This is a genomic window from Kribbella catacumbae DSM 19601 (assembly GCF_000372465.1).
In the GTDB taxonomy this organism is placed as follows: domain Bacteria; phylum Actinomycetota; class Actinomycetes; order Propionibacteriales; family Kribbellaceae; genus Kribbella; species Kribbella catacumbae.
The window spans coordinates 1-55390 of record NZ_AQUZ01000013.1; the positions used below are offsets into that span (position 1 = coordinate 1).

58 protein-coding genes (1 of these 58 cut by a window edge) are annotated in these 55390 nt (G+C 68.1%); 29 read left to right on the forward strand and 29 right to left on the reverse strand.

The features are described 5' to 3' along the window. The 7 genes from A3ES_RS56050 to A3ES_RS47290 form a co-directional block, all read left to right on the forward strand. Positions 1–340 (forward strand): hypothetical protein (locus A3ES_RS56050; protein ID WP_040454773.1); only part of this gene is annotated, 340 nt, incomplete at its 5' end. Between the two features lie 107 nt (positions 341–447). Next, entirely contained in the window at positions 448–606 is a 159-nt protein-coding gene (locus A3ES_RS54030; protein ID WP_020387730.1) for a hypothetical protein, read from the forward strand. Between the two features lie 220 nt (positions 607–826). Continuing rightward, entirely contained in the window at positions 827–1951 is a 1125-nt protein-coding gene (gene pstS / locus A3ES_RS0115410; RefSeq protein ID WP_020387731.1) for a phosphate ABC transporter substrate-binding protein PstS, read from the forward strand. A 122-nt stretch (positions 1952–2073) separates the two neighbouring features. Continuing rightward, complete coding sequence (gene pstC / locus A3ES_RS47285; RefSeq protein ID WP_020387732.1) at positions 2074–3138, forward strand: phosphate ABC transporter permease subunit PstC; 1065 nt, start codon at positions 2074–2076, stop codon at positions 3136–3138. 73 nt (positions 3139–3211) lie between these two features. Next, positions 3212–4132, forward strand: a complete 921-nt coding sequence (pstA, locus tag A3ES_RS0115420) for a phosphate ABC transporter permease PstA (protein WP_020387733.1) — start codon at positions 3212–3214, stop codon at positions 4130–4132. A 20-nt stretch (positions 4133–4152) separates the two neighbouring features. After that, positions 4153–4929, forward strand: a complete 777-nt coding sequence (gene pstB / locus A3ES_RS0115425) for a phosphate ABC transporter ATP-binding protein PstB (RefSeq protein ID WP_020387734.1) — start codon at positions 4153–4155, stop codon at positions 4927–4929. 128 nt (positions 4930–5057) lie between these two features. Continuing rightward, complete coding sequence (locus tag A3ES_RS47290; RefSeq protein ID WP_020387735.1) at positions 5058–5687, forward strand: DUF4190 domain-containing protein; 630 nt, start codon at positions 5058–5060, stop codon at positions 5685–5687. Between the two features lie 21 nt (positions 5688–5708). Here the strand turns inward: A3ES_RS47290 and A3ES_RS0115435 are convergent, their stop codons facing one another. After that, positions 5709–6149: a DUF2752 domain-containing protein gene (locus A3ES_RS0115435; protein WP_020387736.1), complete on the reverse strand. Its 441-nt coding sequence runs from the start codon at positions 6147–6149 to the stop codon at positions 5709–5711. Positions 6150–6268: 119 nt separating this feature from the next. Between A3ES_RS0115435 and A3ES_RS47295 the strand changes: the two genes are divergently transcribed. The 3 genes from A3ES_RS47295 to A3ES_RS0115450 all read left to right on the forward strand — a co-directional run bounded on the left by A3ES_RS47295 (position 6269) and on the right by A3ES_RS0115450 (position 8478). After that, positions 6269–7021, forward strand: a complete 753-nt coding sequence (locus tag A3ES_RS47295) for an RDD family protein (protein WP_020387737.1) — start codon at positions 6269–6271, stop codon at positions 7019–7021. A gap of 100 nt (positions 7022–7121) precedes the next feature. After that, positions 7122–7703 (forward strand): RDD family protein, encoded by a 582-nt coding sequence (locus A3ES_RS0115445; RefSeq protein WP_020387738.1) that lies wholly within the window; start codon positions 7122–7124, stop codon positions 7701–7703. A gap of 25 nt (positions 7704–7728) precedes the next feature. Beyond that, positions 7729–8478 (forward strand): RDD family protein, encoded by a 750-nt coding sequence (locus A3ES_RS0115450; RefSeq protein WP_020387739.1) that lies wholly within the window; start codon positions 7729–7731, stop codon positions 8476–8478. A gap of 108 nt (positions 8479–8586) precedes the next feature. Here the strand turns inward: A3ES_RS0115450 and A3ES_RS0115455 are convergent, their stop codons facing one another. The 4 genes from A3ES_RS0115455 to thiC form a co-directional block, all read right to left on the reverse strand. Further along, positions 8587–9141, reverse strand: a complete 555-nt coding sequence (locus A3ES_RS0115455) for a hypothetical protein (protein ID WP_020387740.1) — start codon at positions 9139–9141, stop codon at positions 8587–8589. Then, positions 9138–9695 (reverse strand): transposase, encoded by a 558-nt coding sequence (locus A3ES_RS0115460; protein WP_051084728.1) that lies wholly within the window; start codon positions 9693–9695, stop codon positions 9138–9140. The genes A3ES_RS0115455 and A3ES_RS0115460 overlap by 4 nt, the downstream gene beginning before the upstream one ends. 323 nt (positions 9696–10018) lie before the next feature. Continuing rightward, positions 10019–10552, reverse strand: a complete 534-nt coding sequence (locus A3ES_RS0115465) for a hypothetical protein (RefSeq protein ID WP_020387742.1) — start codon at positions 10550–10552, stop codon at positions 10019–10021. Between the two features lie 80 nt (positions 10553–10632). Beyond that, the gene (gene thiC, locus A3ES_RS0115470) at positions 10633–12225 is read right to left on the reverse strand and encodes a phosphomethylpyrimidine synthase ThiC (RefSeq protein ID WP_020387743.1); all 1593 of its coding nucleotides are present in this window, start codon (positions 12223–12225) and stop codon (positions 10633–10635) included. A 268-nt stretch (positions 12226–12493) separates the two neighbouring features. Here thiC and A3ES_RS0115475 point away from each other — a divergent pair, with 268 nt between their 5' ends. Beyond that, positions 12494–13243 (forward strand): lysophospholipid acyltransferase family protein, encoded by a 750-nt coding sequence (locus tag A3ES_RS0115475; protein WP_020387744.1) that lies wholly within the window; start codon positions 12494–12496, stop codon positions 13241–13243. Positions 13244–13420: 177 nt separating this feature from the next. Next, positions 13421–13957, forward strand: a complete 537-nt coding sequence (locus tag A3ES_RS0115480) for a hypothetical protein (protein WP_237744966.1) — start codon at positions 13421–13423, stop codon at positions 13955–13957. A gap of 85 nt (positions 13958–14042) precedes the next feature. On the opposite strand, the gene A3ES_RS0115485 is transcribed toward A3ES_RS0115480, so the two are convergent. The 9 genes from A3ES_RS0115485 to A3ES_RS0115525 form a co-directional block, all read right to left on the reverse strand. After that, positions 14043–15041: an inorganic phosphate transporter gene (locus A3ES_RS0115485; RefSeq protein WP_020387746.1), complete on the reverse strand. Its 999-nt coding sequence runs from the start codon at positions 15039–15041 to the stop codon at positions 14043–14045. Between the two features lie 2 nt (positions 15042–15043). Continuing rightward, entirely contained in the window at positions 15044–15676 is a 633-nt protein-coding gene (locus A3ES_RS0115490) for a DUF47 domain-containing protein (protein WP_020387747.1), read from the reverse strand. A 138-nt stretch (positions 15677–15814) separates the two neighbouring features. Beyond that, positions 15815–16120: a DUF202 domain-containing protein gene (locus A3ES_RS0115495; protein ID WP_040454791.1), complete on the reverse strand. Its 306-nt coding sequence runs from the start codon at positions 16118–16120 to the stop codon at positions 15815–15817. Beyond that, the gene (locus tag A3ES_RS0115500; protein ID WP_020387749.1) at positions 16117–16455 is read right to left on the reverse strand and encodes a YidH family protein; all 339 of its coding nucleotides are present in this window, start codon (positions 16453–16455) and stop codon (positions 16117–16119) included. Before A3ES_RS0115500 ends, A3ES_RS0115495 begins: the two co-directional genes overlap by 4 nt. Then, positions 16452–17690, reverse strand: coding sequence for a glycoside hydrolase family 3 N-terminal domain-containing protein (locus A3ES_RS0115505; RefSeq protein WP_237744967.1), 1239 nt, complete (start codon positions 17688–17690; stop codon positions 16452–16454). The genes A3ES_RS0115500 and A3ES_RS0115505 overlap by 4 nt, the downstream gene beginning before the upstream one ends. A gap of 26 nt (positions 17691–17716) precedes the next feature. Next, entirely contained in the window at positions 17717–18220 is a 504-nt protein-coding gene (locus tag A3ES_RS0115510) for a MarR family winged helix-turn-helix transcriptional regulator (protein WP_020387751.1), read from the reverse strand. After that, positions 18195–18524: an EamA family transporter gene (locus A3ES_RS0115515; protein WP_020387752.1), complete on the reverse strand. Its 330-nt coding sequence runs from the start codon at positions 18522–18524 to the stop codon at positions 18195–18197. The genes A3ES_RS0115510 and A3ES_RS0115515 overlap by 26 nt, the downstream gene beginning before the upstream one ends. Before the next feature lie 141 nt (positions 18525–18665). Further along, positions 18666–19322: a potassium channel family protein gene (locus A3ES_RS0115520; RefSeq protein WP_020387753.1), complete on the reverse strand. Its 657-nt coding sequence runs from the start codon at positions 19320–19322 to the stop codon at positions 18666–18668. Then, entirely contained in the window at positions 19319–19873 is a 555-nt protein-coding gene (locus tag A3ES_RS0115525) for an acyl-CoA thioesterase (protein WP_020387754.1), read from the reverse strand. Before A3ES_RS0115525 ends, A3ES_RS0115520 begins: the two co-directional genes overlap by 4 nt. Before the next feature lie 128 nt (positions 19874–20001). On the opposite strand from A3ES_RS0115525, the gene A3ES_RS0115530 reads away from it, so the two are divergent. Beyond that, positions 20002–20949, forward strand: coding sequence for a hypothetical protein (locus A3ES_RS0115530; protein ID WP_157630537.1), 948 nt, complete (start codon positions 20002–20004; stop codon positions 20947–20949). Between the two features lie 16 nt (positions 20950–20965). Here the strand turns inward: A3ES_RS0115530 and A3ES_RS0115535 are convergent, their stop codons facing one another. Further along, positions 20966–21658 carry a VOC family protein gene (locus A3ES_RS0115535; RefSeq protein ID WP_020387756.1) on the reverse strand — a complete coding sequence of 231 codons (693 nt, stop codon included), beginning with the start codon at positions 21656–21658 and terminating at the stop codon, positions 20966–20968. 92 nt (positions 21659–21750) lie between these two features. Between A3ES_RS0115535 and A3ES_RS0115540 the strand changes: the two genes are divergently transcribed. Together A3ES_RS0115540 and A3ES_RS47300 are read left to right on the forward strand one after the other, a co-directional pair. Next, positions 21751–23127 carry a pyridoxal phosphate-dependent decarboxylase family protein gene (locus tag A3ES_RS0115540; protein WP_020387757.1) on the forward strand — a complete coding sequence of 459 codons (1377 nt, stop codon included), beginning with the start codon at positions 21751–21753 and terminating at the stop codon, positions 23125–23127. A 329-nt stretch (positions 23128–23456) separates the two neighbouring features. Continuing rightward, positions 23457–23996, forward strand: a complete 540-nt coding sequence (locus A3ES_RS47300) for an NADPH-dependent F420 reductase (RefSeq protein ID WP_020387758.1) — start codon at positions 23457–23459, stop codon at positions 23994–23996. 584 nt (positions 23997–24580) lie between these two features. Here the strand turns inward: A3ES_RS47300 and A3ES_RS0115550 are convergent. The 3 genes from A3ES_RS0115550 to A3ES_RS0115560 all read right to left on the reverse strand — a co-directional run bounded on the left by A3ES_RS0115550 (position 24581) and on the right by A3ES_RS0115560 (position 27688). After that, entirely contained in the window at positions 24581–25243 is a 663-nt protein-coding gene (locus tag A3ES_RS0115550) for a fasciclin domain-containing protein (RefSeq protein ID WP_020387759.1), read from the reverse strand. A gap of 122 nt (positions 25244–25365) precedes the next feature. Further along, positions 25366–27015, reverse strand: a complete 1650-nt coding sequence (locus A3ES_RS0115555) for a molybdopterin-dependent oxidoreductase (protein ID WP_083933476.1) — start codon at positions 27013–27015, stop codon at positions 25366–25368. A gap of 43 nt (positions 27016–27058) precedes the next feature. Next, on the reverse strand, positions 27059–27688 hold the full coding sequence (locus tag A3ES_RS0115560; protein ID WP_026162898.1) for a flavin reductase family protein: 630 nt from the start codon (positions 27686–27688) through the stop codon (positions 27059–27061). 34 nt (positions 27689–27722) lie between these two features. On the opposite strand from A3ES_RS0115560, the gene A3ES_RS47305 reads away from it, so the two are divergent. The 3 genes from A3ES_RS47305 (at position 27723) to A3ES_RS0115575 (ending at position 30484) form a co-directional block, all read left to right on the forward strand. Further along, entirely contained in the window at positions 27723–28601 is an 879-nt protein-coding gene (locus tag A3ES_RS47305) for a phosphotransferase family protein (protein WP_020387762.1), read from the forward strand. A gap of 74 nt (positions 28602–28675) precedes the next feature. After that, positions 28676–29710: an L-glyceraldehyde 3-phosphate reductase gene (gene mgrA, locus A3ES_RS0115570; RefSeq protein WP_020387763.1), complete on the forward strand. Its 1035-nt coding sequence runs from the start codon at positions 28676–28678 to the stop codon at positions 29708–29710. Between the two features lie 84 nt (positions 29711–29794). Then, positions 29795–30484 (forward strand): hypothetical protein, encoded by a 690-nt coding sequence (locus A3ES_RS0115575; RefSeq protein WP_020387764.1) that lies wholly within the window; start codon positions 29795–29797, stop codon positions 30482–30484. 243 nt (positions 30485–30727) lie between these two features. Here A3ES_RS0115575 and A3ES_RS0115580 read toward each other — a convergent pair whose 3' ends face one another. Both A3ES_RS0115580 and A3ES_RS0115585 read right to left on the reverse strand, forming a co-directional pair. After that, positions 30728–31711, reverse strand: coding sequence for a TAXI family TRAP transporter solute-binding subunit (locus tag A3ES_RS0115580; protein ID WP_026162899.1), 984 nt, complete (start codon positions 31709–31711; stop codon positions 30728–30730). Beyond that, positions 31708–33747: a TRAP transporter permease gene (locus tag A3ES_RS0115585; protein ID WP_020387766.1), complete on the reverse strand. Its 2040-nt coding sequence runs from the start codon at positions 33745–33747 to the stop codon at positions 31708–31710. The genes A3ES_RS0115580 and A3ES_RS0115585 overlap by 4 nt, the downstream gene beginning before the upstream one ends. A 117-nt stretch (positions 33748–33864) precedes the next feature. Here A3ES_RS0115585 and A3ES_RS0115590 point away from each other — a divergent pair, with 117 nt between their 5' ends. Next, on the forward strand, positions 33865–34530 hold the full coding sequence (locus A3ES_RS0115590) for a response regulator transcription factor (protein ID WP_012918592.1): 666 nt from the start codon (positions 33865–33867) through the stop codon (positions 34528–34530). A gap of 18 nt (positions 34531–34548) precedes the next feature. Further along, positions 34549–35904: a sensor histidine kinase gene (locus tag A3ES_RS0115595; protein WP_237744968.1), complete on the forward strand. Its 1356-nt coding sequence runs from the start codon at positions 34549–34551 to the stop codon at positions 35902–35904. 270 nt (positions 35905–36174) lie between these two features. Here A3ES_RS0115595 and A3ES_RS0115600 read toward each other — a convergent pair whose 3' ends face one another. Continuing rightward, positions 36175–37173 (reverse strand): TAXI family TRAP transporter solute-binding subunit, encoded by a 999-nt coding sequence (locus A3ES_RS0115600; protein ID WP_157630539.1) that lies wholly within the window; start codon positions 37171–37173, stop codon positions 36175–36177. A gap of 145 nt (positions 37174–37318) precedes the next feature. Between A3ES_RS0115600 and A3ES_RS0115605 the strand changes: the two genes are divergently transcribed. The 3 genes from A3ES_RS0115605 to A3ES_RS0115615 all read left to right on the forward strand — a co-directional run bounded on the left by A3ES_RS0115605 (position 37319) and on the right by A3ES_RS0115615 (position 42053). Continuing rightward, positions 37319–40339, forward strand: coding sequence for an alpha-mannosidase (locus tag A3ES_RS0115605; RefSeq protein WP_020387769.1), 3021 nt, complete (start codon positions 37319–37321; stop codon positions 40337–40339). Positions 40340–40479: 140 nt separating this feature from the next. Further along, positions 40480–40623: a helix-turn-helix domain-containing protein gene (locus A3ES_RS52590; protein ID WP_020387770.1), complete on the forward strand. Its 144-nt coding sequence runs from the start codon at positions 40480–40482 to the stop codon at positions 40621–40623. A gap of 77 nt (positions 40624–40700) precedes the next feature. Beyond that, positions 40701–42053 carry a cytochrome P450 gene (locus A3ES_RS0115615; protein WP_051084725.1) on the forward strand — a complete coding sequence of 451 codons (1353 nt, stop codon included), beginning with the start codon at positions 40701–40703 and terminating at the stop codon, positions 42051–42053. On the opposite strand, the gene A3ES_RS0115620 is transcribed toward A3ES_RS0115615, so the two are convergent. Further along, entirely contained in the window at positions 42034–42537 is a 504-nt protein-coding gene (locus tag A3ES_RS0115620) for a DUF5709 domain-containing protein (RefSeq protein ID WP_020387772.1), read from the reverse strand. The genes A3ES_RS0115615 and A3ES_RS0115620 overlap by 20 nt on opposite strands. Before the next feature lie 170 nt (positions 42538–42707). Between A3ES_RS0115620 and A3ES_RS0115625 the strand changes: the two genes are divergently transcribed. Both A3ES_RS0115625 and A3ES_RS54035 read left to right on the forward strand, forming a co-directional pair. Further along, positions 42708–43862: an FUSC family protein gene (locus A3ES_RS0115625; RefSeq protein ID WP_020387773.1), complete on the forward strand. Its 1155-nt coding sequence runs from the start codon at positions 42708–42710 to the stop codon at positions 43860–43862. A 62-nt stretch (positions 43863–43924) separates the two neighbouring features. Continuing rightward, on the forward strand, positions 43925–44065 hold the full coding sequence (locus A3ES_RS54035) for a hypothetical protein (RefSeq protein ID WP_157630540.1): 141 nt from the start codon (positions 43925–43927) through the stop codon (positions 44063–44065). 211 nt (positions 44066–44276) lie between these two features. Here A3ES_RS54035 and A3ES_RS0115635 read toward each other — a convergent pair whose 3' ends face one another. Together A3ES_RS0115635 and A3ES_RS0115640 are read right to left on the reverse strand one after the other, a co-directional pair. Beyond that, complete coding sequence (locus A3ES_RS0115635) at positions 44277–44723, reverse strand: OsmC family protein (protein ID WP_020387775.1); 447 nt, start codon at positions 44721–44723, stop codon at positions 44277–44279. 4 nt (positions 44724–44727) lie between these two features. Beyond that, positions 44728–45909 (reverse strand): phosphatidylinositol-specific phospholipase C1-like protein, encoded by a 1182-nt coding sequence (locus tag A3ES_RS0115640; RefSeq protein ID WP_020387776.1) that lies wholly within the window; start codon positions 45907–45909, stop codon positions 44728–44730. Positions 45910–46054: 145 nt separating this feature from the next. On the opposite strand from A3ES_RS0115640, the gene A3ES_RS0115645 reads away from it, so the two are divergent. Next, positions 46055–46729 (forward strand): TetR/AcrR family transcriptional regulator, encoded by a 675-nt coding sequence (locus A3ES_RS0115645; RefSeq protein ID WP_020387777.1) that lies wholly within the window; start codon positions 46055–46057, stop codon positions 46727–46729. Positions 46730–46845: 116 nt separating this feature from the next. Here A3ES_RS0115645 and A3ES_RS0115650 read toward each other — a convergent pair whose 3' ends face one another. Beyond that, on the reverse strand, positions 46846–47238 hold the full coding sequence (locus tag A3ES_RS0115650) for a DUF3592 domain-containing protein (RefSeq protein ID WP_063745965.1): 393 nt from the start codon (positions 47236–47238) through the stop codon (positions 46846–46848). 132 nt (positions 47239–47370) lie between these two features. Continuing rightward, on the reverse strand, positions 47371–49278 hold the full coding sequence (locus A3ES_RS0115655; protein ID WP_020387779.1) for a DUF5107 domain-containing protein: 1908 nt from the start codon (positions 49276–49278) through the stop codon (positions 47371–47373). Between the two features lie 111 nt (positions 49279–49389). Here A3ES_RS0115655 and A3ES_RS0115660 point away from each other — a divergent pair, with 111 nt between their 5' ends. Then, the gene (locus A3ES_RS0115660; RefSeq protein WP_020387780.1) at positions 49390–51045 is read left to right on the forward strand and encodes an FAD-binding dehydrogenase; all 1656 of its coding nucleotides are present in this window, start codon (positions 49390–49392) and stop codon (positions 51043–51045) included. A 99-nt stretch (positions 51046–51144) separates the two neighbouring features. Further along, positions 51145–52392 carry an alpha/beta hydrolase family protein gene (locus A3ES_RS47310; protein WP_020387781.1) on the forward strand — a complete coding sequence of 416 codons (1248 nt, stop codon included), beginning with the start codon at positions 51145–51147 and terminating at the stop codon, positions 52390–52392. 39 nt (positions 52393–52431) lie between these two features. On the opposite strand, the gene A3ES_RS0115670 is transcribed toward A3ES_RS47310, so the two are convergent. From A3ES_RS0115670 to A3ES_RS55045, 3 genes are all read right to left on the reverse strand, one after another. Continuing rightward, on the reverse strand, positions 52432–53367 hold the full coding sequence (locus A3ES_RS0115670; RefSeq protein ID WP_020387782.1) for a serine protein kinase RIO: 936 nt from the start codon (positions 53365–53367) through the stop codon (positions 52432–52434). 154 nt (positions 53368–53521) lie between these two features. Beyond that, positions 53522–54262: an NIPSNAP family protein gene (locus A3ES_RS0115675; protein ID WP_040454779.1), complete on the reverse strand. Its 741-nt coding sequence runs from the start codon at positions 54260–54262 to the stop codon at positions 53522–53524. A 135-nt stretch (positions 54263–54397) separates the two neighbouring features. Continuing rightward, complete coding sequence (locus tag A3ES_RS55045; protein WP_020387784.1) at positions 54398–54541, reverse strand: GPGG-motif small membrane protein; 144 nt, start codon at positions 54539–54541, stop codon at positions 54398–54400. Between the two features lie 222 nt (positions 54542–54763). Between A3ES_RS55045 and A3ES_RS0115685 the strand changes: the two genes are divergently transcribed. Then, positions 54764–55390, forward strand: the 5' portion of a protein-coding gene (locus A3ES_RS0115685; RefSeq protein WP_157630541.1) for a sigma-70 family RNA polymerase sigma factor. The gene runs 162 nt beyond the window's last position; the window shows 627 of its 789 coding nt (coding positions 1–627); it begins with the start codon at positions 54764–54766; the stop codon falls past the right edge of the window.

Consider the following 55390-nt stretch of genomic DNA (forward strand, 5'->3'; position numbering starts at 1 on the left):
CCCGCTCACCAAGGGCAAGGGCACCTTCAGCTTCAAGGCAGCGGGACGCGGCACCACGCGGTACTGGCGGGTGGCAGTGCCGAAGATGTCGTACTACGGCAAGCCGATCGTGGCAGAGCCTGTTGCGAATTGGCTCGGCAGCGGCCGATTGTGTACCGACCGACAGGAAGTAGTCGACCGTTCGGCCGCGCGCCACGCTCACGCAGGCCGCGGCCGGCCCCAGAACCGGCACTACTTCCTGTCGGTCGGCACACAACGCGAACCCCAGACCCATTTCCCAACAGGCTCGGCAACGGCAGCCGGGCCTTCAAACTCACTGTGCGTTGAGGTTTGCAACTAGGTGCAAGGGTTCTTACGTGGGTCGTACTGCGTGCGCTAGCTTGCTGGCCACGTGCCGGTGGCAGGGGTGCCCTGCAGTACTTCGACGGCTCGGTCTGGCGCCATTCGATGTACATCCCGCTGACCAACGGCAAGGGCACCGCGAGCTTCAAGGCGGCCGGCAGCGGGACCACCCGGAACTGGCGGATCACGGTGCCGGCGATGACCTACAACGGTCTGCCGATCGTGGCAACAGTCAGCAAGGTCTTTCCACTCGCTGTCCGCTGAGTCGCTACCGGACCGTGACCCAACGGGTGTTTTAGTCACCCTGGGTCACGGTTCCTCACTCAGTTCACCTGTTGGCCTCCTGACGGCACGCCGGGCGTCGCGAGGGCTACCGAAACCGTTCACCGCTCGTTCATCCGGGGCGGACCACCCGGTCACTTGCTCTCCCTACCGTCTGTGGAAGTTCAAGAAGTCTTGATTCCCGCAGAAGGGCAACACTCTCGTGTCCGTCAATCGCCTGCTCCGCGTCGGCACCGTCGCCGTGGCATCCCTCGGCGTCCTCGCTCTGAGCGCCTGTGGCTCCGACCCGGAGTCGTCCGCGAACCCCGGCAGCACCAGCTCGTCCTCCGGCGGCGACTGCCCGAAGGGCACCCTGAACGCCGAGGGTTCCTCGGCGCAGAAGAACGCCATCGAAGAAGTCATCTCCAAGTACAACGAGAAGTGCACCGACGTCACGGTGAACTACAACCCGACCGGTTCCGGTGCGGGCATCAAGCAGTTCAACGCGAGCCAGGTCGACTTCGCGGGTTCCGACTCGGCGCTGAAGACCGAGTCCAAGGACGGTGGCGAGGCCGAGGCCGCCGCGGCGGCCAAGCGCTGCCAGGGCAGCCCGGCGCTGAACCTGCCGATGGTCATCGGCCCGGTCGCGATCGCCTACAACGTGGACGGTCTGGACAAGCTGGTCGTCGACGGCGCGACCGCCGCGAAGATCTTCCAGGGCACCATCAAGACCTGGAACGACCCGGCGATCGTCAAGCTGAACCCGGGCGCCAAGCTGCCGACGGCCCCGATCGCGGTCTTCTTCCGCTCGGACGAGTCCGGTACCACCGAGAACTTCACCAAGTACCTCGAAGCGGCCGGTGGCGGTGCGTGGACCGGTAAGCCGGCCAAGAAGTGGACCGGCACGGGCGCCGGCAAGGAGAAGTCCGCCGGTGTCGCCGAAGGCGTGAAGAGCACCAAGAACTCGATCACCTACGTCGAGTGGAGCTACGCCGTCGACAACAAGCTGGGCGTTGCCCAGGTCGACACGGGCGCCGGCCCGGTCGAGCTGTCCGCCGAGTCCGCAGGCAAGGCGCTGGCCGCCGCGAAGCCGGCCGGTACCGGTAGCGACCTGGCCCTGAAGCTCGACTACGCGACCAAGGCGCCGGGCGCCTACCCGATCATCCTGGTCACGTACGAGATCGCCTGCAGCAAGGGCCTGCCGGCCGAGAAGACCGCTCTGGTGAAGAGCTTCCTGACGTACTTCGCCAGCGCCGACGGCCAGTCGTCGCTGGCCGACCTGAAGTACGCGCCGCTTCCGGAGGAGACCCGGACCAAGGTCGACGCCGCCATCCAGGCGATCAGCTGACCCGCACGAAACATCGCAGTACGGCGTGATGCGAGCCCCGGTCGTTCCGCGAACACGGACGGCCGGGGCTTCGGCCCGCCAGCTTGCCACCCCGCATCGACCAGGCGCTTGGAGCAGCATCGATGAGTAGTACAGACGGCACGGCCCCGCCCGACCGGCCGACCGACCGCAGTACCGGGCCGAAACTCGACCTAGGCCCGGTCGGGCATCTCGGCGACCGGCTGTTCGCCGGCCTCGCCCGTGGATCCGGCGGGCTGGTGGTCGCGATCGTCGCCTTCGTCGGCATCTTCCTGCTCGCGCTGGCGATTCCCGCGCTGGCCGACAACAACAGCAGCTTCCTGTTCTCGCGGATCTGGGAGCCCGGCGGTGAGACGCCGAGGTTCGGCATCGCGGCGCTGTTCTACACGACGCTGGTCAGCTCGATCATCGCGATGGTGATCGCGGTCCCGATCGCGGTCGGCGTCGCGTTGTTCACCACCTACTACTCGCCCAAGCGGCTGGCCGCGCCGGTCTCGCACGCGATCGACCTGCTCGCCGCTGTCCCTTCGATCATCTACGGCCTGTGGGCGATCATCTTCTTCGCCCCGATCCTGCGCCCGGTGATCGACGGCCTGAGCTCGGCGCTCGGCTGGCTGCCGCTGTTCGAGAAGCCGGCCACCGACAACCTCGGCGTCGTCTTCACCGCCTCCGTCGTGCTGGCGATCATGATCTTGCCGGTGGTCACCGCGATCAGCCGGGAGATCTTCGCGCAGACGCCGATCACGCATCGCGAGGGCGCGCTCGCCCTCGGCGCGACCCGCTGGGAGATGATCCGGATGGCCGTCTTGCCGTACGGCCGCTCCGGTGTGGTCAGCGCCTCGATGCTCGGCCTCGGCCGCGCGCTCGGTGAGACCGTCGCCGTACTGATCATCTTGTCGGTGCCGAACGGCAACGACCCGTGGGACTCCTCGATCTTCGCCGGCGGCGAGACGTTCGCGTCGAAGATCGCCAACAACGCCGCGGAGTTCGACTCCCCGGAGAAGACCGGCGCCTACATCGCGGCCGGTCTGGTCCTGTTCGTGGTGACCTTCCTGGTCAACTCCGCCGCCCGCCTGATCGTCGCGCGCAGCGGCCCCGGCAACAGGCGCCCGCGCCGCAACCGCCGGGCCGGCACCAACCCCGCTCAGACCGAAGGAGCCGCCACGTGAGCGAGCGCAGCGAGCGAACCAATAAGCACAGCACACTTTCGTCATCGGCGCCCGGAGCGAAGCGAGGACGTCGATGACGACCCTCGCCGCGAACAAGCCGGCGTACGACGGTAAGACTCTCGATCTGACCGGCAAGTCCGGCGCCCGGGCGTTCAAGAACACCCTGGCCACCGTGCTCATCGTCCTGTGCTTCCTGGTCGCTCTCGTTCCGCTGCTGTGGATCCTGTGGACCGTGATCAGCAAGGGCTACCACCTGCTGCTGGACCCGAACTGGTGGTCCCAGTCGCAGCGCGGCGTGACCGTACGCCGGGTCGGCGGCGGCGCGTACCACGCGATCATGGGCACGCTGATCATGGCGCTGATCTGCGCCGCGATCGCGGTCCCGATCGCCATCCTCGGCGCGATCTACCTGGTCGAGTACGGCAAGGGCACCAAGGCCGCCAAGGTGGTCAGCTTCATGATCGACATCCTCACCGGTGTCCCCTCGATCGTCGCCGCGCTGTTCATCTACGCGGTCTGGATCACCGTGTTCGGGTTCAACCGGGTCGGGTTCGCGGTGTCGCTGTCACTGGTACTGCTGATGCTGCCGGTCGTCCTGCGCTCCACCGAGGAGATGCTGAAACTGGTACCGGACGAGCTGCGCGAAGCGTCGTACGCGCTCGGGGTGCCGAAGTGGAAGACGATCCTGAAGGTGGTCGTGCCGACCGCGTTCGGCGGCATCATCACCGGCGTCATGCTCGGCCTGGCCCGGGTGATGGGTGAGACCGCGCCGCTGCTGATCCTGGTCGGCTACTCCAAGAACATCAACCTGAACCCCTTCGAGGGATTCATGGGCGCATTGCCGACGATGATCAACCAGGACCGCACCGAGCTCGCCCTGCAGCCCGCCGCGGATCGGGTCTGGGCCGCCGCTCTGACGCTGATCCTGCTGGTCCTCCTGCTCAACCTGCTGGCCCGCGTGATCGCGCGCTTCAGCACCATCAAGTCCAAATAGTCGAGAGGTTCTGAGTCGATATGGCAAAGCGCATCGAGGTCAGCGGCCTCAACGTCTACTACGGCGACTTCAAGGCCGTCGAGGACGTGTCGATGACGATCGAGCCCCGCTCGGTCACGGCGTTCATCGGCCCGTCCGGCTGCGGCAAGTCCACCTACCTGCGCACCCTGAACCGGATGCACGAGGTGATCCCCGGCGCCCGGGTCGAGGGCAAGGTGATGCTGGACCAGCAGGATCTGTACGCCAGCGGCATCGACCCGGTGGCCGTCCGCCGCGTGGTCGGCATGGTGTTCCAGCGGCCGAACCCGTTCCCGACCATGTCGATCTTCGACAACGTCGCGTCCGGGCTGAAGCTGAACGGAGTCAAGGACAAGAAGAAGCTCACCGAGGTGGTCGAGGCGTCGCTCAAGGGCGCGAACCTCTGGAACGAGGTCAAGGATCGCCTCGAGAAGCCCGGCTCGGGTCTGTCCGGCGGTCAGCAGCAGCGGCTGTGCATCGCCCGGGCGATCGCGGTCGAGCCCGAGGTGATCTTGATGGACGAGCCGTGCTCGGCCCTCGACCCGATCTCGACGCTCGCGATCGAGGACCTGATCGAGAAGCTGAAGGACAAGTTCACCGTCGTCATCGTGACCCACAACATGCAGCAGGCGGCCCGGGTCTCCGACCAGACCGCCTTCTTCAACCTGGCCGCGACCGGCAAGCCGGGCCGGCTGATCGAGATGGGCCCGACCAAGCAGATCTTCTCCAACCCCAACGAGAAGGCCACCGAGGACTACATCACCGGCCGCTTCGGCTGAGCCGATCCTCCGCAGTACGCCGCGCCCGCACCGCCGCGCCCTGGATCCCTTCCTGTGAAGGGCTTCGGGCGTGGACGGGCGGGCGTAGTAGTCTCTGTGCCTTCTCAACGTTCTCAGAAGGGACCGTGGTGAGCACTCCGACGCCTCCCGGCGACGACCCGAACGACCCAAACCGGCCCGAGGACACCCCGGGCAGCCCGGGTGACTACGGGCAGCAGCCGGATCCGTTCCAGCAGCCCGGCCAGCCTGGTCAGCCTGGGGGCTATGGGCAACAACCAGGGCAGTACGGCCAGCCCGGCCAGCCCGACCCGTACGGCCAGCAGCCCGGTCAGCCCGGGTACGGCCAGCAGCCGGGGTACGGGCAGCAGCCGGGCCAGTACGGGCAGCAGCCTGGCCAGCCTGGTCAGTACGGACAACAGCCGGGCTACGGACAACAGCCGGGCTACGGGCAGCAGCCTGGGTACGGCCAGCAGCCAGGTGGATATCCGGGCCAGCCCGGCGGCTACCCGGGCCAGCAGGGTGCGTACGGGTACGGCGGCGGGGCACCGCAGAGCAACACCCCGCAGACGCTGGCGATCATCGGTATCGTCTGCTGGTTCTGCTGCTCGCCGGCCGCGATCGTCCTGGGCTTCGTCGCCCAGAGCAAGTTCCGCGAGCAGGGCCGGCCGGACACTCTCGCCAAGGTCGCCTGGATCGGTGGCATCGTCGCCCTCGCGATCGGCATCATCGGCTACGCGTCGGGCGCCGTCGGGCGCTAGTACCTCGTACGGCGTCGCCTGTCAGTTCAGGTTGCGGGCGACGCCGTAGACGAGCAGGAGTACGGCCAGCGCCTTGATCGCCCAGTCGACGGCGCGCGGGCTGGGCCGAAGCCTGGGTAGCTTGATCAGCCGGACCCGTTCGAGTGCCCAGGCAAGGAATTGGTAGCCGACGGCAACACCGATCAGCGGGCCGAGCACGAGGACGACGGGGTTGAAGTGCCAGGCGGCGTTCAGATCGCCCTGGAGCAAGGCCGCGGCCATCCGGGTTGCTCCACAGAATGGACAGTTCAGGCCAGTGGTGGCGTGCAGCAGGCACGGGATGCCAAGGTGGCGTGAACCGGACAGTTGGTAGATCGCGGCCAGGGCGAACCCGCCCACGCCGACGGCTGCCAGTCCGAGCACTCGCCGGTCCAGCGGCTCGACCGGTCCGCTCGGGCGGAGCACCACTGCTTGCTGGGTCATGGTCACGCCTACCAAGGTAACTCCTGCCGCAGGCAACTTGATGGGATCCCCCGGGCTGGTTGATCCGTCCGAGCATTAGCCTGCAAGCCACCCCTCCATTTGTCAGTAGAAAGGATGTCGTGAGCACTCCGACGCCACCGCCGGGTTATGGCCCGCAAGATCAGAACCAGCCGGGTCAGCCGCAGCCAGGCCAGTGCGGCCAGCCCGGTCAGTACGGTCAGGAGCCGGAGCAGCCCGGGCAGTACGGCCAGCCTGGTCAGCAGCCGGGCTATGGCCAGCCGCAGCAGCCGCAGTACGGGCAGCAGCCGGGCTACGGCCAGCCGCCGGCGCAGTACGGGCAGCCGGGCCAGCCGGGGCAGTACGGCCAGCCTGGACAGCCGGGGCAGTACGGCCAGCCTGGGCAGCCGCAGTACGGGCAGCAGCCGGGATACCCGCAGCAGTATGGGCAGCAGCCCTACGGCTACGGCGCCGCTCCGCAGGGCAATCTGGCCGAGTGGCCGCTCCGCGTTGGTGGCACGCTCATCGACGGCCTGCTCATCGCAGTGCCGTACCTGATCGGCATCTGGCTCGGAGAGGCGACCACCAGCATCGTCGCGCTGCCGTTCACCCTGGTGGCCATCGGTGTGGCGATCTGGAACATCGTCATCAAGCAGGGCCAGACGGGTCAGACCATCGGCAAGGGCGTGGTCAAGATCAAGCTCGTCGACGGCGTGACCGGGCAGCCGATCGGACCGCTCAAGGCGTTAGTCCGCCAGCTCACCCACATCCTCGACGGCGCTGCCTGCTACGTCGGCTACCTGTGGCCGCTGTGGGACGACAAGAAGCAGACCTTCGCGGACAAGATCAACAACACGCTGGTCGTCAAGGTCTGACGCTGCACGCCTGCGGACGCCGTGGCCTGTGCGGGCCACGGCGTCTGCCGCGTCCGGAATACTCCTGCCCACGGATCCGGAACGCCCTGAAAGGAATCCCGTGAGCACTCCTCCCAGCGGCCCGCAGTACCCGGGCCAGCCAGGCCAGTACCCGCCGGGGCAGCCCGGCGACCACAGCAACAGCCAGTACGCGCCAGGCCCGCCGGTCTACACGCCAGGCGGCTCGCATCTGCAGGGCGGCTACGGCTACGCGCCACCCGGGCAACTGGCGGGCTGGCCGGTCCGGGTGGGCGCCTCCGTGATCGACTCGCTGGTACAGCTGCCACCGGCCGTCATTGGCGTCATCGTGGCGGTGGCCGTGAACGGCGACAGCAGGCAACTCACCCCGGCCGCGGCCACCTCGATGGTGCTGGGCGGCCTGCTCAGCCTGCTGGTCGCGATCTGGAACCGGGTCATCAAGCAGGGCAGATCGGGTCAGTCGATCGGCAAGCAGGTCACCGGGCTGAAGATCGTGTCCGCACGGACCGGGCAGACCATCGGCGTGGGCAGGACGCTCGGCCGGGAGATCTGCGCGAACATCTTCAACAACCTCTGCTTCCTGAACCTGCTCTGGCCGCTGTGGGACGCAAAGCAGCAGACCTGGCACGACAAGGTCGTTTCCGACCTGGTGATCAAGCTCTGATCTGGAGCGCCGAGAAAGGAATACCGTGACCACCCCTCCCCACGGCCCCGAGGACCGCCCTCAGGACCACCCGACCCAACCGCCGGCTCAGCCCGGCCCTGGGCAGCCGCAGTACGGGCAGCCGCCGCAGTACGGGCAACCTGGCCAGTACGGGCAGCCCGGCCAACCTGGCCAGCCGCAGTACAGGCAACCCCAGTACGGACAACCGCAGTACGGGCAGCAGCCCGGCTACGGGCAACCTGGCTACGGGCAACCCGGTTATGGACAGCAGCCCGGGCCCTACGGTCAGAACCCGTACGGACAGGGCTACGGCTACGGCACTCCCGGCGGCGCTGAACTGGCCGGCTGGGGCTCACGCGTCGGTGCCGCCGTCCTGGACGGCCTGGTCTGCGGCGTACCGGCCATCGTCGGCTATGGGGTCTTCCTCGGCCACATCGCCGTCCGCGAAGGCAACCGGTACCCCGACGACCAGCCGCAGGCGTGGGCCGTCATCGTGATGGTGGTGGGCATCCTGGCCAGCATCGGCCTGTGGATCTGGAACCGGGTAGTCCGGCAGGGCAACACCGGTCAGAGCATCGGCAAGAGCGTGCTCGGCATCAAGCTGGTGGACTCCCGGTCCTTCCAGGTGATCGGCCCGGGCAAGGCGTTCCTCCGCGACTTCCTGCGCGGGATCTTCGACCAGGCCTGCCTGCTCAACTCGCTCTGGCCGTTGTGGGACGACCAGAAGCAGACCTGGCACGACAAGGTGATGTCCACCTACGTCATCAAGGTCTAGCCCTCTCCGTTCATTCGCCCCCTTTTCACCCGTTTGGTGTCGATCACCTCAGGCGAGAGGCTGCGACGGGTGAAAAGGGGGCGAATGAACGGAGGACGTGGGGGCTAGCTAGTGCGACAGGGTCAGGCCGGCGCAGGTGACGGACCAGAGCACGCTGGTGAAGGTGCCGATGATGAATCGCTCCGCTACCGCCGTGGGCGTCACCGACGCCGGCTGGTCCGGGCTCCTCAGCTCGGGGTAGCGCGCCAGGCCCTTGATGGCCAGCACGATCGCCACGCCCTCGGGCCAGCCCGCCACGATCGAGCCGTAGATGGCGCCGCGCTCCAGCGCACCGATCAGCGCACCGCCTCGCAGTACCTCACCGGCCTGCTGGGTCGACTGGGACCTGGTGTTGCCGCGGTCGACCAGTGCCAGCACTGACGTCGTCAGCGGGCCTCCACCGGCCACTGCGAGGCTGCCGGACGCCAGCAGGAGCAGGTTCCACCAGGCCTCCCGCCAGCCCTGTACGCCGTCTCCCGCCAGCAGCAGGATGCCGACGGCAACCAGACACGCCAGCATCACGCCACTGATCACGATCTCCAGCGTGGAGCCAGACCTAGGCACCCATGCCAGTATGGCGAGCAGCAGGCCGAGCGCGGTCAGCGCCAGAACCACCGCCGTCATGCAGCCTCCCCAGCCTCGAGCAACTCGGCCGCAAGCACCCGTCCACGCTGTTCCTCCGCGAACCCGGCCGCTTGCGCCCGCTGGGTCACAGCGGACTGGCTGATCCCCAGCTTCACGCCGATCTCCCGCCGGGTCAGCCCTTCGGCCAGCAGGTCGGCCACTGCCCAGCCGCGGTCGCTGCGGCGACGCAGTACCGAGGCCATGAGCCACAGGACGCTCTCTGCTTGCTCGGCGGCGTGCTCGTTGGTGCCGACGACGTTCACGTGATGGGGACTGGCCTTGGCCCGGTTGACCGCCTCACGCGCCAAAACGAACGCGGCCCCGCTGCCTGCCCTGGTACTGCGCGGCAGCGGCTGGTCGACCTCGCCGACGCCGAGACCGACGTACCAGGTGTCCGCGCGGAGCAGCTGGACGATCACGTCGACGGTGGCGCGTGCCTCCGAGAGCACGCCCTGGACCTCGTCGCCCGCCGTGCGCTCGAACTTGCGCAGCAGACCGATCCGTCGTGGCCGGCGATTGAGCGTATTCAGCAGCTCGGGTACGAGATCGCCCATGCTTCGGCTGCCTCGCTGATCTACCGTGAGAACGAAGACCACCGCACCTGCACCTCCTTCCCAACGCAGATTAAGGCTACAGTCTTATTCACGCAGAGTGAAGGGAAAAACCTGAACCGGTTCGCCCAATCACTCACCGTGATCGCCCCGTTGGCCACCGATCCACCAATTCTCCGCTGTATCCGGGCCTTCGCGCATCCCGACTCACCGCAATCCTCACACGGAGTCAGGATGTTTCCGGGCTCCCGCGGCCGGTTTCGGCGGCGGACCGCCCGGTCTCGATTTCTTGCCGGGCAACGGCATCCCAGGCCCGTCCCGGGCTGTCAGAGATAGTCGAAGAACCGGATCCACCAGTCCGGCTGACGGTCCGGCGGATAACCCAGCTCGCTGATCCCGTCGTACGGGCGGGTGAGCAGCTCCTCCGGGATGACCCGGTAGCCGAGTTCGTCGAGCGCCCGGCGGACGGTCTTCAGATCCGGGCCGGTGATGGCGTCGTCGGCCAGTGCCTCGGTCAGATCGAGGTAGGCACCGGGATTCTCGGCCGAGATCACCGCCATCGAGCCGAAGTTGCTGACCGACACGACGATCTGCGCCGCTCCCCCTGCCTGACCGGGGTGGTGGGGTGGGGTCCGAGCGTGCAGAGCTTCGACCGGGATCTCGATCCGGCCGTGCAGGCTGGCGTCCTGGACGTCGCGATCGGCCCGGCAACTGGTCGCGAAGTCGGCGTCCAGCCGGTCGACCAGCGCGTTGAACGCCGCCCGGGTCTTGCGATGGTTGTAGAAGGGCGGGTGTTCGAGCCCACCCGCCTCGTCGTACTGGTGCAGCAGGTCGCGTAGCTCCTGCTCGTCGTCCTCCATCCGCCCATGATGCTCCTGCATCCGGAGTACCGGGAGGTTTGGGACCCCGGTACTCCGGACAGGCGCTCAGCGGCCGGTCGTCAGTCGGCCAGTGGCAGGTAGAGCTTGGAGTCCTTGGCCTTGAAGGTCTCCGACATCTCGGCGAAGCCCGCCTCGATCGCCTCGGCGGAGTCCAGGCCGTGCTCCTCGGCGTACTTGCGGATGTCGGCGGTGATCCGCATCGAGCAGAACTTCGGCCCGCACATCGAGCAGAAGTGCGCCGTCTTGGCCGGCTCGGCCGGCAGCGTCTCGTCGTGGTACGACCGGGCCGTGTCGGGATCCAGCGAGAGGTTGAACTGGTCCTCCCAGCGGAACTCGAAGCGGGCCCTCGACAACGCGTCGTCCCAGTCCTGCGCGTGCGCGTGTCCCTTGGCCAGATCGGCCGCGTGGGCGGCGATCTTGTAGGTGATCACGCCGGTCTTCACGTCGTCGCGATCCGGCAGGCCGAGGTGCTCCTTCGGCGTGACGTAGCAGAGCATCGCCGTACCGAGCCAGCCGATCTGGGCCGCACCGATCGCACTGGTGATGTGGTCGTACGCCGGCGCGACATCGGTTGCCAACGGCCCCAATGTGTAGAACGGCGCCTCGCCGCAGAGCTCCTCCTCGAGCCGGACGTTCTCCGCGATCTTGTGCATCGGAACGTGTCCGGGCCCTTCGATCATCACCTGGACGTCGTGCTCCCAGGCGATCTTGGTCAGCTCGCCCAGCGTCCGCAGCTCGGCGAACTGGGCCGCGTCGTTGGCGTCCGCGATGCAACCCGGACGAAGCCCGTCACCGAGCGAGAACGTCACGTCGTACTGGCGCAGGATCTCGCACAGCTCGGCGAAATGCGTGTACAGGAAGGATTCCTGGTGATGGGCGAGGCACCACGCGGCCATGATCGAGCCACCGCGCGAGACGATGCCGGTGATCCGCCTGGCAGTCAGCGGCACGTAGCGCAGCAGTACGCCGGCGTGCACGGTCATGTAGTCGACGCCCTGCTCACACTGCTCGATCACCGTGTCGCGGTAGATCTCCCAGGTCAGCTCGGTCGGGTCACCCTTCACCTTCTCCAGTGCCTGGTAGAGCGGCACGGTCCCGATCGGCACCGGCGAGTTCCGCAGGATCCACTCGCGGGTCTCGTGAATGTTCTTGCCGGTGGACAGGTCCATCACCGTGTCGGCGCCCCACCGGGCCGCCCAGACGAGCTTCTCCACCTCCTCCTCCACCGAGCTGGAGACGGCGGAGTTGCCGATGTTGGCGTTCACCTTCACCAGGAACTTCTTCCCGATGATCATCGGCTCGGACTCGGGATGGTTGTGGTTGACCGGGATCACCGCCCGGCCCCGGGCCACCTCGGCCCGGACGAACTCCGGATCGACGCTCTCGCGGATCGCGATGTAGCGCATCTCCTCGGTGATCGTGCCCGCCCGCGCATGCGCCAGCTGGGTCAGCGGCTCACGCCCGGCGACCCAGTCCCGGCGTACCGGGGGGAGGCCCGTCTGGACGTCGATCTCCGCGTTGACGTCGGTGTACGGCCCCGACGTGTCGTAGAGGTCGAAGTGCTCCCCGTTGGTGAGGTTCACCCGCCGGAGTGGGACTCTCAGATCGCCGGTGTAGACCTTTTCCGACCCAGAGATCGGGCCGGTGGTCACAGTGGGGCGGACAGGGTTGTCGATAGTTGTCACGATGCTGCTCCCTACGCCGGAATTACCCGGACAGGTTCGGCGGTCGGCGGCGCCGGTTTCACCCAGCCGCCCTCTCAGCCCGCTACAGCGCGAGCTCCCGCGGTATCAACTTGTCGCGGTCACTCTAGCCAACGATTGCGTACTGCGTACTGGATCCGTGTGGCCCGCCCAGCTCCAGCGGCCAGTGTCACAACGCCGGACGGTGTGGCGTGGCCGGACCCGGTAGCGTCAGGTCATGCGCGACATCCTGTACCCGCCGGTGATCGGCTTCGCCAAGACCGCCTTCAAGGTGCTCGACCTCGGGTTCACGATGGTCGGGACGGAGCACATCCCGCGCACGGGTGGGGCCGTGCTGGCGCTGAACCACATCAGCTACGTGGACTTCGTGATCGGCGGGTTCGGCGCCCAGCCGAGCAAGCGGCTGGTCCGGTTCATGGCCAAGGAGGTGCTGTTCCGCAACCGGTACTCCGGTCCGCTGATGCGCGGCATGCACCACATCCCGGTGGATCGCGGCGCGGGCGCCGGGTCGTACCGGGAGGCGATCCGCTGTCTCGGCGAGGGCGAGATCGTCGGTGTCTTCCCCGAAGCGACGATCAGCCGGTCGTTCGAGCTGAAGGAGTTCAAGTCGGGCGCGGTCCGGATGGCGGCCGAGGCCGGCGTACCGGTGATCCCGATGGTCCTTTGGGGCACCCAGCGGATGATGACCAAGGACCATCCGCGCGACTTCTCCCGGCACCAGCGGGTCTCCATCACGGTCGGCGAGCCGATGCCGGTCAGCCCGGACGAGGACGCCACCGAGGCCACCGCCCGGCTGCGGACCACGATGGCCGGGATGCTCGAGCGGACCATCAACGCCTCTGCGGACAAGCCGGCCGGCGCCTGGTGGTTGCCGGCGTCGTACGGCGGGGCCGCGCCGACGCCCGAGGAGGCCGACCGGCTCGACGCCGAGGAGCTTCGCGAACGGGCCGCGCGCCGGCGCAAGTAGGTTTTTCACAAACCCTGCGGTAATCGCATTCCGGACGAAGGGTTGACCGAGGGGCCAGCCGGGGGTACCAAGAGCCTTTGGATGTCGAAGCAGGACCTGGGGGGTCCCTCTCGACGGCAGGCTGATCACGTTCCCGCCCCGGACGCTCAGCTTGCGGTCATCGGGCTGGGCGGGGGAATGACAATTTTGTACGGACAAGACGAAGAGCTGCATCTCTTCGAACCGGGGCGGCTGAGCATCCCGGACAATGTGGCCGAGGAGATCCCGGACGTCGGGGTCTACTTCCTGTACTGGGCGACGCAGAATCTGCGCCCGGAGCAGGCTCGGGAGATCGAGTCGGCGGTGAACGGGCGGCGCTGCCAGAACGGCTGGTTCCCGCTGGACAGCCTCGACGGCGTGGGCCGCCGCGGCTCTTGGCGCGGGCCGCTGGCCTTCCTGGCCCAGATGACCGCCAAGGACTCGGCGATCGTGAAGGCGTGGGCCACCATCAACATGGCGCCCGACGGCGACAAGGCGCGGATAGAGGCGACGGCCGACCGGCTGCTCTATCAGCAGGGACACGCTGCCGCCGCGACCTGGGTGATGGCGGTCCGGCCGCAGGCGTTCCTGAGCCTCACCCTGCTCGGCGACTCCCTCTACAACAACTGGGAGAGCTCGGTCGCCTCACTCCGCCCGAAGGACGTCGCCCGCTCCGTACGCCGCTGGAACCGCTGACAGCCCACTCGCCTACGGCCGGCCTCCTCGAGAGGGCCCCTCGCCTACGTGCGCCTACTCGGGAGGCCCGCTCGCCTGCGTCTGCCTACTCGAGGATCAGGTGGGCGACGGCGTAGACGCCGGCGGCGACGAGGCCGGCTGCTGGGATGGTCAGTACCCAGGCCGTCACGATGGTCTTCGCGACGCCCCAGCGGACCGCTGAGAGCCGTTTGGTGGCGCCCGCACCCATCACTGCCGAGGTGATCGTGTGCGTGGTCGAGACCGGCGCGTGCAGGCCGATCGCCATCACGTACAGCACGGTCGCCGCGACCGCCTCGGAGGCGAAGCCGCGAGCCGGGTCGAGGTGGATGATCCGGCGGCCCAGGGTCCGCATGATCCGCCAGCCACCGGCGTACGTACCCAGCGAGATCGCGGTCGCGGCCGAGATCTTCACCCAGGTCGGGATGCCGTCACCCTTGTCGACGTGCCCGGCCGTGAGCAGCGCCAGGAAGATCACGCCCATCGTCTTCTGGGCGTCCTGCAGACCGTGTCCGAGCGCCATCGCGGCCGCCGAGAGCGCCTGCACCATCCGGAAACCGCGGGTGGTCTTGCCCGGGTTGCTGCGCCGGAAGATCCACAGGATCGCGGTCATCACCAGGAACGCCCCGAGGAAGCCGATGGCCGGCGACAGAATCATCGGGATGACGACCTTGTCGAGGATCCCGCCCCACAGCACCACGCTGGTGGAGGCCAGCCCGGCGCCGACCAGGCCGCCGATCAAGGCATGCGAGGACGACGACGGCAGGCCGAAGTACCAGGTGATCAGGTTCCAGGTGATAGCGCCGACCAGGGCCGCGATCACGACCACCAGGCCGTGCTCACCGGTCGGCACGTTGATTATGCCCTTGCCGACGGTGCTGGCCACCTCGGTGCCCAGGAAGGCGCCGAGGAAGTTCATCACCGCCGCCAGCACCAGCGCCACCCGGGGCGTCAGGGCCCGGGTCGAGACCGACGTCGCGATCGCGTTCGCGGCGTCGTGGAAACCGTTGGTGTAGTCGAAGGCGAGCGCGATGACGATGACCGCGATGACGAGCGCGAGCTCCACGCTCAGCTCTCCTTGACAGCGATCTGTTCGACCGAGTTCGCGACGTGCTCGAAGGCGTCGATGGCGGCCTCCAGCAGGTCGACCACGGTCTTCACCTTCATCACCGTCAGCGCGTCGAACTCGCCGCTGAACAGCTTCGCGATGATCCGCCGGTGGACCGCGTCACCGGTGTTCTCCAGCCGGTTGATCTCGATCCAGTACTCCGCGAGGTCCTTCATCGTGCGCAGCCGGGGCATCGCCTCGGCGGTCAGTGTCGCCATCCGCTGCAGCACCTCGATCTGCTCGGCCACCTCGGCCGGCAGGCTGGTGAGGCCGAAGAGGTGGACGTTGTCGACCGCCTCTTCCATGTAATCCATCACGTCGTCGAGGTCGGAGGCCAGCCGATAGATGTCCTCGCGGTCGAACGGCGTTACGAACGTCGAGTTCACCCGCCGGATGATCGAGTGGGTGGTCTCGTCCGCGGCGTGCTCGGCATCCTTCATCTGGACGGCGATCTGATGACTCGCCGACAGTCCTGTGCCCGCCGTACTGCCCAGCAGTTCGGCGAGGATTCTGGCTCCGTCGACCAGGTGGTTGGCTGACTCGGTGAAAAGGTCGTAGAACGTCGGGTCGTTCGGACGCAGACGTAACGGCACTTCAAGCTCCGGGTGAACGAGGGACAAACCGTGAACATGCTAGGGGCAACGGACCGCTGACGGAGCATCCGCCTGCTCAAGGTACCGCGAGATGATGAACACGTTGACTCAGCATATCCGGAAAGTGATCGGAAAACTTCAGCGTGTCACCACCGCGTAGAGGTCGAAAGCGCCAACGACGAGCACCAGCCCGGCCGCCAGACGCAGGACCCGCTGGGAGCCGAGGGCGGCGGGTTTGATGCCCCGGCGGTAGACGGCGCTGACGGCGGCCCAGCAGGACAGGGCCAGCACGATGACGACGACGCCGAGGCCGAGCCGGACGTCCGACGTACCGTGGCCGGACGCGAGCAGGAGGCCGCCGTTGGCGACCAGGCCGAGCGACGTACGGCGCCAGGCGAGCAGCGTGCGCTCGGGCTGGAGGCCTGGATCGCGGTCTGAACTCATCGCCACAGACTGAAGATGAGGCCGATCAGGCCGACGACGGCGATGGTTGCTCCCAGCACCAAAGGAAGCCTCGTCACGGGCAGTGGTCCACCCGTTCGCATGGCGATTTGGTTCGCCTGCCAGCGGCGGAAGGCGCCGGCGGTGGTGACGATCCCCGCGGTCACGAGGACGACGCCGATGATCCGTGCGGGCCAACGGTCGGGGCCGAGGTCCAGGAACTGTACTGCGGACAGCCCGCCCGCGTAGCAGGCCAGCGAGGTCCGCAAGTAGGCCAGATAGGTCCGCTCGTTGGCGAGACTGAACCGGTAGTCGGGCTCCTGCTCGGGTGTGCTCATCCGCAGCTCAACAGGCCGCGGTTCTGCTTGAGGGTGAGTACCCGGCGGACGCTGCTCTGGAGCTGCGCCGCGAAAGCCTTGTCCTGCTGGGCTTTGGCGACCAGGGCGGTGACCATCGTCGAGGTGAGCGAGGCCTTGGCGGTGATCACGATGTCACCACCTGCTGCAACGAACCGGGTCGCCCGCTGGCCGGCCGGCACCGACGCGACCTCTGCCGCCGCACCGACGTCGTCAGTGATCACGACACCGCCGAACCCGAGGTCGCCGCGCAGCATGCCGCCGATGATGGTGGGCGAGAACACCGCGCGGTTCTTGGGGTCGATCTTGGTGTAGGTGACGGTGGAGATCATCACCAGGTCGGAGCCTGCCTGGATTCCGGCGGCGAACGGCGCGAGGTCGTCGTCGTTGCGGGTGGTCACCGTGTCCACCACGCCGGAGGAGAAGTCAGTGTTGCCCTTGACCCGGCCCAGGCCCGGGAAGTGCTTGACCGAGGTCATCACCTCGGCCTCGTGCATCCCTTTGATGAACGCGACGACATGCGGGCCGACCTCGCCGGGCGTGTCGCCGTAGCCACGGTCCAGCGCTCCGATAGGCGCATTGTCATCCCCAAGAGACGCCGGTACTACGTCCGCGACCGGCGCGAGGTCCATGTTGACGCCTGCCTGCTTGAGCTGGGCGCCCCACGTCTTGGCGCGGGTGGCGAGCTTGTCGTCGGACCAGGTGGCCTGCACTGTCGCTGACGGGATGCGGTCGAAGCCGGAGCCCTTGAGGCGCTGGATCTTGCCGCCTTCCTGGTCTGCGGCGATGAAGGGGCTGATGCCCTTCACCGTGGCCGCCGTGGTGGCGGCGGCCATCGCAGTACGGGTGTGGGAGGCGCTGCCGCCTGGACCCATGAGCAGGAGGCCGCCTGGCTTCTGGGCGCGGGCGATGGATCGCTCTGCCGAGTTCATGCCGTTGGTGCTGATGCCGGTCATGATCAGCTGTGCTGCCTGCTCCCGTGGGGTCAGCTGCTGCAGCTTCTGATCCACGCAGCCGGCGACGGTCGGGGTCGGCGTCGGCGTCGGTGTTTGAGCCGGGGTCTGGGTCGGCGTGGTTGGCGGCTTCTGAGTGGTGACGGGGACCGACGACGATGGGACCGTGCTCGGACCTGCGGTAGGCGTGCCGGAGTCGCTGCATGCATTTAGGAGGAGTGCTGCGACTGCTGCTGCCACTACCCGGCTTCCGATGGTCTTCATCGCGGCCATTCTTGCCGACGTCTTGGCTAGGCCGAGGTACCGGAGGGCTTTCCTTCCCAGATATCGCTGTCGTACGTGCCACCGGAGTGCCGCGCCAAGCTTGCGCAGATGCCCAGCAATTGGTCGACCTGCTCGCTGGTGAGCGCGTCGAAGACGGCCTGCCGAACAGTCTCGACATGGCCGGGCGCTGTCTCTCTGAGTTTTTCGCGGCCATCGTCGGTGATGATCGCGACCTGTCCGCGGCGATCCGCTTCGACACCTTCGCGACGAACCCAGCCGACCCCTTCCAGCCGGTTCACCGCATGCGACAGGCGGCTGCGCGAGCCGAGTGTGGCCAGGGCCAGCTCACTCATCCGCAGCCGGCCGTCCGGCGATTCCGAGAGCCGGACCAGGATCTCGAAGTACGTGTGTGGCATCCCCGCGTCGCGCTGCAACTGCTGCTCGATCCGGCTGTTCACCACCCGCTGGGCCGCGATGAACGCTCGCCAGGCCCGCTGCTCTTGGTCATCCAGCCACCGTGGTTCCGCCATTGTCGCAGCGTAACGAGATCCTGGCGTTCCCGCCGCCTTGGCGAGCCGTGATCAGCAGCACGGCAAGCGCGCAGACCACCATCCCACCTGCCGCGAGGGCGCCGATGGTCTCGCCGAACATCAAGAACGCGAAGACCATCGTCGTCGGTGGCACCAGATAGAGCAGACCGCTGATCCTGGTTGCGCCGGACAGCCGGAGCTTGACGAGGTACAGCCCCCATCCCCCGCCGGTCGCCAGCACGACGAGGGCATGCCACCGGGCGCCATCGCAGACGCCCGCACGCCCGCACGCCCGCACCGCCACGCACACAGAACCTCGCGCCAGCCGCCCGACACGCCGAGGTAACCGCTTGCCCGCCGACTTGGGTATGCGTGCGGCGTACATCTCGCGCAGTCGTTAGCGGTGCTGGTACCGCGCAGCACGCAGGGAATTGCCAGAGATGCCCTACGCGCGCTTGGCGACGGTCAGGCCGACCAGGCGGGAGACGACCATGGCGACGTAGCCGAGACCGGCAAGTTGCTCGATCATCACCACTGAGCGTCCCCAGGACGTGATCGGCACGATGTCGCTCAGGCCGGTGCTGGACAGCGTGGTGAAGCTGAGGAACAACAGCTCCATCCAGTTTCGGTCGTGCGTCGGGTTGACCGCCGCGGTGAAGCTGCCCGGGAGCAGCGCCTGGACGAAGACGAACAGGTAGGCGAAACCCCAAGCGACCAAGGTGAAAGTGGCACCAGTCGCATAGAGTTCATCAGTGCTCACGTCGTGGTCGGACAGCATGTACCGGAGCAAGCTGTAGGCGGCGTAGAAGTAGAAGGCCGCGTGCAGCACGCCGGAGATCGGCACCATTGCCTCGGTCGGATGGAAGGCGTCCACCAGCGACATCGCGACCGCGGGGATGCCCAGGCAGACGCTGACCCAGGTGAGACCTGGCGTCGACCGCACCGAGAACACAGCGAGTACCAGTACGACGATGCCGAGGATCTCGAAGGCGACCCGGCCCCCGCGGGAGCCCTCCATCGCAGGGTAGACCAGCACACCGAGCAACTGGACGACCAGCAAGATGGCGGACGGGTGCCGCCGGGCGCTGCCCAGCAGATTCATTCGGTCCCCTCGCGGGAGGAGATGATCGCCTGCCGGCGGGCCAGCCGGTGACTCCGGCGGATCTCGGCCTCACGCATCCGCCGGTGATCCTCGTCCGTCTCCGGCACCACCTGCGGTACTGCGCGCGGCTTGCCTTCCTCGTCGACCGCCACGAACACCAGGTACGCCGTCGCGACGTGCACCTGCGCGCTGACCGAGTCCCAGCGGTCGGCGGTGATCCGCACGCCGACCTCCATCGAGCTACGGCCGGTCCAGTTCACCTGCGCGGTGAAATGCACGACGTCGCCGACCCTGACCGGGACCAGGAAGACCATCTCGTCCATCGACGCGGTCACCGCCGGACCGCCCGAGTGCCGGGCCGCGACGACGCCTGCGACCGAGTCGACCAGCGTCATCACCACGCCGCCGTGGACGGTGCCGAGCAGGTTGGTCTCGTTCTGGGCGGTGATGTGCGACAGCGAGAGCCGGGTGGCCGAAGCGGGGCGGCTCGTCACCTGTTCGTGCGCGACACCCCTGGCCGGCGTGTGGTCTGCGCTGGGGGTGGCGGGCATCGGGTCGCTCCTCGGGGTGGTGGTCTGCGGCTGACGCAGAATAACCGGCCGGTTGTCCACAGGCTGCGAAGTACCGGCCGTCAGAGCGGCGAACGCTCGTACTTTCTCTGTCGAAGGAGGTGGACAGCATGATCATCGACGAAGACTCCACCGAATGGGCCCTAGGCAACCAATCCGGCGCGCTGGCGCCGTTGTCCCAAGCCGAGGCCGCACACCTGGTGCGACTGAGTCTCGAGGCCGCGGCCGCCCGCGCCCTGCACGGCCGGTACGACGGCGCCGGGGCGCTTGTCCTACAACCCGGGGCCGGATTCGCCGCCGGGGCGCCACCAGGCGAGCACTTCGAGGCGGGCCTGACGAACCTGGCGAGGATCGTGGCCGGCCTGCGACCGGACCACTGGCCGCGACTGGTCGGCGAGCATTTCGACCGATTGGCCCACACTCTGCGCCACGGGCCACCACCGATACCGGCGGATCCGCAGCGCGAGCTCCTCCAGCGACTCGTCCCGAAGGACTCACTCGAGCCACGCCTGCTCAGCTCGGCACCGGAGTTCGTGCCAGGCCTGCTGTCGGTGCCGGCCACGAGCACCGATGGCACGATCACCATGTACTTCGATCCGGTCGCGGACCTCGGCCTGACCTGGGCGGACGCCGAGTCGTGGGGGCTTCGCAACCTGCGTTCGCTGACCGACACGGTCGCCTACGCGGAGTACGAGGGCACCCTGGTCGCCATGATCAGCGGCAGCGACTTCGCGGCCTCCCGGGCACTCGTGCTCGACACGGTGCTGCGTGAGTCCCTCCACGTCGAAAACCCGCGGTACGGCGTACTGGCGGCGATGCCGGTCCGGGACCTGCTGCTCGTGCACGTGGTCACCGATCTGTCCGTGCTCCCGGCACTCGGGATGATGCTCAATCTGGCCGGCCGGGCGCATGCCACCGAGCCGGGACCATTGAGCCCTTGGGTCTATCTGGTCGCGCCGGACGGCTGGCATCTGGCGACGCGAGCAGCCGGTGATCCCAGCCCTGGCCTCTCCCCACGATTCGTCCGCCTCCTCCACGAACTCGACCAGGACTCGTGACGCGATGAGGCAACCGTCAGCCGTCTCGGCCCTGCCATGTGGTCACGCAGGCCTCGTTCCCCTCCAGGTCGGCAAGCACCCAGAAAGCGGGGGCACGCGTCGCGGACACAAGTCGGCCCCCAGCCGCCAGTGCGGCCTCGACGCGCCGTGGTGCCTCGTCATGCGGAACACAGATGTCGAAGTGGATGCGATTGCGCTGCGGGCGCGCCCGGTGCATCTGCTGGAACCAGATGGCCGGGCCCTGCCCGACCGGGTCGACGAGCGGATCCTCCGGTCCGTCGGCACCCGCCTCATCGGTATAGCCCAGCACCGCCTTCCAGAACGCCCGAATCCCGGCAATGTCCAGCGCATCAATCGCGATCTCCAGAATCTGGACGGATCGCGGTGCCCCCGTTCCGATTTCGGGCTCCGCCAGAAACCCGGACCTGTTCGCGGTGGCAGAGATCCGAAGCGCGAGTTCGACATCCCGGGTGGTCACCGCTGCGTGCTCCAACGACTGCAGAGTGAAGACGACCCGATCGGGGCGGGCATCGACCTGAAGGTGCCGGTCGGCGTCGTCGCCGCACACCGCGACAGCGTCCGCTGCCAAGCCGATCGCCCGAGCCAACGACCCGACCGGGACCGACGTTCGCAAAGCGCCCAGTAAGAAGCGCCACCCAGAGTCCTCGACCGCCTCCGACGCTTCCTGCCGATTCACTACCTGTTCCATGGCCGCATCCTTGCAGCCCCCACCGTCAGCCCCGCCTGCCGCTACTTCTGAAACAGTCCCTAGATGGCACAGTCGAGAGCATGGGAGAGCCGATGCCAGAGAAGTCAGAGTCCGATCTGCGCGAGCTGTTCGGGAGAGCCGCCGCGGAGGCCGCGGAGTACCGGGAGTCGTTGGGGCGGCGGCGAGTCGGTGCGGCCAAGAGTTCCGCCGAGGTGCGAGCTGATTTCCGGCGACCACTCGGGCAGGAAGGGCGACCGGCGGCGGAGGTGATCGAGGAGCTCATCACGCTGGCCGAGGGCGGACTCGTCGCGAGCGCCGGACCGCGGTACTTCGGCTTCGTCGTGGGCGGTGCTCTGCCTGCCGCCAGCGCGGCCGACATCCTGGCGATCGGCTGGGACCAGAACGCCTGGAACAGCGTGCTCTCGCCGACCGCGGCGGCTGCTGAGGCAGCGGCGGGCGAGTGGCTCAAGGAGCTTCTCGATTTGCCTGCGACGGCATCGACCGGTTTCGTCACCGGTGCGCAGGCAGCCAACACCGTCGGGCTGGCGGCGGCTCGGCACCACGTGCTGACCAAGGCGGGCTGGGATGTAGAGAAGGATGGGTTGGCCGGAGCTCCCCGCGTCCGGATCCTGGCCGGCGACGAACGGCACGCCACGATCGACCGATCGCTGCGGTTGCTCGGATTCGGCTCGGGTTCACTGGAACCCGTTCACAGCAAGGAGAACGGGGTCATCGACCTAGACGACCTGCGAACCCGCCTGGACGGTCACGAGGGCCCGCTGATCGTCTGCCTTCAAGCAGGCAACGTGAACACCGGCGCCTCGGACTCCCTCGGCGACGCCTGCGAACTGATCCACGAGTACGGCGGCTGGGTCCACGTGGATGGCGCCTTCGGCCTCTGGGCCGCAGCCAGCCCCACCCACCGGCACCAAGTCGCGGGCCTGGAGCTCGCCGATTCCTGGGGCTGCGACGGCCACAAGTGGCTCAATCTCCCGTACGACAGCGGCTTCGTCTTCTGCGCCCATCCTGAATCACACGCGGCGGCCCTCGGCTACAGCGCCTCCTACCTGGTCAGGTCCGAAGACCCCGAGCCAGGCGACTACGTGATGGAATCGTCCCGTCGAGCCCGAGGCTTGGCAGTCTGGGCCGGCCTCCAAGAACTGGGCCGCGACGGCGTCGCCCAACTCGTCGACAACTGTTGCACCCTGGCCAAATCCCTAGGCGACCAACTGGCCTCAGCGGGGTACGACCTCGGCAACGAGGTGGTCCTCAACCAGATCCTCGTTTCCTTCGGCGACGACACGGAAACCGATCGAGTCATCGGCGCACTCCAAGCCAGCGGCACCTGCTGGATGGGCGGCACCACCTGGCGCTCCAAGCGCTACATGCGGATCTCCGTCTCCAACCACCAGACCACCCCCGACGACCTGACCCAAACCTTGCAAGCCATCGAGGCGATCACCCACTGAGTTGGCCCGGCAACTCGGTGATGTAAGCCACCCCTCACCACGGCCTTTGCCTGACCTGGACCGACCACTGGCTGAAAGGCCCGCTCGACATCTGCCGGATCACTCGCTACCGGCCTGCGGGAACCCAGCGCCCACAACTCCTTGGACGACCCTCCTCAAGACAATCCATTCCTTGCCCCCGGCAACTCCACATAGCCCGACTCCCACGCCCGGATGGGCACTCCAACCATCCCTTCGGGCAGGTTCCTCGCGAACGACCTCCTGCAGGACCATCCAGCGCGTCACCTAGTAGAAGGCTTGTTTTCTTGGGCGGTCAGAGGAGAGGTTTGATGGCGGTCATCGGGTTCATCGGTAGCGGTTTGGTTGGGAGCGCGGTGGCTCGCCGGGCGTTGGCTGCTGGTCATCAGGTGGTGATGAGCAACTCACGCGGGACTCGGAGTCTTCAGCGATTGGTGCGCGAGTTCGGCCCTGCGGCGCGCGCGGCTACGCCAGGCGAGGCGGCGACCGTGGCCGATCTGGTGGTGCTGGCAATCCCCTACGGTCGTTTCCCGCGACTCCCCCGGGACGAACTGATCGGCCGAATCGTGCTCGACGCGTGCAACTACTTGCCGTACCGCGACGGACGCGACCCCGCGATCGACGAAGGCCGCACGTCAACCACCGAGGTACTCGCCGACCTCTTGCCCTACACCCGCGTCGTCAAAGGCCTCAACACCATCTCCGCCGGCCAACTCCTCGCCGACGCCACTGCCAAACAGATCGTCACCCACTTCATCAACGACCTCGGCTTCGACGCGGTAGACACCGGCCCTCTCTCCACCAGGCGAGCCCCCCACTTCGACCCCGCACCGCCTGGCAACCCCCACTAACAGCCCTAGCTCTAACTGCCACTCTCACCTAGTCCCGACCCACCGCGACACCCCTCCCCACCAAACGCCAGCAGCAGCCATCCGGGTGGTGTCCAGCAGAGTGGTGTACGAGGTCTCCTGCCCGCCATCCCAGTCCTCGCCAGCCCAAGAGCACCTGATCATTCGCCCCCCCTTTGACCACCGCCAGCCACCCTGTGCACCGGCCAGGCATCCCCCAACAACGCCAGCCCGTGCCCAAAGCCGATCACCCCAGTCCAGGCGGGGAGGAAAATATCCCAGAACCGGCGCAAAATCCGCCCCGAGTCCAGCGAAAACCCTCCCCAACCCCAACCCCAACCGCACCACCACCAACCGACGGACAGGCAGCAGAGATCCCGGCCATCACGGCAGGTCGCCGACTCATGTGCCAACACGCCGTGCGTTCCGTGGCCGGTCAGCGACCGGATGACCCGCCGGCCGGCCCGCCCGCCGCAATCCAGCCCACCTCGCCACACACCCCCTTCGTGAGAGCGGTTGCCGGGCGGGCGGGTGTTGATTGCTGGGGGCAACTGGTGCGGCCTTGGTGTCGGCTGGTGGGGCCGGTGTCAGGCGGCTGGGGGCATCAGGACGGTGTCGATCAGGTAGACCGTGGCGTTGGCGGTTTTTACGCCGCCGCAGATGACCTTTGCGTTGTTGACCATCAGGTTGTCGCCAGAGCCGGTCACCGTGACGGCGCCCTTCTCGACGGTGGTTTGCTTGCCGACGACCGCGTCAGGTGCCAACTGGCCCGGGACGACGTGGTAGGTCAGGATCTTGGTCAGCAAGGCGCTATCGGTCTTCAGCGTGTTGATCGTGCCGGCCGGGATCTTCGCGAACGCCGTGTCCACCGGCGCGAAGACCGTGAACTCGCCGCCGTTCAGCGTCGACACCAGATCGACCTTCGGGTTGAGTTTGCCCGATACCGCCGCCACCAGCGTCTTCAGCAACGGGTTGCCCGACGCGGCCGATGCCACCGGCGCGGCGGCCATGCCGTCGACCGAGCCGGCGCCGGTCGGGTTCGCCTTGGCGTAGTCGGCGCATCCCGGACCGACCAGTCCGGACGCGTTGTCCGCGGACGGGGCCGTGGAGGGTACTTCCGCCGGCGTCGTCGCGCTCGACGAGGCCGGCGGCGTACCGCTGGACTTGTCGTCGCCGCCGCAGGCAACGGTTGCGAAGAGCAACGAAACGGCGGAGGCGGCCAGAGCGACTCGCTTGATGGTGTGGGACATGACGATCCTTCTCCTTCGGATTGAATTTCCCGGCGCGATCACTGCTGTGACGCCAGGCGTTCGGGGGATACGGCCGGTACGGCGTACGCGCAGCGCGTCAGCCGAAAGGTCGGGCAGGCCGGTTACTCGACCATCACCACCGTGTTGTGCAGGCCGCTCGACCCGTTCGGTCGCGGCGCCGCGCGGTCGGCCGTCTGCACCTGTCCGGTGGCATCGGTCGCTCGCACGGTGAGTTTGTGGTTGCCCGGCGTCGCGTTCCAGCGGAACGTCCACTGCCGCCAGGTGTCGATGGTGTCCTCGGCCGCGAGCGTCGCGGGCTGCCAATCGCCGTCATCGACCTGTACTTCGACCTTGGCGATGCCGCGGTTCTGCGCCCAGGCGACGCCCGCCGCGACAGCCGGTCCGGCCTTGATGCTGGCGAAACCCTTCGGTACGTCGATCCGCGAGGAGGTCTTGATCGGGGCCTCGACGGACCAGCCGCGATCGGTCCAGTAGGCGCTGAAGTCCGAGAACCTGGTGACCTCGAAGTCGACGATCCACTTGGTCGCGGACACGTACCCGTAGAGCCCGGGTACCACCATCCGGACCGGGAAGCCGTGTTCGAAGGGCAGCGGCTCGCCATTCATGCCGACCGCGAAGATCGCGTCTCGCCCATCGGTCAGCGCCTTCAGCGGCGTACCGATCGTGAGTCCGTCGACGCTGGTCGACCTGACCGCGTCGGCGCCGTCGCGGACACCGGCTTCGCGGAGGAGTTCGGCGATCGGTACGCCGAGCCAGCGTGCGTTGCCGACGTACGGGCCGCCGACTTCGTTGGAGACGCAGGTGAGAGTGATGTCGCGTTCGATCAGCCGGCGGTTGAGGAGGTCGGCGAAGGTCAGCCGGAGTTCGCGGTCGACCAGGCCGTGGATGCGCAACTCCCAGGTCCGTGGGTCGACCTTCGGGACGGTCAGCAGGGTGTCCACGCGGTAGAAGCTCGGATTCGGCGTGACGAACCGACTCACGCCCGGCACCTCGGCGGCCACTCCCGCCGGCAACACTCGCGCCGGACTCCCCGGCGCCGGCAGCTTGATCCCCCGCCGGGTCGCCTCACTCACTCCATCAGGCAGGACGAGCGAAGCACCAAGCCCACCAGCCCCGGCGACGCCCAACGCCATCGCAGTCCCCAAGAACCTGCGGCGATCGAACCCAGCAGGCGCCTCGGCAGCGCTGGCGCCTTCCCCGGAGCTGGTGCCTTCCGCGGGGCTGGTGCCTTCGGCGGAGCTGGTGCCTTCCGCAGGGTTGGTGCCTTCGGCGGCGGGGGTCTTCCGGCGCCCGCCGCCGCCGAAGGGATCCGGGGAGAGCGCTCGGAGTACGAGCAGGATGCCGATCGTTGCCACTAGCAACGTGATGATGGCGGGGAGGACCTGGACGAAGTAGTTGGTGGCGAGGGTGCGGCCGGTGGCTGCGGCGAGGATTGCCAGCAGGCCGAGAAGTGCCGTCATCGCGACCGCAACGCGCGGGGCAGTCGCGCCGATCGCGCCTGCCAGGAAGGCGAAGACGGTCACAGCCAGCAGGACGACACCGATCAGGACCGGCTTGTCGGCGGTCCCGAGGTTCTTGACTGCGAAGTCTTTGGCCGCCCCCGGTGCGAGGTCGATCAGCTGGGTGCCGACGCCGACCACAGGCGAGGTGCCGCCGGCCAGTGCGGCGGTCAGTTCGCCGAGGCCCAGTCCCGCGCCTGCGGCGAGCACACCCCCCAGCGCTGCCAGGGCCCGGCGTTTTCTCGTGGTCATGGCTGTGCTTCGGATCAGCCCGAAGCACGGATGGGTGCAGAACTCAGAAAGTCGAGCTGGGCCCCGCGTAGTCGCCCGGCCAGTCGGCGTACCGGATCCGGCTGATGTCGCGGATCTCGCCGATCGTGGACCACTCGTTGCGCCCCAGCCGGGCCAGCGGCTGCAGCCTGGTGATCTCGGGATGGTTCCCGTCCAGCACCGACTCGTCGATGCTGATCTGCCGCACCCGGCCGATCACCACGGTCGAGTCGCCCAGTTCCAAGGTGGTGTGCAGCGTGCACTCGATCGCGACCGGCGACTCGGCCACCCGCGGTACGGCGACCGTCTTGCCCGGTTCGGTGTGCAGCCCGACGGCGGCGAACTCGTCGATCTCCGGCGGGAAGTTCGTCGCGCTCGCGTTCACCTGCTCGAACAGCGGCTCGGCCGCGAAGTTGACCACGAACTCACCGGTCGCCTCGACGTTGTTCAGGCTGTCCTTGCGCCCGACCGAGGTGAACTGCACCATCGGCGGCTCGACGCATGCCACGGTGAAGAACGAGTGTGGCGCCAGGTTGAGTACCCCCTCGGCCGAGCGGGTCGAGACCCACGCGATCGGCCGCGGCACGACCACCGCGTTCAGCACTGCATAGAAGTCTCTGCTGCTGATGGTCTCCGGATCCACGTCTCTCCGCACACCCGCCAGTATCCAGCAGGAGAGAATCAGTCCGATGAAGACCTCACTCCGCGACGCCCTGGCCAGCCGGTACGCCGTACCGCCTGCCGCGATCCGCGAAGTGCCCGGAGGTGTCGCCAACCGCGCCTACGCGGTGGGTGACAACCTCTTCCTCCGCATCCCCCGCAGCAAGCCGTTTGAGCAAGACCTGCTCAAGGAGGCCGCGGTCATCCCAGTCGCCCGCGCAGCCGGGGTACGGACTCCCGCAGTCGTCGACTTCGACACCACCCGCACCCTCGTTGACACGCCGTACATGGTCCTCGAGCGAGTCCACGGCACCGACCTGGTCGACACCGCCACGCCGTCACCGGCCTTCTGGCAGGAGGTCGGCAGCCAGCTCGCGCTACTCCACCGAGTCGACCAACCACCAGCGGGTGTGGAGCCAGACGACGGCGGCGGAGACCCCCACCCAACCGTGGACAAGCTCGCCACAGAGGGCTACCTAGACTCCGGTACTGCGAACTGGCTCCACGACTGTTTCGACCGCCTGGCCGCCCACGTCCCGCAGGACCAGCCGCACGTGCTCCTGCACGGCGACCTGGCTCAGCAGAACCTCATGGCCCACGGCAACCAGTTGCTGGCCCTGATCGACTGGGGCGACGCCGCCTGGGGCCCGCCCGGGATGGAGTTCGCCAAGCTGCCCTTGGAGCAAGTGGCAGCCACCCTGCGCGGCTACAACGGTCAGGAAGGGCTGGAAGCCGCAGCACTGTGGTTTCACCTCAGCTGGGGCCTCAGCAACCTCACCAAAGGCCCGCAACCCGGCCAGCGATACTGGACCGCCCCGCCCGCCAGCCGGCTACTCGGCGTGCTGCGCTTCTACGCGTCGTCACCGCCGCCGCCCTGGGCAGGGCTGATCAAGAAGGCCCGGAACTGACACTGATCGACCGTGGTTCTGCTTAAAAACAAGGGTTCGCGGACTTGTCACGACATGAGGCAGACTGAGGACTTGTGACTGACTATGTAGCCGCTCAGGACCGGTACGACGACCAGATGACCTATCGGCGCAGTGGCCGCAGCGGACTGCAGCTGCCGGCGATCTCGCTGGGGCTCTGGCACAACTTCGGCGGTGACAAGCCGCTCGACACCCAGCGCGACATTCTGCGCCGCGCCTTCGACCTCGGCGTCACCCACTTCGACCTGGCGAACAACTACGGCCCGCCGTACGGCTCGGCCGAGACCAACTTCGGCGGCCACTTCGCGCGCGACTTCAAGCCGTACCGCGACGAGCTGCTGATCTCCACCAAGGCCGGCTACGACATGTGGCCCGGCCCGTACGGCCAGGGCGGCGGCTCCCGCAAGTACCTGCTCGCCTCGCTCGACCAGTCGCTGGACCGGATGGGCCTGGACTACGTCGACATCTTCTACTCGCACCGCTTCGACCCGGACACCCCGCTGGAGGAGACGATGGGCGCGCTCGACGCCGCCGTCCGCTCCGGCAAGGCGCTGTACGCCGGCATCTCGTCGTACTCCGCGGAGAAGACCCGCGAGGCGGCCCGGATCCTCGACGAGCTCGGTACGCCGCTGCTGATCCACCAGCCGTCGTACTCGATGCTGAACCGCTGGATCGAGGAGGACCTGCTGGACGCCGTCGGCGAGCTCGGCGTCGGCGTGATCGCCTTCTCCCCGCTGGCGCAGGGGCTGCTCACCGACCGGTACCTGAACGGCGTACCGGAAGGATCCCGGGCGTCGCAGGGCAAGTCGCTGAGCACCGACATGCTGACCGAGGAGACGCTCAAGCACGTCCGCGCGCTGAACGAGATCGCCCAGCAGCGCGGCCAGTCGGTGGCCCAGCTGGCGCTCGCCTGGACGCTGCGCGACGACCGCGTCACCAGCGCCCTGATCGGCGCCTCCAGCGTCGCCCAGCTGGAGAACAGTCTGGCGGCGGTGCGGAACCTGAAGTTCAGCCAGGACGAGCTGGACGCGATCGACGCCGACGCCGTCGAGGCCGGCATCAACCTGTGGAAGAAGAGCTCCGACGCCTGACGGTTCGGTAACAGGCTGTGCCGGGGTTGTGCCTGGCACAGCCTGGGCACAGAGTAGGTAGTACCCCCCAGGAGGTGGTTGACGATGACCGCTTCGACGCTCGAACTGGCCCTCACCTACGAACACGCAAAGATCCGCGAGCTGGCCGCCCCGGCGCACGAGCCGTCCACCATGCGACCCGATCGCCGGCACGAGACCGACTGGTTCTACGCGATCGCGGCCCAGCACCTGGCCGCCGCGGAGGACATCCTGCTCCCGCATGTCCGGCGGCTCCCGGACGGCCCCAGCCTGGTTGGCCGGTACGTCGGCAACGCCCGGCAGCTGGAGAGAGCGCTGCGCTTCCTCAAAGGCCGCCAGTACGGCGACAGCCGGGTGCAGCACCTGAGTCCGGACGACGTCTGGCAGGTGATCGACCGGCTGCTCGACGAACACGAGCTGCTCGAGATGGAGTACAGCCGGATGATCGGCGAGGAGCTCGACAGCGAAGGCGTCAACGCGCTGACCGAAGAGCTGCTCACCGCCGAAGAGGTGGCGCCGACACGCGCCCACCCGTTCACCCCCCACACCGGTACTGCGGGCCGGCTGGCGCACCGGATGTGGCGGCTGGCCGACAACGTGTGGGACAGCGCCGAGGGCCGGGTAGTGCCGACGAAGTACCACGCTCACCCGAAACGAGACTCGGCCCTGTCGCACTACCTACGCGGCACCCCGATGGAGGATCTGCCGGAGCCCCGCGAAGAATCCGGGAGCCCCGAGCTGCCAGGAGAGCGGTAGCTGGGTAGAGCCGGGGCAGGTATTGCCAGGACAGCGGAGGCTGGGTGGAGGGGTGCTGGCAAGCGATCGGGCCCGCCACCACCGGATGCCTCCGGTAGGGCGGGCCCGACCTGAAACCCTCCCCCACTGCGCCTGGTTGTGAGGGTGGGCCTGGTTCCCGCCGCCGCTGCGCCTGGATTGCGGCGATGGGTCCCTGCGCCCTCCCCCGCTGCGCCTGGTGTGCGGGGGAGGACGGTTCGTGGGTTACTTCAAGGCGTCGATCGCCTTCTTGGCGCCGGGATGCAGCTCGACCGGTGCGGTGTTGGCCGCGTCCTCTATCTTGATGCCCTTGGCCGCGGCGTTCACCTGGATCAGCGCGTCCTTGTTCTCGTAGATCGCCTTGGTCAGCTTCTCGGCCAGCTCGTCCGACATGTTCTTGCGGACCAGCAGCACGTTCGGCACGATGATCGTCGCGACGTCGGCCGGCTGCTTGTAGGTCGCCGCCGGAATGTTGCCCTGGGCATAGATCGTGCCGTAGGTCTTGTTCAGCGCGGGCAGCATGTCGGTGATCGGGATCAGCTTGACGCCCTTGCCCAGGCTCGTCGTCAGGTCGGTGATGCCGCCGGTCGGCAGGCCGCCGGACCAGATCAGCGCGTCGATCGTGCCGGCCTTCATCCCGTCGACCGACTCCGGCAGGCCGAGCCGCTGGGCGGTGACGTCGCGCGCCGGGTCCAGCCCTGCCGCCTCGAGCAGCCGCCGGGCGATCACCTCGGTGCCCGAGTTCGGCGAACCGGTGGAGACCCGCTTGCCCTTGAGATCCGCGATCTTGTTGATCCCGGAGGACGCCCGGACGGCGACCTGGGTGTAATTCGGGTAGAGCCGGGTCAGCGCGACCACGTCCTGCTTGGTCTTGAAGCTGTGCTCACCGTTGACCGCGTCGGCGGCGGTGTCACCGAGCGAGAACGCGATGTCGTAGTTGCCCGCCACCAGACCCTGGACGTTCTGCACGGAGGCGCCGGTCTCGCTCGCGGTCGCGCGGTAGCCCTCGACCTTCTCCGAGAACACCTTCGCCATCGCGCCACCGAGCTGGTAGTAGACGCCGGTGGTGTTGCCGGTCGCGATGGTCAGCCGGCCGCCATCGGTTCCGGCGGCACCGCCTTCGGGCTCTCGTTGCCCTCCGCAAGCGACCAGCGAGACGGCAGCAGCGAGCGCAACCACGGCGGCGGGGAGGCGTCGACGAGTTCTCATGAGGTGACGGGTCCTTCCGTTGGTGTAGCCAGACGACGCTGCCGCCGGACCACATTGATGACGACGGCGACAAATAGCAAACCGATTCCGGCCGCGATGGTTACGGGAGCCAGATAGAGCAGCAGCAAAGCGGCCGGAATGCACAGCGACCGCTCGACCCAAGTGGTGGCGATAAAGATCCAGCCGCCCGTGACGACGGCCAGCGCGGCGACGGCGAGCATAGAGACCACAAGGGTCCACACCATGCCGATCAGGCTGCCCTGTCCCAGCAGGTGGGCACCGTTCTCGGTCAGCACGAACGCGAACGGCACCAGGAACGCGGGCAGCGTGTACTTCCAGGCCTGCCACATCGTCGGCATCACCTTGCCGCCGGTGATCGCGGACGTCGCGACGGCGGCGAGCGCGGTCGGCGGTGACACCTCGGACAGTACGGCGTAGTAGAAGATGAACATGTAGGCCTCGGCCTGGGTCACTCCCAGCTGCACCAGAGCCGGCGCGATGATCACCGCCGCGATGATGAACGACGCGGTCACCGGTACGGCGAGTCCGAGCACCAGTACTGCGAACGCCGACAGCACCACGGTCAGGATCAGCACCACGGTCTTGTTGTCGGTCAGCCCGGTGGCCGCTTCGACGATGATCTGGGCCAGGTTCAGCCCCAGCCCGGTCTGCGTGGTGACCGCGACGATGATGCCCGCCGTCGCACAGGTCGCCACCACCGGCAGCACCGAACGGGTGCCCTGGGCAAGCGCCTTGAACAGCGGTACAGCGGTCAGCCGGTGTTCCTTGTCCAGGAACGACAACGCGAGCTGGATGAGCACGGCGTACACGACGGCCTTGAACGGCGGCACGTCCACCGCCATGAAGCCGATGATCACGAACAGCGAGAGGAAGTGGTAGCCGAACCGCAGGAGCAGCTTCCACGCCGACTGGGTGGACGCTTCGGCTTCCCTGGTGCCGTGCCGGCGGGCGTCGATCTCGATCGCGAGCAGGATGCCCAAGTAGTACAGGATCGTCGGGATCACCGCGTAGCCGAGCACTGTCAGGTACGAGACCTGCAGGAACTCGGCGATGATGAAGGCGGCGGCACCGAGCGTCGGCGGCGACAGGATCGCGCCAATGCCGGCCGCGGCGAGCATGCCGCCCGCGGGCTCTGGCGGGTAGCCCGCGCGACGCAGGATCGGCCACGAGACGGTGCCCAGCGAAACGGCGGTCGCAGTACCGGAGCCGGAGACGCTGCCGAGCAGGAAGCCCGCCAGCGTGACGGTCCGGCCGGGCGCGGCACGGCTGCGCTTGAAGGCCGCGAAGGAGAGGTCGATGAAGAACTTGCCTGCGCCGGAGTAGTCCAGCACCGCGCCGTAGATGGTGAAGAGCACGATGTAGCTGGCGGCAACATTCAGCGGCGTTCCGTAGAAGCCTGCGGTGCCCATCGTGAACTGCCCGATGATCGCGTCGAAGTTGAAGCCCTGGTGAGCCAGCGACCAGGTGTAGGGCAGGTAGCCGCCGTAGTACGCGTAGGCGATGAACAGCAGGCTCACCAGCGGCAGCACCCAGCCCGTCGTCCGGCGGCACGCCTCGAGCAGCAGGACGAGGAGGAGGGCGCCAGTCAATACATCGAGAGACGTCGGTGCCTGCCGGCGTTCGAGGAAGCTGTCGAAGTCGAGCAGCGGATAGAGGCAGACCGCCAGGGCGGCCACGGCCAGCAGCCAGTCGGTGAGGCCGGGGTTGTCGGTCGCGCGCGCCTCTAAACGGGCGCTGAACGGATTGAGGAACGGCGGCACCCGCCAGCCCCGATAGCACAACAACGTGATCGGCAGGGTCGCTGCGAGAAAGATCACTAAATAGAACTGCGTCCCCGACGACAGCGGGAAGAAGACCTGGAGCAGGACGCCGAGGCTGACCACCGCGCACCAGGCCGAGATCACCCGGTCCAGGGCAGGGCGAAGCCGCCGAGCGGGCTTTTCCTGCTCGTACTCGGCAAGTTCGGACTCGGAGAGCGTGGCGCTGCCACCCCCCGTTGTTGCACCGACAGTCATCGACCGGTTCCCTCCTGTGCCCGAAGGCTAGTGTTGGCGACCACTCCATGGAGTCGCATGGTTACGTCTTTACCAAGATCTGACACATAACCCCCGTACCTGCCCTACGATCACGGCATGAGCGGCGCCGTCAGGATTTTGTTGGTCGAGGACGATCTCGATATCGCGAACGCTCTGATACCTGCGTTGCGCCGGTACGGGTTGATGGTGACGCATGTCAGGACGGCCGCGGACGCACTCGCGGCCGACCCCGGCGACCTTGTGCTGCTGGACCTCGGACTGCCCGACGGCGACGGCATCAACGTGTGCCGGCAGATCCGTACGGTGTCAGACGTCCCGGTGATCGCGGTCACCGCCCGCGGCGAAGCGGCCGACCGGGTCCGCGGATTGCGCAGCGGTGCCGACGACTATGTGGTCAAGCCGTTCGCGATCTCCGAGCTACTGGCCCGCATCGATGCTGTACTTCGGCGTACGGGCCTGTTGCAGCCCCGCCCCCGGGTGACTGTCGGGGACCTGACCGTCGATATCGAGGCACGCACGGTCCAGGTCGCGGACAAACCCATCAGCCTGACCCGCAAGGAGTTCGACGTGCTAGCTGTGCTGGCCGCCCACCACGGCCGGGTGGTGCCGCGTGAACAGGTCGCGCTGTACGCCTGGCAGTCCGTCTTCGAGGCCTCCTCGCGGACGATGGACGTACACGTCGCGAGCCTGCGGGCCAAGCTAGGCCGGCCCGAACTGGTCCAGACCATCCGCGGCGTCGGCTACCGCCTGGGTTCGGACTGACCGTTGCGCCGTCGACTGTTGCAGTCCCTCGTCCCGATGGTCGTCATCCTCGCCATCGTCGCTGCCGTCCCGCTGGCCAACTTCATCGCGACCGGTGCGTCGCGCACTCTCTTCCTGTCCCGCAGCAACGACGCGGACTGGTTCGCCACCATGGCCGAGGCACCGCTGCAGTCCGGCGACATCGCCAGCCTGCGTGAGCTCGCGGTCCGCTACCACCAGCTCTACAACACCCCGGTGTTCATCGTCGACGTCGACAGCCGGGTGATCGCGACCTCGCGATCCGGCGTGAACGTCAAGGAACCCGAGCTGGTCACCGCCCTGGCAAGCACCCTGGCCGGCCGGCTGCCCGCCGAACCACCGGCCATGTGGCCCTGGCGATCCGGCGAGATGGTCGTCGCCCGCCCGGTCGTGAACAACGGCCGCGTCCTCGGCGCCGCAGTACTGCGGGTGCCGACCGAGCGTGCCCGCGACCAGGTGCAGAACGGCCTGCTGCTACTCCTCGGCGGCCTGCTGATCAGCATCGGCGCCGTCGTCATCGGCATCGTCCGCCCGGTCACCCGCTGGGTACTGCGGCCGCTGAACGACCTCGACAACGCGACCCACCAGGTCACCCGCGGCGCACTCGACACCCGGGTGTCCACCGACGGCCGCGCACCCGAACTGCGACGACTCGGCGACAGCTTCAACTCGATGGCGCTCAGCCTGCACCAGGCCCGCCAGCGTGAACGCGAGTTCGTCGCCGACGCGTCCCACCAGCTCCGTACGCCGCTGACGTCCGCGCGGATCCACATCGAGGGCCTGTCGCGCTTGTCGCCGACCGCGCGGTTCGCACTCAGCGACATCGACCGGCTCGGCCGGATCGTGCAGCGGCTGTCCCGGCTGGCCGGCTCAGACCGCCCAGGTGATGCCGAGGGCAACGAAGAGCCGCTGGACCTGGCCCAGGCGATCAAGGAGCGGCTGGTCGGCTGGAAGGCCGTCTACGCCGCCGACGACCTGGAACTGATCATCGGCGAGATGGTGCCCGGCGGAGTCGCGTCGGAACTCGAGGTCGACGACATCCTCGACGTCCTGCTCGACAACGCCTCGAAGTACGGCGCTCCGCCGGTCGAGGTGTCGGTCCTTCGCGACGGTACGGAGGTAGTCCTCTCGGTCCGCGACCACGGCCTCGGCCTCGGCTCCCGCGACCTCAAGAAGGTCGGCGAACGCTTCTGGCGCAGCGCCCACCACCGAGAGATGCCCGGCACCGGCCTAGGCCTAGCCATCGTCCGCTCCGAAGCCGCCCGAGTCGGCGGGCGAGTCGTGGCCCGCCCACCCATCGGCGGCGGCCTGGTCATCGAGGTCCGAGTCCCCCTGATCGACGACTACGAACTCTAGGTACTACGCCCCACGCGGCCGGCTGCTCGCTCGCCGTCAAGACGCGGCGACGTCGGCACGGCAGCGCGTCGCGTGCTGGCGTCAGGTGCCGCGCGCCGCGGACCGCCACCACTACCCAACCCGGTGCCGACGCCCCGACACGCCGGGGGAAAGCGCTTGCGAGCGAGGTTGGATAGTGGTGGCCGTCCGCAAGCCGCGCCAGCGGGTTGCCTAGCGGCGACGGAGCAGCCCGCGTGCCGGGGTGGGCGGGAGCCGGCGACGGGGCGAGTACTAGATGTGGTTGGTGCGGTACCAGCGTTCGGCGGCCGGGTGGAGGGGGATGGGCATGGTGGCGATGGCGGAGCGGGCGTCGAGGGAGCCGGCTTCGGGGTGGATCTTCATCAGGTCGTCCTGGCGGCGGAACATCGTGTTGAGGGTCCACCAGGCCCATGAGTCGGACAGGCCGCGGCGGGCCAGCAGGTAGTTCGGGACGGCCAGGGTCGGTACTGCGCTGGCCAGGGAGTAGACCGACGGCGGGATGGACGACAGGATGTAGCCGCCGAAGCGTCTGAGGGCTATCCCCTCGGCGACCTCGCCGATGTCGACCAACCGGAAGCCGATCGTCCCCTGCAGCTTTTTGATCGGATCGGTCGGCAGGCCGCCGCTCCAGATCAGCGCGTCGATGCCGCCCTTGGCCTTCTCGTTGCCCGCTTTGGCGGTGAGCATCTCCACCGCGGTCGTGAGGTCGTAGTTGACCTTCAGCACGCCCTTGAGCTTCGCGGCCGCGAGGATCCGCTCCGCCACGACCCTGGTGCCCGACAGCGCCGGACCGACGCTGACGGTCTTGCCCGCCAGATCGGCGAAACTGCTGATCGGGGAGGCAGTCGGCACCACCACGTGCACGTAGTTGTCGTAGGTCCGCGCCAGCGCGGTGAACCTCAGGTTGCCGGTCTTGAAGCTCTCCAGCCCCTCGTAGGCGTCCAAGGCCGAGTCCGACAGGCTGAAGGCGATGTCGGCCGACCCCTTGTCCAGCATCTGCAGGTTCGCCACCGAGCCCTGGGTGGGTACCGCCTGCATCTCGACCCCGGTCACCTCGGTGACCAGCTTGGCCAGCCCCGCGCCGTAGATCGAGTAGACCCCGCCGAGGTTCCCGGTGGCGATCTTGGCCGGCCCGGCCGGCGCCGGCTCGTCCGACTTGCCCCGGGAGCAACCCGGCATCACCAGGGTGGCCGCGGCAGCGGCTCCCATTCCGAGCACACTGCGGCGATTCAGGAGGTGGGGACGGTCCATGGAGACAACCTAGAGGGGAAGTGGTCTAACGGCTACCAAGCGTGGTGGAACAGACAGCGTCTGGACGGGCCCCCGCTTGGTGTGACAGCGTTGTCATCGCATCGGCCGCGAGGGCCACGCCAGACCGTCATCGGAGGATGATTTCGTGCACGACGACCGTCAACTCATCGAGGAGCGGCTCCAGCGCGCCCTGCGGGAGCGGATCCGCCCCGCGATCTACGGCGCGGCCGTCCCGCTGGACATCAAGGTATGGCACGCGCCTGGTGAGCCGGTGTCGCCCGCCGAGGCGCTCGCCGCCTCCTACGAACCCGCCGCGATCGGCCTGCCCTGGGGTCCGGCCTGGGGCACCGCCTGGTTCCACTTCAGCGGTCAGGTCCCGGCCGAGTGGTCCGGCCAGGAGATCGAGGCCGTCATCGACCTCGGCTTCAGCGGCGGCCCGGGCTTCTCCGCGGAGGGCCTGGTGCACACCACCAAGGGTGTCCCGCTGAAGGGCCTGCACCCGCGCCAGACCTACGCACCGCTGTCCATCCTCGGCCCAGACGGTACTGCGGCCTCGGCCGGCGACCAGATCGAGTTCTACGTCGAGGCGGCCGCCAACCCCGAAGTACTGGGTTCGAACGCCTTCGCCCCGACCGACGTCGGCAGCAAGCCGGAGCCGGGCGGCAAGCCGATCTACCAGCTGACCCGGGCCGACCTGGCTGTCTTCAACTCCGAGGTGTGGGACCTGATCCTCGACCTGGAGGCGCTCGACGGCCTGCAGCGCGAGCTGTCGCCGCAGGAGCCGCGGCGCAAGGAGATCCTGCGCGCCCTCAGCCGCGCGCTCGACGCACTGGACTATGAGAACGTCGCCGGCACTGCCACCGACGCCCGCGCCCAGCTGACCGACGCACTGAGCCGGCCGGCGCATGCCAGTGCGCACCAGCTGTCCGCCGTCGGGCACGCGCACATCGACTCGGCCTGGCTGTGGCCGCTGCGCGAGACCCGCCGCAAGGTGGCTCGTACCGTCTCCAACGTCGCCACGCTGGCCCAGGAGCACCCGGAGCTCGTCTTCGCCTTCTCGCAGGCCCAGCAGCACGCCTGGGTGAAGGACAACTACCCGGAGGTGTGGGAGCGGCTGAAGAAGGCCGTTGCCGACGGCACCATCGTCCCGGTCGGCGGCATGTGGGTCGAGTCCGACACCAACCTGCCCGGCGGCGAGGCGCTGGCCCGGCAGTTCGTGCACGGCAAGCGGTTCTTCCTGGACGAGTACGGGATCGACACCCAGGAGGTCTGGCTGCCGGACTCGTTCGGCTACACCGCCGCGCTGCCGCAGCTGGTGAAGCTGTCCGGCTCGAAGTGGTTCCTGACCCAGAAGATCTCCTGGAACAAGGAGAACCGCTTCCCGCATCACACCTTCCAGTGGGAGGGCCTCGACGGCACGCGGGTGTTCACCCACTTCCCGCCGATCGACACCTACAACTCCGACCTGTCCGGCCGCGAGCTCGCCCACGCGCAGCGCAACTTCGCCGAGAACGGTGCCGCGACCCGCTCGCTGGTCCCGTTCGGGTACGGCGACGGCGGTGGCGGCCCCACCCGCGAGTTCGTCGCGGCGGCCCGCCGGGTGGCCAACCTGGAGTCCTCGCCGCGGGTGACGATCGAGTCCCCGACGGAGTTCTTCAGCGCCGCCGAGGAGGAGTACGCCGGGCACGCGCCGGTCTGGTCCGGTGAGCTCTACCTGGAGATCCACCGCGCGACGTACACCTCGCAGGCCAAGACCAAGCAGGGCAACCGGCGCAGTGAGCACCTGCTCCGCGAGGCCGAGCTGTGGTCCGCGGCGGCCGTGGTCGCGGGCAAGCTCGACACCTACCCGTACGAGGACCTGGACCGGATCTGGAAGGCCGTGCTGCTGAACCAGTTCCACGACATCCTGCCGGGCTCGTCGATCTCCTGGGTGCACCGCGAGGCCGAGGAGACGTACGCACGGCTGGCCGAGGAGCTCGAGGCGATCATCGCGAAGGCTCAGCAGGCGCTGGCCGGCTCCGGCGACGCGCAGATCGTCTTCAACGCGGCGCCGCACTCCCGCGGTGGCGTGGCCGGCCTCGGTGCCGGTATCGCCGTCGGCGAAGGCCAGGCGGCGACGATCGAGGGCGGCGTCCTCGACAACGGCGTACTGCGGGTCACGATCGACGACCGCGGCCTGATCACCTCCCTGTACGACGTCGCCGCCGACCGCGAGGTCGTAGCACCGGGCAGTACTGCGAACCTCCTGCAGCTACACGTGGACACCCCGAACCACTGGGATGCCTGGGACGTCGACTCGTTCTACAAGAACAACGTCCGCGACGTCACCGAGGTCGACAGTGTGGAGTTCAGCACCGTCGACGGCGTCGCCACCGTGGTCGTGAAGCGCTCGTTCAACCGGTCCAGCGTCACCCAGACGCTGCGGCTGCGGCCAGGCGCGAAGCGGGTCGACATCGAGACCTCGATGGACTGGCACGAGTCGGAGAAGTTCCTCAAGGCGGCGTTCCCGGTCGATGTGCACGCGGACCGGTCCGCGTCGGAGACGCAGTTCGGGCACATCTTCCGGCCGACCCACCAGAACACCTCGTGGGATGCCGCCAAGTTCGAGATCGCGGCGCACCGCTGGGTGCACGTCGGCGAGGCCGGCTATGGCGTTGCCGTGGTCAACGATTCGACGTACGGGCATGACATCAACCGGACCGCGCGCGAGGACGGCGGCACCACGACCACGATCCGTACTTCGCTGATCCGGGCGCCGCGCTTCCCCGACCCGCTGACCGACCAGGGCGTGCACGTGGTCAACCACTCGCTCGTCGTCGGGGCCGGCATCCCGGACGCGATCGAGGAGGGCTACCGGATCAACCTTCCGGAGCGCGTCGTCACCGGAGCCGGTGGGGCCGAGCCGATCGTTGCCGTTGACAACGGCAACGTGATCGTCGAGGCACTCAAGCTGGCCGACGACCAGTCCGGCGACGTCGTCGTCCGGCTGTACGAATCGTCCGGCGGCCGGTCCCGCGCCACCCTCACCCCCGGCTTCGCGGCCGCGTCGGTGACGGAGGTCGACCTGCTCGAGCGTCACCTGGCCGACCGCGACCTCAAGGACGGCGGAGTGAGCTTCAAGCTCCGCCCGTTCCAGATCCTCACCCTGCGCTTCAAGCGCGCCTGATCTACCCAACTCCCACCCCGCCATACCTGTTCATTCGCCCCTTTTTCACCCTCATCAATCTGCGACAGCGCCGGACGGCCTGCATGGAGGGTGAAAAAGGGGGCGAATGAACCGATGGTGGGTGGCGGCGTCAGCCCGCTTTGGCGTTCCGCCGTACGTCGATCCACGCCAACACCGTGGACTACCGCCTCCGCCAGGTCGACAAACTCACTGGCCTCGACCCCGCCCAGGCCGAGCAACTCCCGCGCCTCGTAGCCGCGCTGGCCGCCCACGACGCCTCCTGACCCAGAAGAACGCCTCCTGGAAGACCGACGGTGTTCACGCTGCTGACGTAGCGTTGCTGTCAGACCTGGGAGGTGCAATGACCCCGCCTACGCCCTTGCTCGGAGCGCGCACGCTCGATCGCGAGACGGCGCGAACGCTGCCGCCGGGACCGCGACTGCCCACGCTGGCGCAGACGGTCCTGTTCGCCGGTCATCGCACGACGTTCTTCCCGCGGATGCGGGCGCGGTACGGCGATGTCTTCACGATCCGGCTGGTGCCGACCAGCCGGGTCGTCGTGGTGCTCAGCCGGCCGGACCACATCCGCGAGGTGTTCGGTACGCCGCCGTCGATCGTGCACGCGGGCGAGGGCAACACCGCGCTCAAGCCGATCATGGGGCAGCACTCCCTGCTGCTGGTCGACGACGACGATCACGTCCGGATGCGCCGGCAGCTGATGCCTGCGTTCAACGGCCATGCGCTGCGCGGGTACGCCGAGATGATCGCCCGGCTGGCGCGCGCCGACGTCGAGGGCTGGCCGGTCGGCATGCCCTTCCGGCTGCACGAGCGGATGCGCGATCTCACCCTCGAAGTGATCCTCCAGGTGGTGTTCGGGGTGACCGACTCCGACCGGCTGGAACAGTTGCGCCCGCTGGTCGACAAGGTGGTCTCGGTCCGGCCGATCATCATGCTCGGCGGCTTCTACCCTCGCCTGCTGAAGCTGCCACCGTGGCGCACCTATCTGCGCGTCCAGCAGCAGGTCGACGAGATCCTGTACGACGAGATCGCGCGCCGCCGGACCGACCCGGAGCTTGCCGAGCGCAACGACGTACTGTCGAAACTGCTTGCCGCGGGCACCTGGACGGATGTCGAGCTGCGCGACCAACTGGTGACGCTCTTGCTGGCCGGGCACGAGACGACAGCGACCTCACTCGCCTGGGCGTTCCACGAACTGGCTCGCAAGCCCGACCAGCTGAAGGCCGGACAGCAGGCCGCGGACGACGGCGACGACACCTATCTCGACGCGATCGGGAAGGAGTCGCTGCGGCTGCACCCGGTCGTCTACCAGGTCGGCCGGCGACTCACCGAGACGACGGAGCTGGCCGGCTACCGACTCCCCCGCGGGACGACACTGATGGCCGCGATGGGCCTGGTGCACGGCGACGAGCAAAACTTCCCGGAGGTGCACGAGTTCCGCCCGGAGCGCTTCCTCGGCGACAACCCGCCGGCGCCGGGCACCTGGATCCCCTTCGGCGGCGGCACCCGCCGGTGCATCGGAGCCGGCTTCTCGTTGCTAGAGGCCACCGAAATCCTCCGCGCGGCCCTCACCCGGTACGACGTACGCGCAACAACCCCCAAACCCGAACCAGCCAAACCCCGCAACGTCACCCTGGTCCCAGCCAACGGCTGCACGCTCATCGCTACCCGTCGGGTCAGTCCTCCAGGTCGGTGACGTCGCCGAGGTCCACGTTGCGGACGTTGGCGATGCCTGCCTCGTCATCGCCGTCGAGTTCGAAGGGCTCGTCGTCGTTGACCACGTGGACCGCAGCTTCCTCGGCGCTGGCTGCCGCGCCGTCGAAGCCGACGTCTTCGGCGACCAGGTCCTTCTCCTCGTCGTCGTGGGCGCCCTCGTCCGGCGCGACCAGCCGGCCGGAGCGGACCTGGCCGACCTCCGGACCGCCGACGTTCTCGCCTTCCTCGGCGTACGGGTCGACGTCGGGCTCCTCCTGCGCGATCCGCTGGTCCAGCGTCTCGCCCTCCAGCGCCTCGTCGGCGGTGGTGCCGAAGCCTTCACCCGCGGACCACTTCTCCGGTGGCGAATAGCCCTCGTCGAGCAGGTCATCCACACCCCGGTCGTTCAGGGTGTCTCCCGGCTGCAGCTGGTCCTCGTCGTCGACGCTGTAGCTGCCGTAGTCCTCACGGTTGTTGTCGGTCATGGAACCACCCTGACCTTCCTGGCCGTGCTAATCAAGGCAGAGCGCGCGCCCCACCTGGTGTTCATTCGCCCCCTTTTCACCCTCCGGCGAGCCCAAGGCGGACAGACAACCGGTGGCGAGGGTGAAAAGGGGGCGAATGAACACGGGGTGGGTGCAGCATGATGGGCGTCATGGATCCGGTCAGGCTCACGCTGGAACAGCTACGCGAGCTGCGGGACGACGTCGCACCCCGGGCCGCACGACGCTCCAGAGCCTCCGTGCGGCGCCGGATCGACCGCTGGCGCAACCGGGCGTTCTTCATTGCCCAGTGCGCGCTGGCCGCCGCCACCGCCTGGGCCCTGGCCCGGTACGCCGTCGGTCACCAGCAGCCGTTCTTCGCCCCGGTCGCCGCGATGGTCTGTCTCGGCTTCAGCTTCGGTCAGCGGCTACGGCGAGTCGCCGAGGTGATGGTCGGCGTGGCCGTCGGGGTCGGGGTCGGCGACCTGTTCGTGAAGTTCTTCGGTACCGGCGTGGTCCAGATCGTCTTCGTCGTGGCACTCGCGATGAGCATCGCCGTCCTGCTCGGCGCCGGGAACCTGATGACCACCCAGGCCGGCGTCCAGGCCGCGATCGTGACCACGCTGCTGCCCCACGCCGGCGCCGGCTTCAGCCGCTGGGTGGACGCCGCTCTGGGCGGTGTGGTCGCACTGGCCGCGGCGACCATCGCGCCCGCCGCCGCCATTCGTCGCCCACGGCAACAAGCCACGGACGTCCTCAACGAGCTCGCCGCCATCCTGATCGATACCGCCGACGGCCTCCGCGCCCACGACGCCGAGGGCCTCACGGACGCGCTGCGCCGGGCCCGCGCCAGCGAGTCCCTGCTCGACGACCTGCGCAGCGCGGCCGACGAGGGCGTCGCCGTCGTCCAGCTGTCACCGTTCCGCCGCCGGCATAGGGGCCGGGTGCAACAAATCGCCGACCTGGTCATCCCGCTGGATCGGGCAATCCGCAACGTCCGGGTGCTCGTCCGCCGGGCAGCGGTTTCGGTCTGGCGCGACGAGCGGATGCCCGACGAGTACCCATTGCTGCTGGATCGCCTGGCCGACGGCACCCGCCTGATCGCCGAATCCCTGTTCGAACCCGCCGCCGACGTCGCCGCCCACCGCGTCCTGGGCGAACTCGGCCGCCGGACCGCCGAGCTGCCCACCCCACCCGGGCTGTCCGCCGTCGTGGTCCTCGGCCAGATCCGATCGACCATCGTCGACCTGCTCGAACTGACCGGTACGACGTACGACGAAGCCCGCGAACTCGTCCCGCTCCGCCCCGACGGCCTGGATGAGAAGTAGGTCACAACAAAAAGTTTGCGGAAATCTCCGTCATATCGCCGGGGTGCGTGCGTCTCACTGGCATGACGATCCACCGACTGATGACAGTCATCGCCAGCGAGCAGGTTCACCTGCGCCCCGATGACTCGAGCGACATGACGGCCCCCGCGGCCGCCTCAGTGGTCCCCACCGACGACCGGAGCGACGCCGCCGCCGAGCAGTAAGGCGCGAACCGGACGGACGGGCAGGCGGCGCACCCGGACGGTCTTCCCCACCGAGGTAGACCGCACGGAAGTCGCATGACGCACGAGGCGCCCCTATGCGAGGCGCCGCCTGCTCCGTCAGTGCTCCGCCACAGCGGAGCACCGAAGAACCACCCGCCGACTGTCCTGACGCCGATTGCGCGAGGCTCAGGCCAGCCGGCCGGGTGGTTCTTTACTTTTCTACGACGACTTCGGTCGTCACCGAGTTGGCGATGAAGCACTCCTGGTGCGACCGGTGGTGCAGCCGCTCCAGTGCCTCCTCGTCCGGAGTCTCACCGGCGAAGGTGATCACCGGATGCAGCGTCACCTTCGTGATCGCCAGCCGCCCGGCCTCGTTCTTGGCCATCACACCGACCGCGTGGTCGACGTACGAGTCGACGACCAGCCGCTTCTTCGCCGCGAGCGCGAGGAAGGTGAGCAGGTGGCACGACGACAGCGCGGCCACGAACGCCTCTTCGGGATCAACGGTCCCGGAGTCTGTGCCCAGGTACGCCGGATTGGCGGACCCGGCCACGGTCACGCCGCCGTCGAAGCGCCATTCGTGGTCCCGGCTGTACTTCTCGTAGGTGAACTCGTACTCACCACGGCTCCAGCTGACATCCACGACGTGCTCCGACATCGACTCACCTTTCCGAGACGTTCCCGCGGCACCAGGACGGCGCCACCACAGGGTTGCATCGTACGGCGGTGTCGCCCGGGAGCTTGGCGACGAAGTCACTGTCGTACCGCGCTGCCATCCCGGCCACCGGGAAGTCCGTGGTGACCCACTGAGCGCCGCTCCCGAGGGCGATCCCGACTCGGCTGGTCTCGTTCGTCAGCACCGTCGACATCGGCTCATCAGACCGGGTGCGGACCATGTACCCCTTCTTGACCAGCCGCTGGATCTCGGCCTGGTTCGCGCCCCGCGGGTCGTTCACCATCGTCACTGCGGCGTCCGGCTGACCTTCCGGGCCCCGAGTGAACACGGCCCGGCCCTCGAGGTTCGGCTTACCCCCGCGGTAGAGGTCGCGGATCTCGCCAGGACCGCCGTTGTCGAAGAAGAACATCACCTTGCCCTGGGCCTGGCCAAGCGTCGGCCAGCCCTTGGTCAGCACGGACTGCTCCAGCGTCAGGCCGCCCCGCCGGACGTCGTCGGGCGACAGCAACTGACCCTCGGAGAAGACCGACCGGATCTCGGCGTCGATGCTGTTCAGGTTGCCCAGGTCCCACGGCGGCGCCTTCACGCCCCCGGCCGCGACCAGCCGCGGGTCGGACTGCTTCAGCTCCAGCTGGATCGTGATCGGGGCGTGCTCCGGGTGGGCGTCGGACCAGCCCTTCACCTGCGTCAGGCACTTCACGAACGTCGAGCAGGTGGTGTCGTAGTCGAAGTCGGCCCAGTGCAGCACCTTGATCCCGGGCTTGGCCAGGTCCGGATCGGTCAGCGGGCCCTTACCGGCCATCTTCCGGATCAGCGGATAGGTGTAGAGCCCGCCCTGCGGGTCCGGGAACAGGTCGAGCTCGACCATCCGGATGTTCTGGTCCTCCAGCTGGGCCGGGATCGAAGCGTGCGAGTAGAAGAGCCCGACCGCGCCGGGGTCCTGCGCGAGCTGGATCTTCTTCTCGTCGTCGGGCGCCTCGCGGTGGTAGGCGTTGTGCGCCCCGATCTGCTGAAGCTGGTTGATCCGTACTCCGTGCCCTCCCCTGGCCCCGCCGTCGGCGCCGGTGACCGAGTTGTTCTGGTCCGGAGTCACCGCGGACCCGGCCAGGCCGGCGGCCGCGACGCTCAACGACGCGAGTCCCGCGATCCACTTGCTGCTGATCTGCATGCTGATGTTCCCCTCGACAGGCTTGGCGGCAGTCCTTCCGCGATTCTCGTCAGCGGAAGGTCACCTGAAGCCTGCATCGAACTGTCATACAAGTGAACGGCTCGGGGTTGGCAACGTTGTCCCTGTCCGGGGGCACAATGACCCCATGGTCACCACTTCTGCCGGCGAGGAGCCGGGCACGGAGGCCGGTACGGCGTACCCGTTGCGCCGGACGCCGACCCAGGACCGGGCCAACCGCCAGGTCGAGCGCATCCTCGACGCGGCCTGCGCCGAGGTGGTCGAGCGCGGCTACGACGCCGCCTCCACCAGCAGCATCGCCCGCCGGGCCGAGATCGCGGTCGGCAGCGTCTATCGGTACTTCCCGGACAAGCGAACCCTGGTCCAGGCGATCGAGCGGCGCAACCAGCATCGCTACACCGAGGCGGTCCGCGAGCGGCTGGCGATGGTGGCGAACTGGCGCGAGGCTGTCGATGTCACCCTGGACACCTTCCGCGAGATGCACAGCACCGATCCGGGGTTCCGCGCGGTGGTGCTCAGCGGTCTGGGTGATCCGGACCTGGAGACGGCCCCGGGTGAGTTCGACGACCAGCACGCGGGCGAGTTCGCCGAACTGCTCGCGCTGCGGTTCGGAGCCCAGGACAGCCGCGAGTTCCGGATGACCGTGACGCTGGCGATCGCGATGGGCGAGGCGCTGGCTCACCTGGCCGACCGGCTGCCGGCCGACGACGCGGAGTACGTGCTGGGGCAGGGCCGGCCGGCGCTGCACCGGCTGCTCGAACCGCATCTGCCGGGCAGCCCGCCCGAGCACCAGCTGCCCTGAAACCACCAGTTGCCCGAGCCACCCCCGGCTCGAGCAACCTTGTCAAAATCAGAAGACCCCCGCCACCGTGGCGAGGGACGAGGTGCGCACCGGCGTACCGGCCGAAGTTGAGCGATCTAGGGCTGCGGCACCGGTGACCGCGGGCCGAGCTGCGGCCAGTGGCTCACCCGTCCCGCGATCCGGGCCCGGCGGGGCGCCCGGATGTCGTAGCTGACGATCACCCGGTCGTTCTTGCTGTAGCTGCTCGCCGAGGTCAGCGGGATCATCCGCTGGACCTGGAACGGGCCCTCGCCGTGGCGCGTGTAGTACTCGACGGTGATCTCCAGGCATTCGGCCGTGGCGCCGCTTTCCAGCTGCCCACTGACCGGTCCACGCACCCGGGTCACTCGTCCGGCTGTCTTCTCGATCCCATCGCTGCGGCGCCGGACGCCCGCGACGATGTCTGCCACGATGCATGCCGTGACCAGCAGCACCAGGCTTAAACCACCGAATACAACGATAGTCAACATGGCACTCACCCCCGACGCGCCGCCCGCTTGCGGCGCGGTCGTCGTTGTCGAAACTGCCTTGTGCGGGCCTTCCCGCACAACGGTGAGACGACGCCTGAGGCCAGTCGGTTCCCAGGTTCTGACAAATGTGTTTCAGCTGTCGCCGAACATGCCGAACTGGTACCGCGCGGGCACCGGCCGTGACGTGCCCAGTTCGCGCTGCGCCCACTGCCAGTACTCCGCCAGCGGGTTCGTGCCCTCCTGTACTCCGGCCAGCTCGATCCCTTCATCCAGGAGCGCCTCCGCGCCGGCGGCATCACCGGTCTGCAGCAACTGCCGGACCCTGGCCAGCCGGATCCTCGGATGCGCACGAACCTCCTCCGAGGCCAGTCGATAGATCTCGTCCGCGAGCTGGCCGTCCTCGTCCTCAACGGCCGCGCTCAGCGCCTCTGCGAACAGCGGCACGAAGTCGCCTGGCACCAACGCGACCGCCCGCCCGTAGTCGCGTGGACTCTTCGTACAGAGTGCGAGGTTGCGCAACGCCCAGGCGGTCTCCTGGTGCAGCCGCGACTCCTGCCACGCGACGACCGCGCCCTCCTCGTCGCCGGCGTACCAACGGGCGACACCCCGGTGGTACCAGACCAGCCAGTTGTCGTCCTCGACCGCTTCGAGCAGGTCCTTCCAACCCACCAACGTGCCGTCAGGCGGGACGCTGATCGACGCCGGAGCGGCTAGCCGTCCGTCGAGTACCGGCAACCAGGCCCGTTCGCGCTCGGTCATGGTCTCCTCGGCGAACGGCGTGCCGGCGGAGACCTTCCAGCCCGTACGCCGCAACTCCAGCGCTCCCCAGCCGGACCCGGTCGCCAAGTGCTCGGCCGGCTGGGCATCGATGACGGTCAGCCACTCCTGCTCGCGCTCGGCCAGCGACGCCAGTACGGGTTCCAGTACTGCGCCCGTCCCGGCGCGAGCCGTCGTCCAATCCTCCGCATGCGCCGTCGCCGGATCGACACTCACCCGCCCATAGGCTTCGAGCCAGTGCCAATTGGTTGCTGCAGGCAACTTGAGGTGCTCCAGCTGGGTCCTGGCCAGCCCGGCCTGGATCTCGGCGTACCCGTGTCCCTGCAGCCCCGGCGCGAGCCACTCCTGCCAACGCCGGCCGCCGCGCGCCTCGCCCCAGACGAACAGCTTCCGCCCACGCAGCCGATCCGTCGACGCCTGCGCCAACCCGTTGCCCTCGGCATCGAGTGCCGCGATCCACGGCCGCTCTTCTGGCGGCAGCTCGAAGAAGAAGTCGATCGCCCGGCGATGCCGCATCGGATAGGTCAGATCGATCCCGTCGTACTCCGGTACGCCGACCAGGTCGAGCCGGTTGCCGTACTCGAACCGCCAAGCCTGATCCGCCGGGACGAGAACCCGCGTCTGCGGCGACTGCTCGACGGCGATGTTCGACCACCAGTACGCCGGAACCGTCTCCCTGGACGGGTTCTGGATCCGCGCCCCGACGTACAGCTGATCGGAGTCCTCGGGGAGCCAGAAGTCCAGCTGGGTGACCAGGTTGCGGGTGCGCTCCCATTCCCACAGCCGCAGCATCGGCGTACCGTCCGGGCCGTCGACGCGGGCCGCGTGCATCGGCGAGCAGGTGCCGGTCCAGTGGCCGGTGCTGCCGAGATTCCACTCGACGCCGCCGGCGAACCAGGCGTTGCGCAGGCCAAGGTTCGCCGGCTGGAAGACCGGGTTGCGATAGAGCAGTTCATCGCCGCTGGCCTTGTGCACGAGCGAGTAGAGGCGGCCGCCGAGGCTCGGCAGGATCGTCGCGCGGAGGTGCGCGTTCTCCAGGACCAGCGAAGGCAGCGCGCGCTCGACGAGTTCGCGGTCAAAGCCGTCCTGGTCGAGCGTGGGTAAGGTGCTGGACAGTACGCCGTAGCCGATGTCCTCCTGCATCTGCGGCGTCAGTTCGGCCACGTTCTCGACGCGATGCAGGTCCTGCTGACCACCCAGCGACGGAAGCGGGTTCTCCTCGCCGAGTGCGGCGGCGGGCAGCGTGAGATCTTGCGCAATCATGGTCGTCACATGCTGAACTCTTGCAGTTCTACGCAGCACTGTCCATTGGTCCATCGTCCGGGCCGCCCAGTCGGCTATACATGGACGACCGATGCGAGGGGATGGGCACCGATGGACGCAGATGTGATCGTCGTGGGAGCCGGGCTGGCTGGACTCGCCGCCACCGCCGAACTGGCCGACGCCGGCAAGAAGGTGTTGCTGCTCGACCAGGAACCGGAGGCCTCCCTCGGCGGGCAGGCGTTCTGGTCGTTCGGCGGCCTCTTCTTCGTGAACTCACCCGAGCAGCGCCACCTGGGGATCAAGGATTCCCGCGACCTCGCTCTGCAGGACTGGCTCGGCTCGGCCGGCTTCGACCGGCTGGACGACGAGGACACGTGGGCCCGGCAGTGGGCCGAGGCGTACGTCGACTTCGCGGCCGGCGAGAAGCGCCCGTGGCTGCACGCCCAGGGCGTCCGGTTCTTCCCGATCGTCGGCTGGGCCGAGCGCGGCGGCTACAACGCCGACGGCCACGGCAACTCGGTACCGCGCTTCCACATCACCTGGGGAACCGGGCCGGGCCTGGTCGCGCCGTTCGAGCGTCGGGTCCGGGAGGCCGTCGCCAAGGGGCTGGTGGAGTTCCGGTTCCGGCACCGAGTGGACGAGCTGACCGTGACCGGTGGCGTGGTCGACGGCGTCTCCGGGAAGGTGCTCGAGCCGAGCGACGTGGCCCGCGGCGTCTCCAGCTCGCGGGTCGAGGTCGGTGACTTCGAGCTGAGCGCGCAGGCGGTGATCGTCACCTCCGGCGGGATCGGCGGCAATCACGATCTGGTCCGCTCGAGCTGGCCGGCCCGGCTGGGCAAGCCGCCGACGGAGATGATCTCCGGCGTACCGGCGCACGTCGACGGGCGGATGCTCGGCATCACCGAGACGGCCGGCGGCCGGTACGTGAACCGCGACCGGATGTGGCACTACGTCGAAGGCATCCGCAACTGGGATCCGATCTGGCCGATGCACGGGATCCGGATCCTGCCCGGCCCGTCGTCGCTCTGGTTCGATGCCATCGGCAACAGGCTGCCCGCGCCGCTGTTCCCAGGCTTCGACACGCTCGGCACGCTCGACCACATCATGAAGACCGGCTACGACTACAGCTGGTTCGTGCTGACCAAGAAGATCATCGAGAAGGAGTTCGCGCTCTCCGGGCAGGAACAGAACCCGGACCTGACCGGCAAGGACATCAAGGCCATTCTCGGCCGGGCCTTCGGCGGGCCGACCAAGCCGATCCAGGCGTTCATGGACAAGGGCGCCGACTTCGTCGTCCGGGACAACCTGCCCGATCTGGTCCGCGGCATGAACGAGGTGGCCGGCTCGGACCTGATCGACCTCGCCGGCCTCGAACGGCAGATCCGCGCCCGGGACCGGGAGATGGACAACAAGTTCACCAAGGACCTGCAGGTGACCGCACTGCGTGGCGCGCGCAGCTATCTGGGCGACAAGCTGATCCGGGTCGCGACCCCGCACAAGATCCTCGACCCCAAGGCCGGCCCGCTCATCGCCGTCAAGCTCAACATCCTGACCCGCAAGTCCCTCGGCGGCCTGCAGACCGACCTGGACTCCCGCGTACTGCGAGCTGACGGCACCCCGCTCCCAGGTGTCTACGCGGCCGGCGAGGTCGCCGGCTTCGGCGGCGGCGGCATCCACGGCTACCGCTCTCTCGAAGGCACCTTCGTCGGTGGCTGCCTCTTCACCGGCCGTACTGCGGGTCGCGCAGCCGCCAAGGCGGTGTCCTGACACACCATTGGCCGGCGGTCGCTTGTGTGGTGTGAGCCTCTGTCTGCGGGTCAGGACGCCTTCTAGCGTGTCGTCCTGACCCGATCCAGGAGGACCGCCATGCGCCGGTGCATCGCCTTGTCAGTTGCCGTTCTGCTCCTCGTTTGCGGCTTCGCAGTACCGGCTGAGGCGCAGGGATGCCCGCGATTGCGGGTGCCCGGCGCGGAGTACCAGGTGGTGGCCTGTCTGGCCGACCTGACCACGGCGGGGACGGTCGCGTCGGGGCATACGAATCCGGCGGACTATGCGGGGCTGACCTCTGCCGGTCTACCTCAGCAAGCGGGAGTGCCCGGCATACAGATTGACGGGTACTTCCCGGACTCGTCGCGGACGAACACGAATCACGGGTGGAACCACGACGCGCAGTACGTGATCCGGCTGCCGGAGAAGTGGAACGGCGGGCTGGTCGTGGCGGGTTCGCCGGGAGTGCGGGCGCAGTACGCGAACGACAAGGCGATCTCGGACTGGGTGCTGGCACACGGCTATGCGTTCGCGGCGACCGACAAGGGCAACACCGGCGTGAACTTCTTCGCCGACGGCGTGCGGCCTGGCGACGCGATCGTGGAGTGGAACCAGCGGACCACCCAGCTGACCCGTGCGGCGCGAGCGGTCGTTGCCCAACGCTACGGACGGCCTCCGCGGGAGGTGATCGCCGCGGGCGTCTCGAACGGCGGCTACCTGGTTCGCTGGCAACTTGAGAATCACCCAGAGCTCTACACGCGCGGCGTCGATCTCGAAGGCACCCTCTGGGCCGCCGACGGACCCAACCTGCTCACCTTCTTGCCCCCGGCAATCAAGGGCTACGAGCAACAGTCGCCCACGGCAATTGTTGCCGCCGGCTTCGACCCGCGATCGGACTTCCTCTGGGACTACCACTACACGGTCTACTGGAAGTTGACCCAGCGGATCTACACGGCCGAGCTCGACCCGACGTACACCGGCAAGGAAGCCGACTACGACTACGCGTCCCGCCCCGCCGCGCAGCACGCCGTACGACGGATCGCACTGACCGGCCGGATCGGGCGGCCACTCGTCACTCTGCACGGCACGCTCGACAGCCTGTTGCCGATCACCCAGGACTCGGACGTCTACGCCGCAATGGTCAGCCGAGCCGGCCGAGCGCGGCTGCACACGTACCAGCGGGTCGAAGCAGGCAACCACGTCGACGGCCTCGTCGACGCCTACCCCGACCGGCTGACACCCCTCGTCCCCCTTCTACAGAAGGCGATCTCGGGCCACCGCCCACTACCTGTTCATTCGCCCCCTTTTCACCCTCCACGCAGGCAGCCCGGCGCTGTCGCAAGCTGACGAGGGTGAAAAGGGGGCGAATGAACAGGTAGTAGTGGGCTAGAACACCATGGTCAGGAGGTCGGCGAAGAGTTCTTGTTCGTCGACCTCCAGGCCGCGGCTGGTGAACCAGGCGCACATGTTGTGGCAGTCGCGGAGCAGGAAGTCCATCCCCTTCGGGTTGCCGACGATGTCGACCACCTGCGGGAGATCGATCATCACGATCCGGTCGCCCTGCGCCAGCACGTTGTACGGCGACAGGTCTCCGTGGGCCAACCCCGCCCTGGCCAACTCGCGCATCCCGTCCCGCAGTTGCTCGAAGTACGAGCCGAGCAACTCCGGTTTGGGCCGGACCTGCGCCAACCGCGGCGCCGCGCCGCCGTCACCGTCGTCGATGAACTCCATCAGCAGCTCGGTGCCGTCGACCTGAACCGGGTATGGCACAGGGACACCGGCTTTCCAGAGCCGGCAGAGTGCGTCCCACTCCGCATAGGCCCATTGACCGGCCGCGACGCTCCTGCCGTGCGAGGTTTTCTTCGCCATCGCGCGACTGTCACGGCTGTTGCGAGTACGCCGGCCTTCGACGTACGACGTACTGCGGTGGAACGAGCGGTGCTCCTCGGAGCGATACCGCTTGGCGGCCAGGAGCGACCGCCGGGCCGGGTTGTCGCCGATCTGCTGCACTGCTCGTTCGAGCAGGAAGACATCGGCTTCCTTGCCGGTTTTGAGGATGCCGAGCTCGGTATCGATCGCGGCCTGTTCCGTCACTACCCAATCGGGCCGTGGCTGTGTCACTGAATGGGGACCGCGAGAGCCGCGCTCGACATCCAGCCAGGTTGACCAGCGTTGGTCCGGATCCAGTTCTTCTTCCACTTCGCTGAAGTGAAAGACGAAGGCATCGGCAACGTCTGGTTGGGACTCGTCGCTGGTCAGTGCCGCCCAGCGATCGTCGAGGTCAGTGGATTGGTGGTCCGTACGAAAGACGTCGGAAGACATCAGATGTGCTCCTGGAAGAAGAGGTGAAGCTGACGCGGACATGCCGCAGCACAGTGATCGACATCCGTCAGCCCTCCTTAGGTCCAGGCAGCACTCGTAGCTGCACAATCTGCTTCAGCATGCAGGCCGCTTCCCGGCACCGCAACTGATTTAACTAGCGGAACTGGGAACGCGCCGTCGGGCGCAGCCTGAGCTGCTGGGGCGGCGCGATCGAGCGGCAGATGATCTCGGGCAGGATCCTGGTCTGCCAGGCGCGCGAGGCGTCCAGCTGACGGCGATGTTCGGCGTACGCCGAATCGCTCGGGAAAGTCGCGAACCAGGCGAGCACTGTCTCGTCCCGGAGCGGGAGCGGCGGGAAGTTGTTCTCGGCCGCGAGCGTCTCGAAGGTCGCCACGAGATGGGCGCCCGTCCCGGCCAGGGCCGGCGCGATCTGCTCGGCGAAGTACGCCGGGAAGCTGTCGTCGACCGAGCCCCGGTGATAAACCGCTCCGGCGATCACCGATGGCGGGATCTCGGTGGCTCCGACCGGCGGCCGGCTCGCGTCGAGGTCCGGATACCCGTCGCCCAGCTCGATGGGCTTCAGCAGCAGGGCGTTGTCGGAGTCCTTCATCGTCACGTTGGCCTCGGGGCCGCGTGCCTTCCAGACCGGGCCGTAGTAGAAGCCGTTCAGCGCCGCGGCGCGAGCCGGCAGATCGTTGAAGCCGCGCAGCCAGACGAACCGGTCCGGGTCGTCCAGATCGCGGAACTGGCCCACGATGTGCATGCCGTGCTCCTCCTGGCCCTCGACCAACGCCTCGTCGAAGACCTGGATCAGCGCGTCCCGCTGCCCTGGATGCAAGGTGTACTGCCGCAGATCCACCACGGCACAGCACCCCGCCCGCTGTCCTACACCCATCACACACGTCCCTTTCGCCCGGCGGCTGACCCGCGACCCAGTCAACAGGCAAAAGCTGACATCAAGTGTCAGCTTTCAGAAGTGCCGCAGGCCCCGGCGCGTGCCGGGGCCTGCTAGCTGGAGGTGGCAGGGCGGTTACGTGAAGATGCTCACCCCACCCGGGCCGACCAGCAAGCCGACGACGATCAGGGCCGCGCCCATCAACAACTGGCCGCGGACGAGCGACACGATCCCGGCGATGACGAGGATCGCCGCGAGGATCCAGAGAACGAAGAGCATGGCCATTCCTTTCCCTACAAGCCGGAACTGCCTTGTGTCCGGCGGGCTGATACCCCGTACTGCCTCATCCGGTGCCCGCCGCCGGGGGCCGCAAACGGGTCCGGCTTCAACGAGCTGTAACGCGGCAAGGGTTGCGCGGGAATGGAGCGTTTGATCTTCTAGAGGTCAGTGGTTCAGCCTTGACGCCACTTGCCGCAGGCCGACACGACGAGGTTTCTCACCGTGACCATCGCACCTGTCCGCAGTACCGACTCCCCGCAGCTGATCGCCGACTCCACCCACGAACTGCTCACCGAGGCCGATGGCGTGGCCGACCCGCGGCGCCAGCAGCTGCTCGACCAGGTGATCATCCTGAACGCACCGGTCGCCCGCTCGATCGCGTCCCGCTATCGCCGCAAAGGCGTCGACACCGATGATCTCGAGCAGGTCGCCTACCTCGGCCTGGTCAAGGCCGCCAACGGATACCGCATCGACGCGTCGACGGCGTTCCTCGCGTACGCCGTACCGACGATCCGGGGTGAGCTGAAACGCTACTTCCGCGATTGCGCGTGGACGGTCCGGCCGCCGCGCCGGATCCAGGAGATGCAGGGCTCGATCGCAGCGGCCGAGCCCGTCCTGACCCAGCAGCTCGGCCATCTCCCCAGTGACGAGGAGACGGCCGACGCGTTGGGCACCGACCCCGGCGAGGTCGCCGAGGCGTCATCCGTCCGGGGCTGCTTCAACACGCTCTCGCTCGATGCCCCGGCCGCGGCCGACAACGGCGCGCGACTGGTGGACACGGTCGCCGACGCCGAGGACGGCTACGAACTGGTCGAGAACGTGCACACGCTGGCGCCGGCCGTCTCCGAC

Excerpts from the sequence above, each read along its gene's own strand:
- A3ES_RS54030 (WP_020387730.1), top strand. The coding sequence starts at position 448 with ATGTACATCCCGCTGACCAACGGCAAGGGCACCGCGAGCTTCAAGGCG.
- pstC (WP_020387732.1), top strand. The coding sequence starts at position 2,074 with ATGAGTAGTACAGACGGCACGGCCCCGCCCGACCGGCCGACCGACCGC.
- pstA (WP_020387733.1), top strand. The coding sequence starts at position 3,212 with ATGACGACCCTCGCCGCGAACAAGCCGGCGTACGACGGTAAGACTCTC.
- pstB (WP_020387734.1), top strand. The coding sequence starts at position 4,153 with ATGGCAAAGCGCATCGAGGTCAGCGGCCTCAACGTCTACTACGGCGAC.
- A3ES_RS0115435 (WP_020387736.1), bottom strand. The coding sequence starts at position 6,149 with ATGACCCAGCAAGCAGTGGTGCTCCGCCCGAGCGGACCGGTCGAGCCG.
- A3ES_RS0115455 (WP_020387740.1), bottom strand. The coding sequence starts at position 9,141 with ATGACGGCGGTGGTTCTGGCGCTGACCGCGCTCGGCCTGCTGCTCGCC.
- A3ES_RS0115460 (WP_051084728.1), bottom strand. The coding sequence starts at position 9,695 with ATGGGCGATCTCGTACCCGAGCTGCTGAATACGCTCAATCGCCGGCCA.
- A3ES_RS0115465 (WP_020387742.1), bottom strand. The coding sequence starts at position 10,552 with ATGGAGGACGACGAGCAGGAGCTACGCGACCTGCTGCACCAGTACGAC.
- A3ES_RS0115475 (WP_020387744.1), top strand. The coding sequence starts at position 12,494 with ATGCGCGACATCCTGTACCCGCCGGTGATCGGCTTCGCCAAGACCGCC.
- A3ES_RS0115480 (WP_237744966.1), top strand. The coding sequence starts at position 13,421 with ATGACAATTTTGTACGGACAAGACGAAGAGCTGCATCTCTTCGAACCG.
- A3ES_RS0115495 (WP_040454791.1), bottom strand. The coding sequence starts at position 16,120 with ATGAGTTCAGACCGCGATCCAGGCCTCCAGCCCGAGCGCACGCTGCTC.
- A3ES_RS0115500 (WP_020387749.1), bottom strand. The coding sequence starts at position 16,455 with ATGAGCACACCCGAGCAGGAGCCCGACTACCGGTTCAGTCTCGCCAAC.
- A3ES_RS0115505 (WP_237744967.1), bottom strand. The coding sequence starts at position 17,690 with ATGAAGACCATCGGAAGCCGGGTAGTGGCAGCAGCAGTCGCAGCACTC.
- A3ES_RS0115510 (WP_020387751.1), bottom strand. The coding sequence starts at position 18,220 with ATGGCGGAACCACGGTGGCTGGATGACCAAGAGCAGCGGGCCTGGCGA.
- A3ES_RS0115520 (WP_020387753.1), bottom strand. The coding sequence starts at position 19,322 with ATGAATCTGCTGGGCAGCGCCCGGCGGCACCCGTCCGCCATCTTGCTG.
- A3ES_RS0115525 (WP_020387754.1), bottom strand. The coding sequence starts at position 19,873 with ATGCCCGCCACCCCCAGCGCAGACCACACGCCGGCCAGGGGTGTCGCG.
- A3ES_RS0115530 (WP_157630537.1), top strand. The coding sequence starts at position 20,002 with ATGATCATCGACGAAGACTCCACCGAATGGGCCCTAGGCAACCAATCC.
- A3ES_RS0115535 (WP_020387756.1), bottom strand. The coding sequence starts at position 21,658 with ATGGAACAGGTAGTGAATCGGCAGGAAGCGTCGGAGGCGGTCGAGGAC.
- A3ES_RS0115540 (WP_020387757.1), top strand. The coding sequence starts at position 21,751 with ATGCCAGAGAAGTCAGAGTCCGATCTGCGCGAGCTGTTCGGGAGAGCC.
- A3ES_RS47300 (WP_020387758.1), top strand. The coding sequence starts at position 23,457 with ATGGCGGTCATCGGGTTCATCGGTAGCGGTTTGGTTGGGAGCGCGGTG.
- A3ES_RS0115550 (WP_020387759.1), bottom strand. The coding sequence starts at position 25,243 with ATGTCCCACACCATCAAGCGAGTCGCTCTGGCCGCCTCCGCCGTTTCG.
- A3ES_RS0115555 (WP_083933476.1), bottom strand. The coding sequence starts at position 27,015 with ATGACCACGAGAAAACGCCGGGCCCTGGCAGCGCTGGGGGGTGTGCTC.
- A3ES_RS47305 (WP_020387762.1), top strand. The coding sequence starts at position 27,723 with ATGAAGACCTCACTCCGCGACGCCCTGGCCAGCCGGTACGCCGTACCG.
- A3ES_RS0115575 (WP_020387764.1), top strand. The coding sequence starts at position 29,795 with ATGACCGCTTCGACGCTCGAACTGGCCCTCACCTACGAACACGCAAAG.
- A3ES_RS0115580 (WP_026162899.1), bottom strand. The coding sequence starts at position 31,711 with ATGAGAACTCGTCGACGCCTCCCCGCCGCCGTGGTTGCGCTCGCTGCT.
- A3ES_RS0115585 (WP_020387766.1), bottom strand. The coding sequence starts at position 33,747 with ATGACTGTCGGTGCAACAACGGGGGGTGGCAGCGCCACGCTCTCCGAG.
- A3ES_RS0115590 (WP_012918592.1), top strand. The coding sequence starts at position 33,865 with ATGAGCGGCGCCGTCAGGATTTTGTTGGTCGAGGACGATCTCGATATC.
- A3ES_RS0115600 (WP_157630539.1), bottom strand. The coding sequence starts at position 37,173 with ATGGACCGTCCCCACCTCCTGAATCGCCGCAGTGTGCTCGGAATGGGA.
- A3ES_RS0115615 (WP_051084725.1), top strand. The coding sequence starts at position 40,701 with ATGACCCCGCCTACGCCCTTGCTCGGAGCGCGCACGCTCGATCGCGAG.
- A3ES_RS0115620 (WP_020387772.1), bottom strand. The coding sequence starts at position 42,537 with ATGACCGACAACAACCGTGAGGACTACGGCAGCTACAGCGTCGACGAC.
- A3ES_RS0115625 (WP_020387773.1), top strand. The coding sequence starts at position 42,708 with ATGGATCCGGTCAGGCTCACGCTGGAACAGCTACGCGAGCTGCGGGAC.
- A3ES_RS54035 (WP_157630540.1), top strand. The coding sequence starts at position 43,925 with ATGACGATCCACCGACTGATGACAGTCATCGCCAGCGAGCAGGTTCAC.
- A3ES_RS0115635 (WP_020387775.1), bottom strand. The coding sequence starts at position 44,723 with ATGTCGGAGCACGTCGTGGATGTCAGCTGGAGCCGTGGTGAGTACGAG.
- A3ES_RS0115640 (WP_020387776.1), bottom strand. The coding sequence starts at position 45,909 with ATGCAGATCAGCAGCAAGTGGATCGCGGGACTCGCGTCGTTGAGCGTC.
- A3ES_RS0115645 (WP_020387777.1), top strand. The coding sequence starts at position 46,055 with ATGGTCACCACTTCTGCCGGCGAGGAGCCGGGCACGGAGGCCGGTACG.
- A3ES_RS0115650 (WP_063745965.1), bottom strand. The coding sequence starts at position 47,238 with ATGTTGACTATCGTTGTATTCGGTGGTTTAAGCCTGGTGCTGCTGGTC.
- A3ES_RS0115655 (WP_020387779.1), bottom strand. The coding sequence starts at position 49,278 with ATGATTGCGCAAGATCTCACGCTGCCCGCCGCCGCACTCGGCGAGGAG.
- A3ES_RS0115660 (WP_020387780.1), top strand. The coding sequence starts at position 49,390 with ATGGACGCAGATGTGATCGTCGTGGGAGCCGGGCTGGCTGGACTCGCC.
- A3ES_RS47310 (WP_020387781.1), top strand. The coding sequence starts at position 51,145 with ATGCGCCGGTGCATCGCCTTGTCAGTTGCCGTTCTGCTCCTCGTTTGC.
- A3ES_RS0115670 (WP_020387782.1), bottom strand. The coding sequence starts at position 53,367 with ATGTCTTCCGACGTCTTTCGTACGGACCACCAATCCACTGACCTCGAC.
- A3ES_RS0115675 (WP_040454779.1), bottom strand. The coding sequence starts at position 54,262 with ATGGGTGTAGGACAGCGGGCGGGGTGCTGTGCCGTGGTGGATCTGCGG.
- A3ES_RS55045 (WP_020387784.1), bottom strand. The coding sequence starts at position 54,541 with ATGCTCTTCGTTCTCTGGATCCTCGCGGCGATCCTCGTCATCGCCGGG.